The sequence below is a fragment of the Pseudomonas sp. NPDC089406 genome, from assembly GCF_044900265.1.
Lineage (GTDB): Bacteria > Pseudomonadota > Gammaproteobacteria > Pseudomonadales > Pseudomonadaceae > Aquipseudomonas > Aquipseudomonas fakonensis.
Map to the genome: position 1 here is coordinate 1 of NZ_JBJDNC010000027.1, position 57,671 is coordinate 57,671.

Consider the following 57,671-nt stretch of genomic DNA (forward strand, 5'->3'; position numbering starts at 1 on the left):
CAGGAGGCCGAGCGTAGGGATTGCGTAGGAGGGCGACCGGCATGGATGCCGGTCGAGCGCCGATCGGGCCAGGGACGGCCCGTCGGCGCGTACCTGCGGAGCAAGCCCGGAGCGAGGGAACCCCCGAAGCGCAGCGTAGGGGGCCGGATGATGGGAGCAGGCGGTTTTTGGTTACTTTTTTCCAAGAAAAAAAGTAACCCGCCGTAAGGGCGGAAAGGTGACTAAAAGCCGCCATCGTCAACGAATACGCATACATCTACCAAGGCAATCACCCTAAGCCCTAAGCCCTAAGCCCTGAAAACCCCAATCACTCCGCAATCTGCAACCGCCGCGCCTGCGTATACACATACCTGACCTTCTCATACTCAAACGGCGAATTGGTCTGCCCATACCGGAAGTTGGTGGTATAGCGCTTGTCCACCGCCCGCAGCAAGGTGATCTCCGGGTGATCACTGGCCGTATCCGGCACATCCAGGTAATTCACCGCCTGCTCACCCGCGTAATCCACCACCAGCCCGGTAGTGTCCCGCAGGTTCGAAGGCCCGAAGATCGGCAGCATGATGTACGGCCCCTCCGGCACCCCGTAGAACCCCAAGGTCTGGCCAAAGTCCTCGCTCTGGCGTGGCAGCCCCATCTTGGTCGCCGGGTCCCACAACCCGCCCACGCCGATGATGGTGTTGAACATCAGGCGCGCGGTGATCTCGGCCGAGCGCTTGGCCTTGAGCTGCAACACGCTGTTGAACAGGTTCGGCACATCGCCCAGGTTGTTGAAGAAGTTGCTCACCCCGGTACGCACGAAGCCCGGCGTGATGTAGCGGTAGCCATCGACCACCGGCAGGAACACCCACTGGTCGAAGCGGTAGTTGAAGTGGTACACGCGCCGGTTCATCGACTCCAGCGGGTCGTAGATGTTCAGCGCGCCGAGGGTTGAGCGCTCGAACTCGCGCTGGTCCAGACCCGGGTTGAATTTCAGCTCGCGCAGCGGGTCGAGAAAACCGTCTTGTTCGGCGGACAGCGTGCCGATGTTGTCGGCCTCGACCACGCTGGTGCGCGGCGCGACCTCTTCGGCCAGGGCGTGGCCGCTGGCGAGCAGGGCAGTGATGAGCAGCAGGCGGTTAACCACGGAAGAACTCCAGCATGGCGTCGCTGTTGACGCGGTAGTTGAGGTTGCCGCAGTGGCCACCATGGGGGTACAGGGTCAGGCGCTCGCCGAACACCCGGCGCAGGAAACCGATGTCGCCAGGGCCGAGGATCACGTCATCGGCGTTGTGCATCACGGCGATCTTCGGGCTGTTGTGCAGGTAGTCTTCCAACGCATACAGGCTCACCTGGTCGACCAGCTGCAACAGGCTGTTGCCGTCGGTGCGGGCGCGCCACATCGGGATCACCTGCTCGGTCAGGTAACAGTCGAAATCGCATTGCAGGGCTCGCTTGAAGAACGGCGTGAGGCTGCTGCCCTCGGTGATCGGGTACTTCGGTGGGATGATCAGGCCGCGGCGGTTGATCAGGTCGGAGGTAAAGGCGATATCGGCCGCCGAGAAGCGGAACGAGGTGCCGATCAGCATGGCCATCTGTTCGTTGGACAGGTGCTGGCGGGACTTCTGGAAGTCATACAGCAGCGCCTCGTTGAGGTCGATGTAGCCCTTGTCCTGGAAGTAACGGGTGAGTTTTTCCAGCATCAGCTCATAGAAAGTGGTGCTCTTGTCGATACCTTTCACCCGGGTTTGCACCAGCTTGTCCAGGTTGCTGATGGAGGTGTACAGGTTGACCGGCGGGTTGAGCAGCAGCACGCGCTTGAAGTTGAAGCTGCGCCGGGTTTCGTCCAGGTGGCTGACGAAGGCCGCGTCCAGCGCACCCAGGCTGTAGCCGCTCAGGTAGAACTCGCTGATCGGCAGGCGCGGGTGCTGGGCACGCACCGCCTGCATGACCCGGTACAGGTCTTCGGCGTCCTCGCGGGACACGCCCGGGGTGGCGAAGCGCGAGGCGGCGCTCATGAAGTCGTAGCTGGTGGGGGAAGACAGCTGCACCACGTGGTAGCCAGCCTGGTAGAACAGTTTTTTCAGGTACTCGTTGATCGAACTGGAGTAGGGCGCGCCGGTGCCGGCGATCAGGAAGATCAGCGGCGCCTCGTGGTCCTGCTTGGCCAGGCGGTAGCGCAGCTTCTTAACAGCCCAGAAGTTGTCCGGCAGGGTGAACTCGCGCTCCGGGCGCAGGTTGAGACTGTAGTCGGCCTGGTCGATCTCGTCGTCGCTGGGCAGCGTCGGGCGCTGCTCCGGCGGGGTGGTGGCGATGGTCGCCTCAAACGGGTTGGTCAACGGGTAGCCGTAGCTGGCGGCGTCGATATCCCGCGCCGAAGCGGTTGCCGCCATGAGCAGGCCACCCAGCAGGGCGACGAGGCGCAAAGGTCGAAACATTGTATTCCCCCAGGAATAGGTGATGCAGTACGCAGGCTAGGACCACGGGGCGCTTGGCAAAGTTGCCGGGTGCGCTGTTGTTTATGGCGCCAGAGGTTGCCGTGCTGGCAAGGTTGTTTTCAGCAACATAGCTGGATGGCCATGATTTTGCCTTAAGTCATGCCCTAAGCGATCATGCAGCGTTTCGATGACTGCTATTGGAGAACCGGATGTCTCGTTCGCTGCAGGCTGCGGCCTTGCTGTTGTTTCTGGCCGGATGGCTGGCTGCCAGCTATGGCGTGCGCTACGGGCTGATGGAAGATGCCCGCTGGGTCGGGCTGTGCACGGTGCCGGGTGAATACTGGCAGTGCCAGGTGCGTTCGCTACTGGGGTTGGGTATTCATTTTCAGGTGATCGCCTGGGGCGCGTTGGGGCTGGCGTTGCTTGCGCAGTTGGTGGCGAAACGGCCCGGCTGGTGGCTGGCGTTGCTGGCGCTGGTGTTCGGGCTACCGGCGCTGGTGCTGTATACCGCCAGCATTGGCGTGTTTGCGGTGGTGCTGGCGGGGTTGCGCTTGGTGCGCAAGGTTTAGGCCCTAACGCCTGCAAGCCGGCTCCTACAGGGGATTGCGCACCCCTGTAGGAGCCGGCTTGCCGGCGATCGAGGACGAAGTCCTCGCCTGCGGCCTCAAGCCTGGCGCAGCCGCAAACTACGCCAAAGGGCCGCCACCATCAGCACACTGACCAGCGCCCAGCCCCAGGCCTGCTGGTTCGCCAGCCCCTCGCGCCACAACTGCGGCGCCACCCCGGCGCCCACGATCAGCGCCAGCAATGCCACCTCGGCCCGCCGCGCCGGCACCGGCCGCAGCAGGTACAGCACCGCCGGCAGCAGCAATGCTGCGCTTGGGAAGCTCCGATAACGCGGGTCGAACACCATCGCCAGCATGCTCACCGCCGCGGCGAAGCCGGCCGCCAACAGCCATTTGCCGCCATGCCCTTCAAGCCAGGCGAACAGCCGCTGGCGCCAGCCCTCGCGGCGGGCCAGGGCCAGCGCACCATGCGCCAGCACCAGCAGGTTGAGCCCGGCCAGCACCACCGCCCACAGCCATTCCCCGGCAAACCGTGCATTGGTGCGCATCAGCTCGCCCCACAGGCCAAGGCTGGCGGCACCCAGTGCGGCCAGCAGCGGCAGCAGCAGGGCGGCGCGGTGGTTGGCCGGGCGCCCGGCCAGCACCAGCGTGGCCAGCCACAGCAGCAGCGAAGCCAGCAACCATTGCGGCCACAGCGAAAGGTTGCTCACCGGCCCTTCGAGCACGCCCTTGTCCTGGCGGTCGGCATCGTACAGCCCCCAGTAACCCCCCACGGCGCCTTCGCTGGCGCGCTTCCACGGCTGGTCGAAGGCTTCGATCAGGTTGTAGTGCCAGCCGTTGGCTTCGGCCAGGGTGACGAACCCGCGAATGAACAGCGCCTCGTTGACCCGGCTGGGCACCGCGGTCTCGCGTTGGCGGCCCTCGCTGGGCCAGCCGGTTTCGCCGATGAAGATGTCCTTGGGCGCAAAACGCTTGCCGAACACCTGGCGCACGTCGGCCACATGGGCCAGCGCCGCCTCGATGCCGCGCGGGTCGTCCTCCCAGTAGGGCAGCAGGTGGATGGTGAGAAAATCCACCGCCGGTGCGATCTCTGGGTGCTGCAGCCAGAACTCCCACACATCGGCGTAGGTCACCGGCACCTTCACCTGGCTTTTGACCCGCTGGATGAGCCCGGCCAGGCGTTCGCCGGTCACCTCCTTGCGCAGCAGCGTCTCGTTGCCGACGATCACCGCGCTGACCACGTCCGGGTTGGCGTTGGCGGCGGCGATCAGCAGCTCAACTTCCTGTTCGGTATTGGCCGGGTCGGCATTCACCCAGGCGCCGAGCATCACCTTCAGCCCGTGCTTGCGGGCCAGCGCAGGGATCGCCTCCAGGCCGGTCTGCGAGTAAGTGCGGATGCACTGGAAGCGCTCGGCCAAGAGCGCCAGGTCGGCGTCCATGCGTGCCGGGCGCAGGCGAAACGGCTGGTCGAACGGCGACTGGTCCTTGTCGAACGGGGTGTACGAGGCGCATTGCAGCTTGTGCGTGGGGCTGGCGGCGTCGGGCAGGTGCACCGGCCGGCCCAGGCCGTACCACAGGGTGGTAAGGCCGCTGAGGGCGAGCAGGCAGGCAAGCAGGTAGCTAAGGCGGGGCATCGGGCGGTCCGTCGTCTGATTCGATTACGGGGCGGCTTGTACCGGCCCTATCGCCGGCAAGCCGGCTCCTACATAGACCACCTGTAGGAGCCGGCTTGCCGGCGATAGGGCCGGTACTGGCCACCCAAAGCCAGTGATAGTAGCCCGGCGCCAAGTGTTTGGCATGCAAGGATCGCGCAGGCCGCCCCGAGGTGATGGCGCTAATGGCACAGTGCTGTCGCTGATCGTTCGGTAAGTGTCGCTGACAGATCAGGCCCCACGGTGGGGCAGGTCGATGATGCAATCTCCAAGACCTGACGAGGGAATGCTTTGATGGCTACTTTTACAAGAATGCGCCGTTTCCTGGGTGTGGGCACTGCCGTGGTGCTGGCCATGGGCGCTGCCCAGGCCATGGCCAAGGAAGTGAGCATCGGTTACGTGGATGGCTGGTCCGACAGTGTGGCGACCACCAACGTGGCCGCCGAAGTGATCAGGCAGAAACTCGGCTACGACGTGAAACTGCAGGCTGTGGCCACCGGCATCATGTGGCAGGGCGTGGCCACCGGCAAACTCGACGCCATGCTCTCGGCCTGGCTGCCAGTCACCCACGGTGAGTACTGGACCAAGAACAAGGATAACGTGGTCGACTACGGCCCCAACTTCAAGGATGCCAAGATCGGCCTGATCGTCCCTGAATACGTCAAGGCCAACAGCATCGAAGACCTCAAGACCGACACCAGCTTCAAGCAGAAGATCGTCGGCATCGACGCAGGCTCCGGCGTGATGCTCAAGACCGAGCAGGCCATCAAGGATTACGACCTCACCGGCTACAAGCTCACCGCAAGCTCCGGCGCTGCGATGACTGCCGAGCTTGGCCGCTCCTACGCCAAGCAGCAGTCCATCGCGGTGACCGGCTGGGTGCCGCACTGGATGTTCGCCAAGTGGAAGCTGAAGTTCCTCGAAGACCCGAAAGGCGTGTACGGCGCGGCTGAAACCGTCAACAGCATCGGCAGCAAGGAGTTGGCCACCAAGGCCCCGGAAGTGGCCGAGTTCCTCAAGAAGTTCAGCTGGCAGTCCAAGGACGAGATCGGCGAGGTGATGCTGGCCATCCAGGAGGGCGCCAAGCCTGAAGCGGCGGCCAAGGACTGGGTGGCCAAGCACCCGGAGCGGGTCAAGGAGTGGACGGGCAAGTAAGTTGCAACGCAGACCATTGTAGGAGCCGGCTTGCCGGCGATAGCGCCAGAGCAGGCGCCATCGTAGCCTGATCGGACGCCATCGCCGGCAAGCCGGCTCCTACAGGGGCCGTGCTGGCTTTCATATCTGCAACAAGCCAGTCTCAAGACAGCCCTGCCCATGTGTGCAGGGCTGTTTTGTTACAAAATCTGCAAAACACCGTTGCATCTAAGACTAAGGTCGTCTGGTTGGCGTCCAACGGCAGCATAAAGTGGAGTCGGGTTCTCCCTACATCTGTGCTGCTAGGACAAAAACAATGAACGACAGCATTTACCTCTCGATACAGAACAGTCCGCGCTTCAAGGAACTGGTCACCAAGCGCGAACGCTTCGCCTGGATTCTCTCGGCGATCATGCTTGGCCTCTACAGTGGTTTCATCCTCCTCATCGCCTATGGCCCGCACCTGCTCGGCGCCAAGCTCAGCCCCGGTTCATCGGTCACCTGGGGTATCCCCCTGGGCGTTGGCCTGATCATTTCGGCGTTTGTGCTCACCGCTATCTACGTGCGTCGCGCCAACGGCGAGTTCGACGAGCTGAACAAGGCCATTCTTGAGGAGGCCAAGCAATGATCCGTCACGCCAAAACCCTGGCAGTACTGGCCTGCGGCGCGTTCGCACCCGCCGTGTGGGCCGCTGATGCGCTCACCGGCGAGGTGCACAAGCAGCCGCTCAACGTCGCCGCCATCGCCATGTTCGTGGCCTTCGTCGCCTTCACCTTGGGGATTACCTACTGGGCTTCGAAACGCAACAAGTCGGCCTCCGACTACTACGCCGCCGGTGGCCGTATCACCGGTTTCCAGAACGGCCTGGCGATTGCCGGCGACTACATGTCGGCGGCCTCGTTCCTGGGTATTTCCGCGCTGGTGTTCACCTCGGGCTACGACGGCCTGATCTACTCCATCGGCTTTTTGGTCGGCTGGCCGATCATTTTGTTCCTGATCGCCGAACGCCTGCGCAACCTCGGCAAGTACACCTTCGCCGACGTTGCCTCGTACCGCCTGGGGCAAAAGGAAATCCGCACCCTGTCGGCCTCGGGCTCGCTGGTGGTGGTGGCCTTCTACCTGATTGCGCAGATGGTCGGCGCCGGTAAGCTGATCCAGCTGCTGTTCGGCCTGGACTACCACGTCGCGGTGATCCTGGTCGGTATCCTGATGTGCCTGTACGTGCTGTTCGGCGGCATGTTGGCCACCACCTGGGTGCAGATCATCAAGGCGGTGCTGCTGCTGTCCGGTGCCAGCTTCATGGCACTGATGGTGATGAAGCATGTCGGCTTTGACTTCAACACCCTGTTCTCCGAGGCGATCAAGGTGCACGCCAAGGGCGAGGCGATCATGAGCCCGGGCGGCCTGGTCAAGGACCCGATCTCGGCCTTCTCGCTGGGCCTGGCGCTGATGTTCGGTACCGCCGGCCTGCCGCACATCCTGATGCGCTTCTTCACCGTCAGTGACGCCAAGGAAGCCCGCAAGAGCGTGCTCTACGCCACCGGCTTCATCGGCTACTTCTACATCCTCACCTTCATCATCGGCTTTGGCGCGATCCTGCTGGTCAGCACCAACCCGGACTTCAAGGACGCCGCTGGCGCCCTGCTGGGCGGCAACAACATGGCGGCGGTGCACCTGGCCGATGCCGTGGGTGGCAGCATCTTCCTCGGCTTCATCTCGGCAGTGGCCTTCGCCACCATCCTGGCGGTGGTTGCCGGCCTGACCCTGGCCGGTGCCTCGGCGGTGTCCCACGACCTGTACGCCAGCGTGTGGCGCAAGGGCAAGGCCAACGACAAGGACGAGATCCGCGTGTCGAAGATCACCACCATCGCCCTCGGCGTGCTGGCGATCGGCCTGGGTATCCTGTTCGAGAACCAGAACATCGCCTTCATGGTCGGCCTGGCCTTCTCCATCGCCGCCAGTTGCAACTTCCCGGTACTGCTGCTTTCGATGTACTGGAAGAAACTGACCACCCGCGGCGCCATGATCGGCGGCTGGATGGGACTGGTCAGTGCGGTGGGCCTGATGGTCCTCGGCCCGACCATCTGGGTGCAGATCCTCGGCCACGAGAAAGCCATCTACCCGTACGAGTACCCGGCGCTGTTCTCGATGATCATCGCCTTCGCCGGTATCTGGTTCTTCTCGGTCACCGACAAGTCCAAGGCTGCCGAAGACGAGCGCGCGCTGTTCTTCCCGCAGTTCGTCCGTTCGCAAACCGGCCTGGGCGCCAGTGGTGCGGTTTCCCACTGACCCTTGCCTGAAATAACGACAACGCCCCGCCTGCCGGGGCGTTGTCGTTTCTGCGTTTGGGAAATTTCCCGGCGCCGCTCGGAGCGCTCCTCACGACCCTGGCCGTATTTACGCGAATAATCCCTCGCTCCAGCCTGCGGGTGTTGCGCCTGTCTTTAGGAAATTTCTCTTTTGAATTGGGAAGCGTCCTGCATTCAGCCGCCAAGCACCCGTGGAAAATGCTGGTTGATATCGTTTGGCCATGACTGCCCTCGACGCAGGCCTGGCCAGGCGAGCACCGGCAACCCATTTTCAAGGGCTGGGCCCTTGGCACCGTGAGGGACAACGACATGCACAAGGCACTGGTGGTCGACGACCATCCCTTCATCCGCTCCAGCGTCTGCCTGCAACTGCGCAACGACCGCCTGAAAGTGGTCGGCCAGGCCGACAATGGCGTCGACGCCGTACGCCTGGCCCGCGAGCAGAAGCCCGACCTGGTAATCCTCGACATCACCATCCCTGGCCTTGACGGCCTGCAGGTGCTGTCACGGCTGCGGGCCATGGAACAGCCCCCCAAGGTGCTGATACTCACCTCGCAACTGGCCGATTTTTTCTCCCTGCGCTGCATGAAGGCCGGGGCTGCGGGCTTCGTGTCCAAGAGCGACGACCTGCGCGAGTTGAGCAAGGCGGTGCTGGCCCTGCGTTCGGGTTACACCTACTTCCCCGACGTGGCGCTGAGCTCGGTATGCCGCCAGGACATGACCACCAGCGAGGGCGAACGCCTGGCACGGCTCAGCGACCGCGAAATGATCATCCTCCAGCACCTGGCCCGCGGCCTGAGCAACAAGGCCATCGCCGAACGCATGCTGCTGAGCAACAAGACCATCAGCACCTACAAGGCGCGCCTGCTGGACAAGCTGCGGGTCGGTTCGGTGGTCGAGCTGGCCGACCTGGCCCGGCGCAACCTGCTGGTATAGGTGCGCGGTGCGACTTGCATGGTTGGTAGTGCTTGGCCAGTTGCTGTGCTACCCGGCTGTACTGGCCGCCATGCCACAGCCGCAGCTGTATGGGCGCGCCGTGCTTGAGGGGCGTCGACTGGATCCGAGCGAAGCGCAACTGCGCTGGTTATGGCAGCGCCGCGAGCTGAAGCTTGCGGTACTTCGCGCCGATAACCCGCCACTGGACATCCTTGGCCTGGGCCGTGAGTACGAGGGCATCAGTGCCGATTACGCCGGGCTGATCGCAGAGCACCTGCAACTCAATGTCGAAGTCGTGCCGTATGCCTCGCTGGATGAAGCAATGGCCGCCGTGCGCACGGGCAACGCCGACCTGCTGGCCAGCGTTACCGCGCAGCAGGCTGCGGACGCGGGCCTGCTGCTGTCGACCGGCTACGCCGACGATCGCCCGATGCGCGTGGCCCGTGAGGATGACGAACATGGCTGCGCGTCCAGCGCACCCCTGCGCCTGGCCATGCGTGAAGGCTATCGCAGCCTGGGCAGCATCCTTGCGGTGTACCCGCAGGCCCAGGTGCAGGTGTACCCCTCGGTACGCGCGGCCATGGGCGCCTTGACCTTCGGCCAGGCCGACCTGTACCTGGGCGGTGCGCTGGAGAGCCAGTACCAGCTGGGCAAGGGCCTGTTGCGCAAGATCGAGGCAATCGACTGCCCGGCCTTGCCCAGCCAACCGCTGGGCTTTGCCTCGGCACCTTTCAACGAGCCGCTGCATGCTTTGGTCGATGCGGTGTTGGCGAGTATCCCGGCCACTCAGCACCAGCGCATCCTGCAACGCTGGGCCGGGCAGGGGGTGGTGGAGCGCACGCCCTTGCAACTGAGCGAAACCGAGCGGCGCTGGCTGCAGCGCCATCCGAAGGTACGGGTGCTGCTCAACGAACACTACCCGCCGATCAGCTACCGGGATGGCGAGGGCAACCTGCGCGGCCTGGCGGTGGATGTGCTGCAGCGCATCGCCCGGCGCACCGGCCTGCAGCTTGAACTTAATGGCGGCGGCACCCTGGAGCGCATGATAGAGGACTTGCGCCAGGGCAAGGTCGACCTGCTCGCCGGCATTACGCCCAGTGAGCAGCGCGCCGACCACCTGGCGTTCAGCCGTGCATTCATCAGCTCGCCGCGCGTGCTGGTGACCCTCGACCGGCCGGGTGCACCGAGCAGTTTCGAGGAGTTGCAGGGCCTGCGTCTGGCCATGTCCCGCAGCGGTTTCCCCCACGAGTTCCTGCACCAGCATCACCAGGGCGTGCACCGGGTAGATGCCGACGGCCCTGTGGATGCGGTGTGGCGGGTTGCCAGCGGCCGGGCCGATGCTGCCCTGGTGCCGCTGATCGGCGCCCAGGCGCTGAGCGAGCGCATGTACCCCACGCGCCTGAAGGTCAGCGCCAGCTTGCCGCTGGAGCCGGCCTATTTCACCTTCGCCAGCCAGCGCGGGGCGCTGGAGCTGCAGTCGATTCTGAACAAGGCCCTGCTGAGCCTCTCGCCCCAGGAACTGGACACCCTCGGCCGACGCTGGCGCAACGAGGTGATCGTCGCCGACAGCTTCTGGCAGCGTTACCGGGTGCAGGTATTGCAGGGCTTCGCAGCCGTAGCCCTGGCGCTGCTGCTGGCGCTGGCCTGGGTGCGCTACCTGCGCCGGCTGGTGCGGGTGCGTGAGCGCGCCGAGCAGGCCTTGGCCCATCAGTTGGCGTTCATGGGAGTGATGATCGACGGCACCCCGCACCCCATTTATGTGTGCGATCGCCGCGGGCGGTTGCAGACCTGCAACAGCAGCTACCTGCAGGCGCTGGGCAAGGCCCGTGACGAGGTGCTCGGGCAGCCGATCGGCCTTGATGAGGCCTGCGCCTGGCAGCGCGGCTGGAAGCAGGTGCTGGCCGACGGCCAGGCGCGGGTCGAGGATTGCCAGGTGGTGCTGGCCGAGGGCCGCGAGCTGACGCTGTATCACTGGATGCTGCCCTACGGCTGCAACGAAGAGGGCGGCGTCATCGCCGGTTGGGTCGACGTGACCGAACGCCAGTGCCTGCAGGCCGAACTGCTGGCCGCCAAGGTTGAAGCCGACGATGCCAACCAGGCCAAGACGCGCTTTCTGGCGACCATGAGCCACGAGATCCGTACCCCCATGAATGCCGTGCTGGGCATGCTCGAACTGGCCCTGCGCAAGGCCGAGCAAGGGGTGCTGGACCGTTTGTCGATCGAGGTGGCCTCGGATGCCGCACGCAGCCTGCTGGAGCTGATCGGCGACATCCTTGACGTGACCCGTATCGAGTCTGGCCACCTGGCACTCAACCCGCAGCCGCTGGCGCTGCGCGAGCATGTGACCGGCGTGGTCCAGCTGTTCGAGCAACAGGCCCGGGCCAAGGGCCTGCAGCTTTCGCTGGAGCTGGAGGGGCCGGTGGACCTCGAGGTGCTGCTCGACCCGCTGCGTTTCAAGCAGGTGCTGGCCAACCTGATCAGCAATGCCATCAAGTTCACCCACAAAGGCGGCGTGCGGGTGGCGTTGCACGCCACCTTGCAGGCCCGCCAGCTGGCGCTGCAGTTAACCATCGAGGACAGCGGCATCGGTATCCCCGAAGCGGATCTCGCACAGCTTGGCGGGCTGTTCTGGCAGGCCAGCAACAACCAGCAGTCGGGGCGGCGCGGCGCAGGCCTGGGGCTGTCCATCAGCCGTACGCTGTGCGAGCTGATGGGCGGGCACATGCACCTGCGCAGCACCCAGGGGGTGGGCACACGCATCGATATCAGCCTGGCGCTCGAGCGCGTGCTGGCCGGCGGGGCGCCGCCGGAGCCTGTGCAGGAGCCCTGCGAGCCTGACGCTACAGTGAGCCTGCGGGTACTGGTGGTGGACGACTACCCGGCCAACCGCCTGCTGCTGGCCAACCAGCTGGGCTACCTCGGCCACCGCGCCTGCGTCGCCGAACATGGCGCACAGGCCCTGCGTCTGTGGCTCGAGCAGCCGTTCGATGTGGTCATCAGCGACTGCAACATGCCGGTGCTGGACGGCTATGGCCTGGCCCGGGCCATCCGCCTGCACGAGCGTCGGGGTGTACGTGCGCGCTGCCGGATACTGGGGTTGACCGCCAATGCCCTGCCCGAAGAGCACCAGCGCTGCCGCGCCAGCGGCATGGATGACTGCCTGTTCAAGCCGGTCGGGCTCAAACGGCTTACCCAGGCGCTGGCACAGGGGCAGGGCGATGGCGTGCGTTGCCTTGACCACTCACCGCTCAAGCCCGGGCAAGCACTTGACCTGAGCAGCCTGGAGCGCCTGACGGCGGGTGATGCAGAGGCGTTGGCCGCGTTGCTGGCCGACCTGCGCCAGAGTAACCAGGAGGACCTGCAGGCGTTCAACCTGCATGCCGAGCGGGGGGATGTGAGCGGGTTGGCGCTGCTGGCCCATCGAGTCAAGGGCGGCGCACGGATGGTCAGGGCGCTGGGCTTGATCGAGGCCTGCGAGCAAGTCGAACGAAGCTGCGCCCTTGGTGTGGTGCCCGTGGCGCATCTGGACGCCGTGCGCCTGGCCATGGGGGCGCTGGAAACGCTGTTGGCACGCTACAGCGCGGGCCAGGCTGTGGACGCTACTGGCCTGTGAGCCCGCGTGAGGAGATAGGGATGGAGTCGTTCGGGTTGCGGGTGCTGGTGATCGAGGGGCACGCTTTTCATCGCGCCATCGCGGTGAAAACCTTTGGTTTTCTGGGGTGCCGGGAAGTGTTTCAGGCGCTGGATGTCGGCGAGGGGCTGGCGCGTTTGCAGCTCAGCGGCCGGGTCGATCTGGTCGTCTGCCCGCTGCTGGGGGATACCGGCGATGGCATGGATGCCCTGGAGTTCCTCCACCAGGTGGGCAAGGCGCGGCTGGCTGCGGCGGTGCTGTTGACCCGCAGCCTCGGGCCGAGCCTGCGCCGTGGCGTGCAGCAACTGGTCGAGCGCCTTGGCATGCGCTACATGGGTGATCTCGAGCACCCGCTGCCGGTGGAAACGCTACGCCAGTGGCTCAGCCATCCTGTGCCCGAATACCCAGCGACGCGGCGCCCGAGCCAGGTGTGGTCAGGCGAAGAGCAAGTGCGTGGCGGCATGCGCGACGGCCAGTTCACGGCCTTTTACCTGCCGACCATCGACCTGCGCGATGGCCGCATCACCGGTGTGGACCTGGTGCCGCACTGGCAGCACCCGCTGATGGGCGTGCTGGCCCCGGAAATATTCCTGGCTGCGGTGGAGCGTTGCGGCGCGCTGGATGAACTGGCCCTGCACATGCTCGAACAGGGGCTGGCGCTGTACCGTGAACTGCTGGCCGAAGGGCGCCGGCTGCCGATCACCTTGCGTTTGCACGGCCCGCAATTGCTCGACCGCTCGCTGGTGCTGCGCATTCGCGCCCTGCTGCGTCGCCAGTGCTTCGACCAGCGTCAGCTGTGCTTTGAACTGACCGGGCGCAGCCTGTACCACATCACCGTCCTTGAGCTGGAAAACCTGTTGCGCCTGCGTGCCCTGGGCTGCGAGTTGAGCCTGGCCGAGTTCGGCAGCGACCAGGCCGGTAGCCAGTTGCTGTGTCAACTGCCGTTCACCCGCATCAAGCTCGCCGAACGCTTTATCGACGGATTGCCCGGCGAGGCCCGTTGCCGCGCCGTAGTGCAAAACTGCCTGGGCCTGGCCACGGCCCTGGAGCAACGCCTGACAGTAGTTGGCGTGCGCAATGCCGAGCAGCACCTGGCCTTGCTCGGCATGGGCTGCCAGGGCGCCCAGGGCGACTACCTGGCGCTGCCACTGGACCGCGACGAGCTGCTGCGCCGGGTGCGTTGCGACCAGCGCATCGGCCTGCCGCGGCCCTGAGCCTCAGGTCATATGTGCCCCAGCAACACCAGCACCAGCAGGATCACCAGCACCACGCCGACGATACCCGACGGGCCGTAGCCCCAGGCGCGGGAGTGGGGGAAGACCGGCAAGCCACCGATCAGCAGCAGGATCAGGATGATGATGAGGATCGTGGTCATGGTGGAATCCTTGTGTGGTTATGGGGCAAGGGCCTGGTCGAAGCTGGCCGCTTACAGTTCCGACTGGTGCGGGCGAGCAAAGATTCCGTTTGATGTGCGGCCGATGGCCTTGCTTGCAACGCGGGCACCCGCTGCGCAGGTGCTCCCCTGTAGGAGCCGGCTTGCCGGCGATGAGGCCGGTGCAGGTGTACACGGCACCTGCTGCGCAGGTGATCGCCGGCAAGCCGGCTCCTACAGTGGATCACCGGCGATATCTCGTTATTCAGCTACCTGATGCCACCCCTTTGCACCTGCGCTTCTGGCTAGACTCCAGCCCACTTCCACTGACCTGGGCTTCACACCATGCATAACCGAATGATGATCACCGGCGCCGGTTCCGGCCTTGGCCGCGAGATTGCCCTGCGCTGGGCCCGCGATGGCTGGCGCCTGGCCCTGGCCGATGTCAACGAGGCGGGCCTGCGGGAAACCCTGGCGCTGGTGCGTGCGGCCGGCGGCGATGGTTTCACCCAGCGCTGCGATGTGCGCGACTACAGCCAGCTGACCGCCCTGGCCCAGGCCTGTGAAGAGAAGTTCGGCGGCTGCGATGTGATCGTCAACAACGCCGGGGTGGCCTCGGGCGGGTTCTTCGCCGAGCTGTCGCTGGAGGACTGGGACTGGCAGATCGCGGTCAACCTGATGGGCGTGGTCAAGGGCTGCAAGGCCTTTTTGCCGCAGCTTGAGCGCAGCCGCGGGCGGATCATCAACATCGCCTCGATGGCCGCGCTGATGCAGGGGCCTGGCATGAGCAACTACAACGTGGCCAAGGCCGGGGTGCTGGCGCTGTCGGAAAGCCTGCTGGTGGAGCTGCGCCAGGTGGAAGTGGCGGTGCATGTGGTGTGCCCTTCGTTCTTCCAGACCAACCTGCTCGACTCGTTCCGCGGCCCCAACCCGGCGATGAAGGCGCAGGTGGGCAAGCTGCTGGAGGGCTCGCCGATCAGCGCCGCCGATATTGCCGAGCATATCCACGCCCAGGTGGCGGCCGGCGAGTTTCTCATTCTGCCCCACGAGGCCGGGCGCCAGGCCTGGCAGCTCAAGTGTCAGTCGCCCGAGCGGCTGTATGACGAGATGGCCGACATGGCGGTGAAGATGCGCGCCAAGGCACGCAAGACGGCGGACTGATCCAGTTTTGTAGGAATAGTTACCTACAGGTGTAGGTTGCTTCTATTTTCCGGGTGAAGCATTGAGTGGAGGAAGGGGCAGGGCGCAGGCTCCGGTTTTCCCGGTTAATGGAGGATCGGAACATGCTGGTGGTCGGACGCGAAGTAGGCGAGGTGATCGTCATCGACGATGACATCCGGGTTCAGGTGGTGGCGGTGGAGAACGGCCAGGTGCGCTTGGGGATCGACGCCCCGCGGCATGTGCCGGTGCACCGGGTCGAGGTGTACAAGCGGATTCGCGAACAGGAGCGCATGAAGGTTCAGGTTTGAACTTGCTTGGCAGGGCCTCATCGCGGGGCAAGCCCGCTCCCACGCGCGGTCAAAGGCGCTGCAACGTTACTCCAGCAACTCGCGCGGTACATCGTGCCGCGCCAGCAACTGGCATTGCTGGCTTTCCAGGTCGAACAGAATGAAGGCCTGCCCCCTGGCCAGCGCCTGGCGCACCCGTAGCACACGGGTTTCCAGGGGGGTGTCGTCGCCGTTGTCGGTGCCGTCGCGGGTGACGGAGTCCTCGATCAGGCGGGTGAGGGTTTCGGCTTCGAGTTGGTCGTGGGGGATCAGCATGGTCATGGGCCTTGGTGTCAGACGGGCATGCTACGTGGCGGGCCCGATGCGGGCAAGAGACCAACCCAAGGTGCCGCTAACCCTGTGTAGGAGCGGCCTTGTGTCGCGATGGGGCGCGTAGCGGCCCCAGGATTTTGGCATCATGCAAAATCGCCGGGGCTGCTTTGCAGCCCTTTCGCGACACAAGGCCGCTCCTACACGGGCCGTACCCGGCCCCAAAAATACAAAAAACCGGCCATCAGCCTTTGTTGCCCACCAGGCTGTCCACCGCCGGCACCCGGGTATCGCTTTCCATTTGTGCATCATGCTCCAACTGGTGGCTGAAGCGCTCCAGCGAGGCGTTGGCCGGGTGCGAGTCGCTGGCAAATACCGGTGGGCTCAGCAGGTAGGCACTGAGCAGGCGGCTCAGAGCCGCCAGGCTGTCGATATGGGTGCGCTCGTAGCCATGGGTGGCATCGCAGCCGAAGGCTACCAATGCGGTGCGGATATCGTGCCCGGCGGTCACCGCCGAATGGGCGTCGCTGAAGTAGTAGCGGAACAGGTCGCGGCGCACCGGCAGGTCCTGGTCGCCGGCCAGCTTCAGCAGGTGGCGTGACAGGTGGTAGTCGTAGGGGCCGGACGAGTCCTGCATGGCCACGCTCACCGCATGCTCGCTGGAGGCCTGGCCTGGGGCCACCGGGGCGATGTCGATGCCGACGAACTCGCTGACATCCCAGGGCAGGGCGGCGGCGGCGCCAGAGCCGGTCTCTTCGGTGATGGTGAACAGCGGGTGGCAGTCGATCAAAGGTTGCCGGCCGCTTTCCACTACCGCTTTCAATGCTGCCAGCAGGGCGGCGACGCCGGCCTTGTCGTCCAGGTGGCGGGCGCTGATATGGCCGCTTTCGGTGAACTCCGGCAGCGGGTCGAAGGCGACGAAGTCACCGATGGCAATACCCAGCGCCTCGCAGTCGGCGCGGGTGGTGCAGTAGGCGTCCAGGCGCACCTCGACGTGTTCCCAGCTGACCGGCATCTGGTCGATGGCGGTGTTGAAGGCGTGCCCGCTGGCCATCAGCGGCAGCACGCTGCCGCGGTACACGCCGGTGTCGGTGAATACGCTGACCCGGCTGCCTTCGGCGAAGCGGCTCGACCAGCAGCCCACCGCAGCCAGGGCCAGGCGGCCGTTGTCCTGCAACTGGCGCACGCTGGCGCCGATGGTGTCGAGGTGGGCGGACACGGCGCGGTCGGGCGAGCTCTGGCGGCCTTTGAGGGTGGCGCGGATGGTGCCGCGGCGGGTCAGCTCGAAGGGGATGCCGATCTCGTCCAGGCGCTCGGCGACGTAGCGCACGATGGTGTCTGTGAAACCGGTGGGGCTGGGGATGGCGAGCATTTCCAGCAGCACGCGTTTGAGGTAGTCGAGGTCGGGTTCGGGGAGTCGTTCAGACATGGAGGTTCCTCGTTTTCTGTGCTGGCCTCTTCGCGGGTAAACCCGCTCCCACAGGTGATGTGCTGCCCTCAGGCCCGTGCAGTTCCCTGTGGGAGCGGGTTTACCCGCGAAGAGGCCGTCAGTTATGACGCCAATGCCCGGCTATGGGGAAACAGCAGATCGACAAAGCGCTCTGCGGTCGGCTGCGGCTCATGGTTGGCCAGCCCCGCGCGTTCGTTGGCCTCGATGATCACGTAGTCCGGGTGCTCGGCATCGCGGACCATGAAGTCCAGCCCCACCACCGGGATTTCCAGCGCCCGCGCAGCGCGCACGGCGGCGTCGGCCAGCACCGGGTGCAGGCGCTCGGTGACGTCTTCCAGGGTGCCGCCGGTATGCAGGTTGGCGGTACGCCGCACGGCCAGGCGCTGGCCGGCGGGCAGCACATCGTCATAGCCCAGGCCCACGCCCTTGAGCGTGCGTTCGGTCTCCTCATCCAGCGGAATGCGGCTTTCGCCGCCAGTGGCGGCCATGCGCCGGCGGCTCTGCGCCTCGATCAAGGCACGGATGCTGTGCTTGCCATCGCCCAGTACCTGGGCCGGGTGGCGGATGGCTGCAGCCACTACCTCGTAGCCGATCACCACCACGCGCAGGTCGAAGCCTGCGTGGAAGCTTTCCAGCAGCACCCGGCTGTCGAAGCGCCGGGCCTGCTCCACGGCGTGGCCGACATCGTCGATGTCGGTGAGGTTTACCGCCACGCCCTGGCCCTGCTCGCCATCCACCGGCTTGACCACCACCGCGCGGTGCTCGTCGAGAAACGCCAGGTTGTCGTCGGCGTTGCCCGCCAACTGCTGCGCCGGCACCTGCAGCCCGGCCTGGTGCAGCACCTTGCGGGTCAGGCGTTTGTCCTGGCACAGGGTCATGGTCACCGCGCTGGTCAGGTCACTGAGTGATTCGCGGCAACGGATGCGCCGCCCGCCCAGGCTCAGGGTGAACAGGCCGGCGCCGGCATCGTCCACCTGCACGTCGATACCGCGGCGCAGGGCCTCGTCGACAATGATGCGTGCATAGGGGTTGAGCCCGGCTTCCGGCCCCGGCCCGAGGAACAGCGGCTGGTTGATGCCGTTCTTGCGCTTGACCGCGAAGGTGGGCAGGTTGCGAAACCCGAGCTTCTTGTACAAACGCTTGGCCTGGCGGTTGTCGTGCAGCACCGACAGGTCGAGGCAGGCCAGTTCGCGGCTCATGAAGTGCTCGATCAGGTGGCGCACCAGCACCTCGCCAACGCCTGGGCGGGTGCAATGCGGGTCGACCGCCAGGCACCACAGGCTGCAGCCGTGCTCGGGGTCGTCGAAGGCCTTGCTGTGGTTCAGGCCCATGACGCTGCCGATCACCGCGTTGCTGTCTTCGTCCTCGGCCAGCCAGTACACCGGGCCACCGAGATGGCGCGGGGTCAGCAGCTCGGGGTCGAGCGGCAGCATGCCGCGGGCCTGGTACAGGGTGTTGACCGCCTGCCAGTCGGCCGGGGTTTGTGCCCGGCGAATGCGAAAACCGCGGAACACCCGCTGCGCCGGGCGGTAGTCGGTGAACCACAGGCGCAGGGTGTCGGAGGGGTCGAGAAACAGCTGCTGCGGCGCCTGGGCCAGCACCTGCTGCGGCGCGGCCACGTACAGGGCGATGTCACGTTCGCCGGCGCGCTCCTCCAGCAGCGCTTCGGCCAGGCTCACCGGGTCCGGGTAGGTGTGCCCGATCAGCAGCCGGCCCCAGCCACAGTGCACCGCGCGCGGTTGGTCGTGGGGCTCGCTGCCGTCACCGGCCAGGCGCGCCTGCAGGCGCTCGTAGGACGGCGCCTGGCCGCGCAACAGGCGCTGGCCGTAGGCGATTTCGTGGGCTTTCATCGATCAGATTCCTTGTTCGCTGAGCCACAGGTTCAGGGCCGCCAGCTGCCACAGCTTGGAGCCGCGCAGCGGGGTGAGCTGGCCGTGGGGGGTGCTCAGCAGGCGGTCGAGCATCGCCGGGTTGAACAGGCCGCGGTCCTGGCTAGGGTCGGTCAGCAGGTCGCGCACCCAGCCCAGCGTGGCACCTTCCAGGTGCTTGAGCCCGGGCACCGGGAAGTAGCCCTTCTTGCGGTCGATCACCTCGTGGGGGATGACCCGGCGCGCGGCCTGCTTGAGCACCTGCTTGCCGCCGTCGGGCAGCTTGAAGCGCGCCGGAATACGCGCCGACAGCTCCACCAGGCGGTAGTCGAGGAACGGCGTGCGTGCCTCCAGGCCCCAGGCCATGGTCATGTTGTCGACCCGCTTGACCGGGTCGTCCACCAGCATCACCGTGCTGTCCAGGCGCAGGGCCTTGTCTACCGCATCCGGCGCGCCGGGGCGGGCGAAGTGCTCGCGAACGAAGTCGCCGGCGGCGTCGGTCTCCAGCAGCCATGGCGCCTGCACGGTGTCGCGGTACTCGGCGTGGCTGCGGTCGAAGAAGGCGTCACGGTAGGCGCCAAAGGCATCCTCGGCACCGTCCACCTTCGGGTACCAGTGGTAACCGGCAAACAGCTCGTCGGCGCCCTGGCCGCTCTGCACGCCCTTGCAGTGCTTGGCCACCTCACGTGACAGCAGGTAGAAGGCGATGCAGTCGTGGCTGACCATCGGCTCGCTCATGGCGCGGAACGCGGCCGGCAACTGCTCGATGATTTCGTGTTCGGCGATGCGCAACTGGTGGTGGCGGGTGCCGTAGTGCTTGGCGATCAGGTCGGAGTACTGGAACTCGTCGCCGCGCTCGCCGCCGGCATCTTCGAAGCCGATGGAGAAGGTCGACAGCTCGTCCACACCCACTTCGCGCAGCAGGCCCACCAGCAGGCTGGAGTCGACGCCGCCGGACAGCAGCACGCCGACATCCACCGCCGCGCGCTGGCGGATCGCCACGGCGTCGCGGGTGGCGTCGAGCACGCGCGAGGTCCAGCCTTCGAGGTCCAGCTCGTGCTCGTCGGCGTGGGGGCCGTAGTGCAGCTGCCACCAGGTCTGGCGTTCGACTTCACCGTGGCGGTCGACGCGCATCCAGGTGCCGGGTTCGAGCTTTTGCACGTTGGCCAGCAAGGTGCGCGGGGCGGGTACCACAGCGTGGAAGTTGAGGTAGTGGTTGAGCGCCACCGGGTCGATCATTGGGTCGATGTCGCCGCCCTTGAGCAGCGCCGGCAATGTTGAGGCAAAGCGCAGGCGCTCGCCGTTGCGCGACAGGTACAAAGGCTTGACGCCCAGGCGGTCGCGGGCCAGGAACAGGCGCTGGTTGTCGCGCTCCCAGATGGCCAGGGCGAACATGCCGTTGAGCTTGGGCAGCAGCGCTGCGCCCCAGGCGTGGTAGCCCTTGAGCAGCACCTCGGTGTCGCCATCGGACCAGAAGCTGTAGCCCATGGCTTGCAGCTCTTCGCGCAACTCCGGGAAATTGTAGATGGCGCCGTTGAAGGCCAGCGACAGGCCCAGGTTGTTGTCGACCATGGGCTGCGCCGAGCCGTCGGACAGGTCCATGATCTTCAGGCGACGGTGGCCGAGGGCAATCGGGCCCTGACTATGGAAGCCCCAGGCATCCGGGCCGCGAGGCGCCAGATGGTGGGTGATGCGCTCCACCGCGGCGAGGTCCGCCGGGCGAGGGGCTTGGTCGATGGGGGTGAAACGTAACTCTCCTGCTAATCCGCACATAGGTCCTTACCGGTTTTGCCGTTGGGGAGGGTGCCCGCAAACGTGGGCACTTAGGAAAGGACCGGTGTGGGTTATGAGAGTTTTAGATCATTCTGTTATATAGGGCGGGCGGTAGCCGTGTAGGAGCCGGCTTGCCCAATTTTTGAAAGTTGGCGCGATTCCTGTGGGAGCGGGCTTGCCAGAGTGCCGGACCACTGCGAACACCGGCAGAGCCGGTGCCATCCATCGTGTCGTCTGCTTCGCGGGTAAACCCGCTCCTACAGGTACGGCGTAGACGCTGGGTTTTGCACAGTCCTGTGGGAGCGGCTTTAGCCGCGAAGCAAGCGACGCGGTAATGGCTATTTACCGCGGATCAAGCGGCGCAGGGCAAAGCGGTTGGGGTGGCAGGCCTCGGCGACGGCGCGGGGCACTGGCAGCGGCTCGCCGCTGACCCAGGCCGCAATCAGCTCGCCGCACAACGGCGCGGTGATCAGCCCGCGCGAGCCATGCCCGCTGTTCACATACAACCCTTCCAGCCACGGGCACTCCACCTGCGGCACCTGTCGCGCATCCTTGCCCAGTACTGCATAGGCCTCGGCGAACCCTTGCGCATCCGCCAGCGGCCCGACGATGGGCAGGTAATCCGGGCTGGTGCAGCGGAACGCCGCGCGGCCTTCGAGCTGTGCCGGGTCGAGGTCGGCGGCGCCCAGGCGCGTGGCGAGGTCTGGGGAGATCTCCTCCAGCAGCGCCAGGTTGCCCTGGTGCTCGGCAGCGGTGGGGGTGGTGCTCTGGCTGTGGAAGTCGAAGCTGGCGCCCAGGGTGTGCTCGTCACCCCGGGGCGGCGCCACGTAGCCTTCGGCGCACACCACGGTGCGCAGCGCGCGGCTGGCTTCGGTGGCCGGCAGGCGGGTGATCTGCCCGCGGATGCGCTTGAGCGGCAGCCCGGCGCAGGCGGCGAAGCTGCGCACCTCGGCGGCGCCGGCCAGCACCACCAGCGGCGCGCTGGCCAGCAGCCGTTCGCCGTCCCAGGCCTGCCACAGGCCGTCGGCCTTGCGCAGCTCCAGCACGTTGGCGTGGCTCAGCAAGGTGATGCGTGGGTGGTTCAGTTGCGCCTGGCACAGCGCCGGTGGGTGCACCCAGCCGCCTTCGGGGTAGAACAGGCCGCCAGCGGGCAACGCCACGCCGGCGGCGGCCTCGGCCTGCTCACGCGCCAGTACGTGCAACAGGCTGCTGTCAAACGCCTCGGCCAGCTTGCCCTGGCGCGCGGCCTCCTTGTCGTCGAAGGCCAGTTGCAATACGCCGCAGCCGTCCCAGTCGTGCCCGCGTTGCAGGCGCTCGAGCCAGCGGCGGGTATAGCCGAAGCCGGCCAGAATCATCTGCGAAAGTGCAGTGCCGTGGGCCGAGAGCTTGAGGTACAGCACGCCCTGGGGGTTGCCCGAGGCTTCCTGAGCCGGGCCGTCATGGCGCTCCAGCACGTTGACCTGCCAGCCGCGTGTGGCAAGGCTGGCCGCCGTGGCGCTGCCGGCCAGGCCTGCGCCGATCACCAGCGCCTGGCGCGGGCCGGGCAGGGCAGGCGGGCGGGCGTACCAGGGGGCGGGCAGGGCGGCTGGGCTGCCGGTGAACAGGCCGTGCATCACCTCCCACTTTTTACCCAGGCCCGGCACCTTCTTCATGGTGAAGCCGGCGTCGATCAGCGAGCGGCGCACCCAGCCTGTGGTGGTGAAGGTGCCCAAGGTGGTGCCGGGGTGCGACAGGCGTGCCAGCTGGGTGAACAGCTCGGGTGTCCACATGTCGGGGTTCTTGGCCGGGGCGAAACCGTCGAGAAACCAGGCGTCGATGCGGGCGTCGAGCTGCGGCAATTGCTCGAGAGCGTCGCCGATCATCAGCGTCAGGGTGACCCGTCCGCCGTCCAGGCTGAACTGCTGGAAGCCTGGGTGGACGGCCACGTACTGCGCCAGCAGCGGCTGGGTATAGGCGGCCAGGTGCGGCCACAACTGCATGGCGCGGGCGAGGTCGTCGCGGGTCAGCGGGTATTTTTCGACGCTGACGAAGTGCAGCCGCGCCTCGGGGTTGGCCAGTTCGGCGAACAGCTGCCAGGCGCAGAAGAAGTTCATGCCGGTGCCAAAGCCGGTTTCGCCGATCACCAGGCAGTCGTGCGCGGCCAGGGCGCTGAAGCGCTGGCGCAGCTGGTTCTGCTCGATGAACACATACAGGGTTTCGTCCAGGCCCTCTTCCTTGGCGAAGTAGACGTCGTCGTATTGGCGCGAGTGGGGGCGGCCCTGGTCGTCCCAGTCGATCTGGGCGTGTTCGTGGTGGCGGGACATGGTTGGCTCGGTTGCGGCGGATGGCGAATTTTACGGCATATGGCCCTATCGCCGGCAAGCCGGCTCTCATAGAACAAACTACAACTCATTGATTTAGCAGGGGCCTGTGGGAGCGGGCTTGCCCGCGAACACCGGCGAAGCCGGTGCCAGACACCGCGTCGCCTGCTTCGCGGTGGTCCGGCACTCCGGCAAGCCCGCTCCCACAGGTACCGCGGCGGGCTCGTGCCCAGTTCTCTGCGCGACAGCGCAGCCCGAAGGGCTGGGTGATCTCCTACAGGAACAGGGCCGGTACACACAACGCACAACCCTGTAGGAGCCGGCTTGCCGGCGATGGGGCCGGTACAGGCCACGCACAATCCGCTAGTCTTGCTTATCCATTGAAGGAGCCAGGCATGTTCGAATCCGCAGAAATCGGTCACAGCATCGACAAGGAAACCTACGACGCCGAGGTGCCGGCCTTGCGCGAGGCGCTGCTCGAAGCGCAATACGAGCTCAAGCAGCAGGCGCGTTTCCCGGTGATCGTGCTGATCAACGGCATCGAAGGCGCCGGCAAGGGCGAGACGGTCAAGCTGCTCAACGAATGGATGGACCCGCGCCTGATCGAGGTGCGCACCTTCGACCAGCAGACCGACGAAGAACTCGCCCGCCCGCCGGCCTGGCGCTACTGGCGCGCACTGCCGCCGAAGGGGCGCATGGGCGTGTTCTTCGGCAACTGGTACAGCCAGATGCTCGAAGGCCGGGTGCACGGCGAGTTCAAGGACGCGGTGCTGGACCAGGCCATCGTCGGCGCCGAGCGCCTGGAGCAGATGCTGTGCGATGAAGGCGCGCTGATCATCAAGTTCTGGTTCCACCTTTCGAAAAAGCAGATGAAGGCGCGGCTCAAGGCGCTCAAGCACGACCCGCTGCACAACTGGCGCATCAGCCCGCTGGACTGGCAGCAGTCGGAAACCTACGACCGCTTCGTGCGCTTTGGCGAACGGGTGCTGCGCCGCACCAGCCGCGACTACGCGCCATGGCATGTGGTCGAGGGGGTCGACCCGCACTACCGCAGCCTGGCGGTGGGGCGCATCCTGCTTGAGAGCCTGCAGGCGGCGCTGGGCAACAAGCCGCGCAAGCACGAGGGCAACGTGGCACCGCTGGGCCGTAGCATCGATGACAAGAGCCTGCTCGGCGCCCTGGACATGACCCTGCGCCTGGACAAGCACGATTACGAAGAGCAACTGGTGACCGAGCAGGCGCGCCTGGCCGGGCTGCTGCGCAACAAGCACATGGCCCGGCACGCGCTGGTGGCGGTGTTCGAGGGCAATGACGCAGCCGGCAAGGGCGGGGCGATCCGCCGCGTGGCGGCGGCGCTGGACCCGCGCCAGTACCGCATCGTGCCGATTGCCGCACCCACCGAAGAAGAGCGTGCACAACCCTACCTGTGGCGGTTCTGGCGGCACATCCCGGCGCGTGGCAAGTTCACCATCTTCGACCGTTCCTGGTATGGCCGGGTGCTGGTGGAGCGGGTCGAGGGCTTTTGCAGCCCGGCCGACTGGATGCGTGCCTATGGCGAGATCAACGACTTCGAGGAACAGCTGCGCAACGCCGGCGTGGTGGTGGTGAAGTTCTGGCTGGCGATCGACCAGCAGACCCAGCTGGAGCGCTTCGAGGAGCGTGAGCAGATCCCGTTCAAGCGCTACAAGATCACCGAAGAAGACTGGCGCAACCGCGACAAGTGGGATGTGTACAGCGAGGCGGTGGGTGACATGGTCGACCGTACCAGCACCGAGATCGCGCCGTGGACGCTGGTGGAGGCCAACGACAAGCGCTGGGCGCGGGTGAAGGTGCTGCGCACCATCAACCAGGCGCTGGAGGCGGCGTTTGCCAAACACAAGAAGTAGCCGTATCGCCCTGTAGGAGCGGCCTTGTGTCGCGATGGGCTGCGCAGCAGCCCCAATATCTTCGATTCATACAATATTGCCGGGGCTGCTGCGCAGCCCATCGCGACACAAGGCCGCTCCTACAGGGTACGCGTCGCGCTTGCGGGATCGCAGCCATAAGGCGTGCCATGCCCTGCCGGAATGACCCGATGAATTCTTTTCCCGCAACCAATCCCCGCCACACCGCTGCAACCCCTTAGAATTCAGCCACCCCCACCCCGGGCCTGTATCGAGGACACCATGCACATCACTTCCGGCCGTTGGCTGTTCGGCCTGCTGCTCGCCCTGTTGACCGCTCTGCTGTGGGGCATCCTGCCGATCAAGCTGAAACAGGTGCTGCAGGTGATGGACCCGGTGACCGTCACCTGGTACCGCCTGAGCGTCTCCGGCAGCCTGCTGTTCGTGTGGCTGGCGGCCAACCGCCGCTTGCCGTCACCCGCGCGCCTGAGCCGCAAGGGCAAGGGCCTGGTGGCAGTGGCCATCCTCGGGCTTTTGGGCAACTACGTGCTGTACCTGGTCGGCCTCAAGCTGCTCAGCCCGGGTACTGCGCAACTGGTGGTGCAACTGGGGCCGGTACTGCTGCTGGTGGCCAGCGTGTTCGTGTTCAAGGAGCGTTTCAGCCTGGGCCAGGGTGTCGGCCTGCTGGTGTTGCTGGCGGGCTTCGGGTTGTTCTTCAATCAGCGCCTGGAAGAGCTGCTGACCTCGATGGGGGTGTACACCACCGGGGTGCTGACCATCGTGCTGGCCACCAGCATCTGGGTGTTCTATGCGCTGAGCCAGAAGCAGCTGCTGACGGTGTGGAATTCGCAGCAGGTGATGATGGTGATCTACCTGGGCTGCGCCTTGCTGCTGACACCCTGGGTGCACCCGCTTGAGGCCTTGCAGTTGAGCCCGTTGCAGGGCTGGCTGCTGCTGGCCTGCTGTTTGAACACCCTGGTGGCCTATGGCGCCTTTGCCGAGGCGCTGGCGCACTGGGAGGCGTCGCGGGTCAGTGCCACCCTGGCGCTGACGCCGTTGGTGACCTTTGTTGCGGTGGCGGTTGCGGCCTGGGTGTGGCCGGACTATGTACAGGCTGAACAAATCAATGCGCTGGGTTACGTGGGGGCGGTGACCGTGGTGCTGGGCTCGACGCTGGTGGCGTTGGGGCCTTCGCTGGTGGCGGGGTGGCGGGCGAGGCACATGCAGCAAAGCCGAACCCTGTAGGAGCCGGCTTGCCGGCGATCACCGGCGGTGCCGGTGCCAGGCGTTGCGATGAGGTTGCCTGGTTGGGCCTCATCGCAGGCAAGCCTGCTCCTACAGGGGATGCGTAGCGTTTTTGAGGTTAGCCTTTGCCCCCTGGTGCCAGCATGTTCTCGGGCCTTACCCACTGGTCGAACTGCTCGTTGGTCAAATACTTGAGCTCCAGCGCCGCCTCGCGCAGGGTCTTGCCTTCGCTGTAGGCCTTCTTGGCGATTTCTGCGGCCTTGTCGTAACCGATGTGCGGGTTGAGCGCGGTCACCAGCATCAGCCCGCGCTCCAGGTGCGCGGCCATCTGTTCGGCGTCGGGCTCGATGCCGGCCACGCAGTGCTGCTGGAAGTTGCTGCAGCCGTCAGCCAGCAGCTCGATCGACTGCAGCAGGTTGTGGATGATCACCGGCTTGAACACGTTCAGTTGCAGGTGGCCCTGGCTGGCTGCAAAGCCGATCGCTGCGTCGTTGCCCAGCACCTGGCAAGCCAGCATCGACAAAGCCTCGCACTGGGTGGGGTTGACCTTGCCGGGCATGATCGAGCTGCCCGGCTCGTTGGCCGGCAGGCGCACCTCGGCGATCCCCGCGCGCGGGCCGGAGCCGAGCAGGCGCAGGTCGTTGGCGATTTTCATCAGGGCCACGGCCAGGGTCTTCAGCGCGCCGGCCAGGCTGGTCAGCGGCTCGTGGCCGGCAAGCGCCGCAAACTTGTTCGGGGCGGTAATGAAGGGCAGGCCGGACAGCGCTGCCAACTCAGCGGCAATCGCCTCGGCGAAGCCGTGCGGGGCGTTGAGCCCGGTGCCTACCGCGGTGCCGCCCTGGGCCAGCTCGCACACCGCCGGCAGGCTGGCGCGGATGGCGCGCTGGGCGTAGTCCAGCTGGGCGACGAAGGCCGAGACCTCCTGGCCGAAGGTGATCGGGGTGGCGTCCATCATGTGGGTGCGGCCGGTCTTGACCAGGTGCTGGTGACGCGCCGACAGCTCGGCCAGCCCGGACGACAGTTCGGCGATGGCCGGCAGCAGCTTGCCGTGCACCGCCTGGGCGGCGGCGATGTGCATGGCGGTGGGGAAGCAGTCGTTGGAACTCTGCGAGCGGTTGACGTGGTCGTTGGGGTGCACCGGCACCTTGCCGCCGCGGCCTTTGCCGGCCAGCTCGTTGGCGCGCCCGGCGATCACCTCGTTGACGTTCATGTTGCTTTGGGTGCCGCTGCCGGTCTGCCAAACCACCAGTGGGAATTGCTGGTCATGCTGGCCATCGAGCACTTCGTCGGCGGCCTGCTCGATCAGCCGGGCGATATCGGCCGGCAAATCGCCGTTGCGGTCATTCACCCGCGCTGCGGCTTTCTTGATCAGTGCCAGGGCATGCAGCACCGCCAGCGGCATGCGTTCCTTGCCAATGGCGAAGTTGATCAGCGAGCGCTGGGTCTGCGCCCCCCAGTAGGCGTGCTCTGGAACTTCGACCGGGCCCAGGCTGTCTGTCTCGATACGGCTCATGCTGCGCTTTCTCCTTTTAGCAGTGCGAATTCGCAGTTTAGGCCGTGATTCGACCGAGCAGTTGCATCGCTCGTCGTGCCACTTGAGCACATCGCCACCACGGCGCAGAATGCTCTACTCTGAGGTACCCGCCTCCCTTTCACGAAGGAAATGCAATGACCCGTCTCCGTGCCCTCTGTGCCGCCGTTGCCCTGGTTTGCGCCAGCGGCCAGGTACTCGCTGCCACCCCCAGCCACAACGCTGCTGCCGAGAAATTCCTGACCCTGGCCAATGCCGACAAGCTGGGCACCCCGGTGTACATGCAGGTCCAGCAGATGTTCGCCCAGCGTTTCGAGCAAACCAAGGCACCGGCTTCGAAGAAGAACGTGCTCGACAGCTACCAGGCCAAGGCCAATGCTGCCCTGGACAACGCCATCGGCTGGAAGAAACTCAAGCCGCAGATGGTCAACCTGTACACCGCCACCTTTACCGAGGCCGAGCTGAACGACCTGGTGAAGTTCTACGAGTCGCCGCTGGGCAAGAAAGTCTTGCGTGAAATGCCCAAGGTCACCCAGCAGTCGGCCCAGCTCACTCAACAGAGCCTCGAGCCTGCGGTACCTGTGGTCAACAAGCTGCTCGACGACATGACCAAGGAACTCGACCCGAACGCCGGCAAGGCCGCGGCCCCTGCGAAGAAGTGAGCCGAGCGCGATGAACATGCAGCAACGCATCGAGCAGCAACTGGCGCCGCTGGGCACCGAGCACCTTGAAGTGCACAACGAAAGCCACATGCACAGCCGTGGCCAGGAGACGCACTACAAGGCGGTGCTGGTCAGCGAGCAGTTCGCCGGGCTGAACAGCGTCAAGCGCCACCAGAAGGTCTACGCCACCATGGGTGAGCTGATGGGCGAGATTCACGCCCTGGCCATCCACACCTACACCCCCGAGGAGTGGGCGCAGGTGGGCGTGGCGCCGGCTTCGCCGGTGTGCGCCGGCGGCGGGCACTGAATCCTTTAAGGGATTCTGCTAGACTTCGCCATCCTTCGGGGCCGCTGCGCGGCCCATCGCGGCACAAGGCCGCTCCTACAGCGACAACACTGTCCCCCTGTAGGAGCGGCCTTGTGCCGCGAAAGGGGTGCAAAGCACCCCCAACCTGCCCATGTAAAAGCCCGGTTCGCCCCTTACGAGGGCAGCCACCTGGAGATTCAACGCAATGACCCAACCGATCGTCGTGGCGGCGCTGTACAAGTTCGTCACCCTCGAAGACTACGTCGAGCTGCGCGAGCCACTGCTCAAGGTGATGCTCGACAACGGCGTCAAAGGCACTTTGCTGCTGGCCAACGAAGGCATCAACGGCACCGTCTCGGCCACCCGCGAAGGCATCGACGGCCTGCTCGCCTGGCTGCGCAGCGACGCGCGCCTGGTGGATGTCGACCACAAAGAGTCGTACTGCGACGAGCAGCCGTTCTACCGCACCAAGGTCAAGCTCAAGAAAGAAATCGTCACCCTGGGCGTGCCGGGCGTCGACCCGAACAAGGCGGTTGGCACCTATGTCGAGCCCAAGGACTGGAACGCGCTGATCAGCGACCCCGAGGTGCTGCTGATCGACACCCGCAACGACTACGAAGTGGCCATCGGCACCTTCAAGGGCGCCCTCGACCCGAAGACCGAGACCTTCCGCGAGTTCCCCGAGTACATCAAAGCCAACTTCGACCCGAGCAAGCACAAGAAGGTGGCGATGTTCTGCACCGGTGGCATCCGCTGCGAAAAAGCCTCCAGCTACATGCTCGGTGAAGGCTTCGAAGAGGTCTATCATCTCAAGGGCGGCGTGCTGAAATACTTCGAGGAAGTGGCCCAGGACGAAAGCCTGTGGGACGGCGACTGCTTCGTCTTCGACAACCGGGTCACCGTGCGCCACGACCTGAGCGAGGGCGAGTACGACCAGTGCCATGCCTGCCGCCACCCGATCGATGCGGCGGACCGCGAGTCCGAGCACTACTCGCCCGGTGTGAGCTGCCCGCATTGCTGGGACTCGCTGAGCGAAAAGACCCGGCGCAGCGCCATCGACCGGCAGAAGCAGATCGAGCTGGCCAAGGCGCGCAACCTGCCACACCCGATCGGTTTCAACTACAAAGCCGAGGCCTGATCCATGACTGCCCGCCTGATCTACGTGATGGACCCGATGTGCTCCTGGTGCTGGGGTTTCGCGCCGGTGGCCGAGGCCCTGATCGCCCAGGCCGCGGACGCGGGTGTCAGCACCCGCCTGGTGCCCGGCGGCCTGCGCAGTGGCGGCAGTGCGCTGGACGCCTCGACCCGCAAGTACATCCTCGAGCATTGGCAGGCGGTGCATGACGCCACCGGCCAACCGTTTCGTTTCGACGGCGCCATGCCTGACGGTTTCGTCTACGACACCGAGCCTGCCTGCCGCGCCCTGGTGACGGCACGTGAGCTGGACGAGGCGCGCATGTGGGGCCTGCTCAAGCTGATCCAGGCGTCGTTCTACCAGCAAGGCGTGGACGTTACCCGCGCCCCGCAGCTGGTGGAGCTGGCCGAACAGGCCGGCTTCGACCGTGAGACGTTCGCCCAGCGCTTTGCCGGGCATGACGCCCGCGCCGCCACCAGCGCCGATTTTGCCTGGGTGCAGGACCTGGGTATTGCCGGCTTCCCCACGCTGCTGGCCGAGCGCAACGGCCAGTTGGCCTTGCTGACCAACGGCTACCAGCCGCTGGACAGCCTGCAACCCTTGCTCGGCCGCTGGCTGCAGCAGGCCGCCTGTGCTTGATGTGCCCGGGTCGCCCGACCCGGTACCCGGGAAGCCCTCCGTTGTGCCTGATCGCCTGAGCTGGGCGGAAATCCGCCGCCTGGCCCTGCACCACAAGAAAGCCCTGTGGACTGCCAACCTGGTGGCGGTGCTCGCGGCCCTGTGCAGCGTGCCCATTCCGTTGCTGCTGCCGCTGCTGGTGGATGAGGTGTTGCTGGGCCGCGGCGATGCGGCGCTGAAGTGGATGAACCAGTTCTTGCCCGCCGGCTGGCAGGTGGCGGCAGGTTATATCGGCTTGATGCTTGCCTTCACCCTGAGCCTGCGCCTGGCGGCGCTGGCCTTCAACGTGGTGCAGGCCAAGCTGTTTGCCGGGTTGGCCAAGGATATCGTCTACCGCCTGCGCATCCGCCTGATCGAGCGGCTCAAGCGCATTTCACTCAAAGAATACGAAAGCCTGGGCAGCGGCACGGTGACCACGCACCTGGTCACCGACCTGGACACCCTCGACAAGTTCGTCGGCGAAACCCTCAGCCGCTTTTTGGTGGCGGTGCTGACGCTTACCGGCACTGCCGCCATATTGATGTGGATGCACTGGCAGCTGGCGTTGTTGATCCTGCTGTTCAACCCGCTGGTGATCTACTTCACCGTGCAGTTGGGCAAGCGCGTCAAGCACCTGAAAAAGCTCGAGAACGACAGCACCGCGCGCTTCACCCAGGCGCTGAGCGAGACCCTCGACGCCATCCAGGAGATCCGTGCCGGCAACCGCCAGGGCTACTTCCTCGGCCGCCTGGGCCTGCGCGCCCGCGAAGTGCGCGACTACGCCGTGGCCTCGCAGTGGAAGAGCGACGCCAGCGGGCGTGCCAGCGGGCTGTTGTTCCAGTTCGGCATCGATATCTTCCGCGCCGCGGCCATGCTCACCGTGCTGTTCTCCGACCTGTCCATCGGCCAGATGCTGGCGGTGTTCAGCTACCTGTGGTTCATGATCGGCCCGGTGGAGCAACTGCTCAACCTGCAGTACGCCTACTACGCCGCCGGCGGCGCCCTGAGCCGGCTCAACGAGCTGCTGGCGCGGGCCGACGAGCCGCAGTACCCGGCGGCCAGCGACCCCTTTGCAGGGCGCCAGACGGTGGGTATCGAGGTGCGCGACCTGCGCTTCGCCTACGCCGACGAGCCGGTGCTGGACCAGCTGAACCTGGCCATTGCCCCGGGCGAGAAGGTGGCCATCGTCGGTGCCAGCGGTGGCGGCAAGAGCACCCTGGTGCAACTGTTGCTGGGGCTGTACAGCGCCCAGGCCGGGACCATCCGCTTTGGGGGCGCGAGCCTGCAGGAAATCGGCCTTGAGACCCTGCGCGAAAACGTGGCGGTGGTGCTGCAGCACCCGTCGCTGTTCAACGACAGCGTGCGCGCCAACCTGACCATGGGCCGCGACTGCACCGACGAAGCCTGCTGGCAGGCGCTGCGCATCGCCCAGCTGGATGCCACCATCGCTGCGCTGCCCCAGGGGTTGGACAGTGTGGTCGGGCGTTCCGGCGTGCGTCTGTCGGGCGGGCAGCGCCAGCGCCTGGCCATAGCCCGCATGGTATTGGCCGAGCCCAAGGTGGTGATTCTGGATGAGGCCACTTCGGCGCTGGATGCTGCCACCGAGTACAACCTGCACCAGGCGTTGGCGCGTTTTCTGGTCGGGCGTACCACGCTGATCATCGCCCACCGGCTGTCGGCGGTTAAACAGGCCGACCGGGTGCTGGTGTTCGATGGCGGGCATGTGGCCGAGGATGGCGACCACCAGCAGCTGATTGCCGAGGGTGGGTTGTATGCCAAGTTGTACGGGCACTTGCAGCAAACCTGAGCCTGGCCCTTGTAGGAGCGGCCTTGTGTCGCGAAAGGGCTGCGCAGCAGCCCCGGCGATTTCACATGATGCCAAGATCCCGGGACCGCTGCGCGGTCCATCGCGACACAAGGCCGCTCCTACAGGGGGCGTGCGCGATTTCCCCGCCCGCAAAATCCCCGTCACACGCATGGCAAATGGCCTACGCTGAGCGTTGTCTAGGTCGATTCGTGCCTTATCTGCCGCAGTGACAGGGATTACATGACGGGAAATCGGACTCTCGAGGCGCCAAGGCTGCTGGGCATCATCTGGCCGTTCGTCGCTGTTGTGGTGTTCCAGGTGCTGCTGGGCAGCGCCAGCCTTTATGCCTTGTCGGCAGTGCGCGCCTACGTGGCGGGCGAGAGCCTGTGGTCCAAGGCGCAGAAGGACGCCATCTACTACCTGAGCCTGTACGCCGACGACCGCCACCCGCTGACCTACCAGCGCTACCGCCAGGCCATTCTGGTGCCCCAGGGCGACCACGACCTGCGCGTGGCCCTGGACCTGCCCCAGCCCGATCTGGACGCCGCGCGCAAGGGCATTTTGCAGGGCGGCAACCACCCCGACGACGTCGCCCGGATCATCTGGTTCTACCGCAACTTTCGCCAGGTCAGCTATTTACAGACCGCCATCGACTACTGGGATGTCGGCGACGACTACCTGCGCCAGCTCGATGTGCTGGCCGGGCAGATGCGCGATGGCTTTGCCAGCGGCGAGGCCGATGCCCGCCAGGTGGCCGAATGGAAGGCGCGCATCGTTGCCATCAACGACGGCGTGACCCCGGCCGCCAAGGCCTTCAGTGACGCGCTGGGCGAAGGCTCACGCATGCTGCTGCGGGTGCTGATGATCACCAACCTGGTCACAGCGCTGTTTTTGATCGCCATGGCTTGGCGCCGCTCAGGCAAGCTGCTGGCCCAGCGCCAGGCCTTCGCCACCGCATTGCAGGAAGAAAAGGAGCGGGCGCAGGTTACCCTGGAGTCGATCGGCGATGCGGTGATTACCACCGATGTCGATGGCTGCATCGCCTACATGAACCCCGCGGCCGAGCAACTGACCCACTGGCAGGCGGCCCAGGCTGAAGGGTTGCCGCTGGCGGCGCTGTTCAGCCTGCTCGACGAAAATGCCGAGAAAGACAGCCGTACCCTGGTCGAGCAGGTGCTCAGCGGCAGCCTCAAGGGCGGCGCCGAGCACGCCCGGCTGATCCAGCGCCTGGATGGCAGTACGGTGTCGGTCAACCTGGTCGGCTCGCCGATTCTTACCGACGGCCAGGTCAGCGGCATTGTCGTCGTGCTGCATGACATGACCCAGGAGCGCCAGTACATCGCCAACCTGTCGTGGCAGGCCACCCACGACGCCCTGACCGGGCTGGCCAACCGCCGCGAGTTCGAGTACCGCCTGGAGCAGGCGCTGAACAGCCTGTCGCGCCAGGCCGGCCGGCATTCGCTGATGTTCCTCGACCTCGACCAGTTCAAGCTGGTCAACGACACCTGCGGCCACGCCGCCGGCGACGAGCTGCTGCGGCACATTTGCGCCGTGCTGCAATCGGGCCTGCGCGAGGGGGATACGTTGGCGCGCCTTGGCGGCGACGAGTTTGGCGTGCTGCTGGAAAACTGCCCGTCGGAGCAGGCCGAACGCATCGCCGAACAGCTGCGCCAAGCCGTGCAGAGCCTGCATTTTGTGTGGAAGGGCAGGCCGTTCGTCACCACCGTGAGCATTGGCCTGGTGCATATCGCCCAGGCGCCCAGCACGCTGGAGGCTTCGCTGCGCGCCGCCGACATGGCCTGCTACATGGCCAAGGAGAAGGGCCGCAACCGGGTGCAGGTGTACCACGCCGATGACAGCGAGCTATCCATGCGCTTTGGCGAGATGGCCTGGATCCAGCGCCTGCACGTGGCCCTTGAAGAGAACCGCTTCTGCCTGTACGCCCAGGAAATCGCCCCGCTGAAGGCCATGGAGGGCGCCGGCCATATCGAGATTCTGCTGCGCCTGCACGATGAAAGCGGCCGCACCATCCTGCCCGACAGTTTCATCCCCGCCGCCGAGCGTTACGGGCTGATGACCGCGCTGGACCGCTGGGTGGTGCGCAGCGTGTTCCAGGTGATTCGCCAGTGCCTGGACGAAGGCCGCGAGGGGCCGCTGGCCATGTGTGCGATCAACCTGTCGGGCACCAGCATCGGCGATGACAAGTTCCTCGAGTACCTGCAGCGGCTGTTTGGCGAGTTCGATATACCGCCGCGCTTAATCTGTTTTGAAATAACCGAGACCAGCGCTATCGCGAATTTGGGAAGCGCTATTCGCTTCATCAATGAATTGAAGGGCCTGGGTTGCAAGTTCTCGCTGGACGATTTCTGCGCCGGAATGTCGTCATTCGCGTATTTGAAACATTTGCCAGTAGACTTCCTGAAGATCGACGGAAGTTTCGTCAAAGACATGCTCGACGACCCGATCAACCGGGCGATGGTCGAAGTGATCAACCACATCGGCCACGTCATGGGCAAGCGGACCATTGCCGAGTTCGTCGAGACGCCGCTGATCGAGCAGGCCTTGCAGGAAATCGGCGTCGATTACGCCCAGGGCTACCTGATCGAACGCCCGCAGGTGTTCACCTGCGACAGCCTGCAGCGCCAACGGATTGCAGCGAGGCCCCTGTTGCACAGGGCGCCAGGGACCTTTCGCTGAGCAATGACGGTAAATCACAGGGAATCAAGGAGCTGACAGTGATTGACGCGTTCGTACGGATCGGGCCCTTGATGGACCCGGCCAGTTATCCGGATTGGGCCCAGCAACTGATCGAAGATTGCCGCGAGAGCAAGCGCCGGGTGGTGGAGCATGCGTTCTACCAGCGTTTGCGCGACGGCCAACTGCGCCCGGCGACCATCCGCCAGTACCTGATCGGTGGCTGGCCGGTGGTGGAGCAGTTCTCGCTGTACATGGCTCACAACCTGCAAAAGACCCGCTACGGCCGCCATGCCGGTGAGGACATGGCGCGGCGCTGGCTGATGCGCAACATCCGCGTCGAGCTCAACCACGCCGACTACTGGGTGCACTGGTGCCAGGCCCATGGCATCCACCTGCGCGACCTGCAGGCCCAGGAGGTGCCGCCGGAGCTCAACGGCCTCAACGACTGGTGCTGGCGGGTGTGCGCCACCGAGTCGCTGGCGATTGCGATGGCGGCCACCAATTACGCCATCGAGGGCGCCACGGGTGAGTGGGCGGCGGTGGTGTGTGCAGGTGACACCTACGCACAGGGTTTTGCCGACGAAGACCGCAAGCGGGCGATGAAGTGGCTGAAGATGCATGCCCAGTATGACGATGCGCACCCCTGGGAGGCGCTGGAAATCATCTGCACCCTGGCCGGCGAAAACCCCACGCTGGGGTTGCGCACCGAACTGCGCCGGGCGATCTGCAAGAGCTACGACTGCATGTTCCTGTTCCTGGAACGCTGCATGCAACTGGAGGGGCGCCAGCAGGGGCACCTGCGCCCGGCACTGGCGGCGGGCTGAAAAAGCATCGCGGGGCAAGCCCGCTCCCACGATATCCCGTGGGAGCGGGCTTGCCCCGCGATAGCGATTACTGCGCGTTCAGCGCCTGCCCGTTCACATCCTTGCTGTCCGGCCCCATCAGGTACAGGTACACCGGCATGATCTCTTCAGGCAGCGGGTTGTTCTGCGGGTTCTCGCTGGGGTAGGCCTGGGCGCGCATCGCCGTGCGGGTGGCGCCGGGGTTGATGCTGTTGGAGCGCACCGGGGCCACGCCTTCGAGCTCGTCGGCCAGCGTCTGCATCAGGCCTTCGGTGGCGAACTTCGACACGCCATAAGCACCCCAGTAGGCCCGGCCCTTGCGCCCGACGCTGCTCGAGGTGAACACCACCGAGGCGTCCTCCGACAGCTTGAGCAGCGGCAGCAGGGTGCTGGTGAGCATGAAGGTGGCGTTGACGTTGATGTGCATCACGCGCATGAAGTTGTCGCCCGACAGCTGCTCGGTGGGCGTGCGCGGGCCGATGATCGAAGCGTTGTTGAGCAGCCCGTCAAGGCGGCCGAACTGGTCTTCGATCATCACCGCCAGCTCGTCGTACTGGTGGGGCAGGGCGGTTTCCAGGTTGAACGGGATCACCACCGGTTGCGGGTGGCCGGCGGCTTCGATCTGGTCGTAGACCTCGTTCAGGTTGGCCTCGGTCTTGCCCAGCAGCAGCACGGTGGCGCCCAGGGCGGCATAGGCCTTGGCGGCGGCGGCGCCGATGCCGCGGCCGGCGCCGGTAACCAGGATGATACGGCCCTTGAGCAGGTCGGGGCGGGCGGTGTAGTCGAACATGTGATGTGTCCTTGAAATCTGTGGACGACGCATTCCCTGTAGGAGCGGGCTTGCCCGCGATGGGGCCCGGTCAGGCAAAACGCTTGCCTGATCGATTGCAATCGCAGGCAAGCCCGCTCCTGCAGAGAATGGCGTCAGGCCTGGGAAGTCAGCAGCCGCACAGCGCGCTGTCGATCACCTTGCGCAGTTCCAGCGGGTGGTCCACCACCACGTCGGCGCCCCAGTTGTTGGGGTTGTCCTCGGGGTGAATATAGCCATAGCGCACGGCGGCGGTGCGGGTGCCGGCATCGCGGCCGGACTCGATGTCACGCAGGTCGTCACCGACGAACAAGACGCTGGCCGGGTCCAGGTTCAGGGTCTTGCAGGCCAGGATCAGCGGCTCGGGGTCGGGCTTGCTGTTTTTCACGTGGTCGGGGCAGATCAGCAGCGCCGAACGCTCGGCCAGGCCCAGCTGCTGCATGATCGGCTCGGCGAAGCGCACCGGCTTGTTGGTGACCACGCCCCACAGCAGGTTGCCGCGCTCGATGTCGGCCAACAGCTCCGGCATGCCGTCGAACAGCTTGCTGTGCACCGCGCAGTCGCGCTGGTAGCGCTCGAGAAACTCCAGGCGCAGGGCCTCGAAGCCCTCGCTGTCGGGCTCGATGGCAAAGGTGGCGGCCACCATGGCGCGGGCGCCACCGGAGATCACCTCGCGAATGCGCGTGTCGTCAACCGCCGGCAGGCCGCGCTCGGCGAGCATCGCCTGGCAGATGGCGATGAAGTCCGGCGCGGTGTCCAGCAGGGTGCCGTCCATGTCGAAGAGTACAGCTTGCAGGCGCATGCTCATTCCTCGCGCAGGGTCTGGATCATGTAGTTGACGTCGACGTCGGTGCTCAGCTTGTAGTGCTTGGTCAGCGGGTTGTAGGTCAGCCCGACGATATCCTTCACTTCAAGACCGGCAACGCGGCTCCAGGCGCCAAGCTCCGAGGGGCGGATGAACTTCTTGAAGTCGTGGGTGCCGCGCGGCAGCATCTTGAGGATGTACTCGGCGCCGATTATCGCCAGCAGGTAGGCCTTGGGGTTGCGGTTGATGGTGGAGAAGAACACCTGCCCGCCGGGCTTGACCATGCGGTAGCAGGCGCGGATCACCGACGAGGGGTCGGGCACGTGCTCGAGCATCTCAAGGCAGGTGACCACGTCGAATTGCTCGGGCATTTCTTCGGCCAGGGCTTCGGCGGTGATCTGCCGGTACTCCACCTGCACGCCAGACTCCAGCTGGTGCAACTGGGCCACCGCCAGCGGCGCCTCGCCCATGTCGATACCGGTGACGGTGGCGCCGCGCTGGGCCATGGCTTCGCTGAGGATGCCGCCGCCGCAACCGACGTCCAGCACTTTTTTGCCGGCGAGGCTGACGCGCTCGTCGATCCAGTTGACCCGCAGCGGGTTGATGTCGTGCAGTGGCTTGAACTCGCTCTCGCGGTCCCACCAGCGGTGGGCCAGGGCTTCGAACTTGGCGATTTCGGCGTGGTCGACGTTGCTCATCTGAACAGTCCTCTGAAACTCATGTAAATAGTGCACTGGGCGCCAGCCTGGGCTGGCGGCCGGTCATTCCTGGCGCCCGTTGATGCGGGCGCCCCAGGCGCGGGCGGTATTGGCCAGCGCGGTTTCATCCATTTGCGTCAGGTGCCGGTCCAGCAGCAGTGGCTGGCCGGCGACCCAGACGTCTTTGACGCAGTCACGGCCGGTGGCGTAGATCAGTTGCGACACCGGGCAGTGCACCGGCTGCTGCAGCAAGCCGTTGAGGTCGAAGGCGACCACATCGGCGGCCTTGCCCACTTGCAGCGAACCGGTAACGGCCTCAAGGCCCAGCGCCCGGGCGCCATTGAGGGTGGCCATACGCAGCGCGCGGTGGGCGTCCAGCGCGGTGGCGCTGCCGGCCACGGCCTTGGCCAGCAGGGCCGCGGTGCGGGTTTCGCCGAGCAGGTCGAGGTCGTTGTTGCTGGCTGCGCCATCGGTGCCCACGGCCACGTTGACCCCGGCTTGCCACAGGCGTTCGACCGGGCAGAAGCCGCTGGCCAGCTTGAGGTTGCTTTCCGGGCAGTGAACCACGCTGGTGTTGCTTTCTACCAGCAGGGCCAGATCGTCGTCGCTGACCTGGGTCATGTGCACCGCCTGCAGGTTGGGCCCCAGCAGGCCCAGGCGGGCGAGGCGCGCCAATGGGCGTTCGCCGCTGTCGGCGACGGCCTGCTCGACTTCGCCGGCGGTTTCGTGGATGTGCATGTGCACCGGGGCATCCAGCTGGTCGGCGACCACGCGGATTTTTTCCAGGCTGGCGTCGCTCAGGGTGTAGGGCGCGTGGGGGCCGAGGGCGACGCTGATACGCGGGTGGTGGCGCAGGTCGCCGAACAGTTCGATGGCCTGGTGCAGGCCTTCTTCCGGGGTGCGCGCGCCGGGGATCGGGAAGTCCAGCAGCGGTGCGGCGATTTGCGCGCGGATACCGCTGCGGTGTACCCGGTCACAGGCTTCACGGGGGAAGAAGTACATGTCGGCAAAGCAGGTGATGCCGCCCTTGAGCTGCTCGGCGATGGCAAGGTCGGTGCCGTCGCGCACGAAGGCTTCGTCGACCCAGCGCCCTTCGGCCGGCCAGATGTGCTCCTTGAGCCAGGTCATCAGCGGCAGGTCGTCGGCCAGGCCGCGGAACAGGGTCATGGCGGCGTGGCCGTGGGCGTTGATCAGCCCTGGAGTGAGCAGGCAACCCGGCAGTTCGCGCACTTGCAGCGCTTGCGGGGCGCGTTCGCGCGGCCCGAGCCAGGCGATCAGGCCGTCGCGGATGCCCAGCGCATGGCCTTCGAACACCACGCCGGCCGGCTCCACGGGCACCAGCCAGGCAGGTACCAGCAGCAGGTCGAGAGGGGGAGTGGGGCTGGGCATGCGGGGCATCTACCTGGGCGCTGTCGGTTAAACGCGCAGTATACCCGAGCACCCGTTGCCGAGGGTCGCTATAATCGCCGGCTTTTCATGGCCGGGTAACGGGAAATGGCGATGCGCGAGCAACTCTTGGCAGCAGAGACGGTGACAGGCATCGCGTGGCGCGACGGCGTGCTGCACCTGCTTGACCAGCGCCTGCTGCCGCTCGAGCAGGATTGGCTGGCGTGCAGCGACGTGGCGCAGGTGGCCGAGGCGATCGGCGACATGGTCGTGCGCGGCGCCTCGGCCATCGGCATTTGCGCCGCCTATGGGCTGGTGTTGGCGCTGCGCCAGCGCCTGGCCGAGGGCGAGGGCTGGGAAGAGGCGCTGGAAGAAGACTTTTTGCTGCTGGGCGAGGCCCGCCCGACGCCGGCCAACCTGTTCTGGGCGCTCAACCGCATGCGTGAGCGCCTGCAGCGGGTGCGCCCTGATGAAGACCTGCTGGCGGTGATGGAGGCCGAGGCAGTGGCCATCCATGACAGCGACCGCGAGGCCAACCTGACCATGGCCCAGTTTGGCCTGGAGCAGATGCGCAAGCACCAGGGCAGCGAGCAGGCCCTGCTCACTCACGGCAATGCCGGGGCGCTGGGCAGTGGCGGCTTTGGCACTGCGCTGGCGGTGATCCGTGCTGCGGCAATGGAGGGCATGGTCGAGCAGGTGTATGTGTGCGAAACCCGCCCCTGGCTGCAGGGCTCGCGCCTGACGGCCTGGGAGTTGGCGGTGGACGGCGTGCCGGTGGCGGTGGTCGCCGATGCTGCGGCCGGGCACCTGATGAAGACCAAGGGCGTCACCTGGGTGGTGGTCGGTGCCGACTGCATCGCCGCCAATGGCGACGTGGCGGCGAAGATCGGCACTTATCAGCTGGCGGTGATCGCCATGCACCATGGCCTGCGCTTCATGGTGGTGGCGCCGAGCAGCAGCATCGACCTGAACCTGCCCACCGGTGAGGACATCACCCTGGAAGTGCGCGGCGAGGAAGAGTTGCTGGAGGTGGAAGGTATGCAGGTGACGGCGGACATCGAGGCGTACAACCCGGTGGTGGATGTGACACCGGCCGACCTGATCGATGTGATCGTCACCGAGAAGGGCGTGGTCGAGCGGCCGGATGTGCTCAAAATCGCCCAGTTGATGTGCCGCAAGCGCCTGCATTGAAGGCATGCGATACCTGTTGCGGTGAAGCGGGGCTGCTGCGCAGCCCATCGCGGGCAAGCCCGCTCCTGCAGGTGCAGTGCATGGCTTGCGAGGGGGTGGCTGGGCATCCATTCGGATGGGCTTTTGATCAGCGCTGCGGCCCCTTGCCATATCTCCCATGCGCCAAGGCTTTGTGGTAACATCCGGCAGTTTCCAAGGCCGCCCATGTGTGCGGCCTTCATTGCGCAGATCCATGGCACAACTCATTGATTTGTCGTATGTCGTCGCACCTACCTAACGCTGCGGCGGCGAGCTTCGTTCGTCCTTCGAGGGATCAGGCGAAGTTTCACCAGAAAAAGGAATCAGGCTTCTCATGGGCGAACTGGCCAAAGAAATCCTCCCGGTCAATATCGAAGACGAACTGAGACAGTCTTACCTCGACTACGCGATGAGCGTGATTGTCGGGCGAGCGCTGCCCGATGCACGTGACGGCTTGAAGCCCGTGCATCGCCGCGTGCTGTACGCGATGAGCGAACTGGGCAACGACTGGAACAAGCCGTACAAGAAATCCGCCCGTGTGGTCGGTGACGTGATCGGTAAGTACCACCCGCACGGCGACACCGCCGTGTACGACACCATCGTGCGGATGGCGCAGCCGTTCTCGCTGCGCTACCTGCTGGTCGATGGCCAGGGCAACTTCGGTTCGGTGGACGGCGACAACGCCGCGGCCATGCGATACACCGAAGTACGCATGACCAAGCTGGCCCACGAGCTGCTGGCCGACCTGCATAAAGAGACCGTCGACTGGGTGCCAAACTACGACGGCACCGAGCAGATCCCGGCGGTCATGCCGACCAAGATCCCCAACCTGCTGGTCAACGGCTCCAGCGGTATCGCCGTGGGCATGGCCACCAACATTCCGCCGCACAACCTGGGCGAAGTGATCGACGGCTGCCTGGCGCTGATCGACAATTCGGACATCACGGTCGATGAGCTGATGCAGTTCATCCCGGGGCCGGACTTCCCGACCGCCGGCCAGATCAACGGCCGTCAGGGCATCATCGATGCCTACCGCACCGGCCGTGGCCGCATCTACATGCGTGCGCGCTCGATCATCGAGGACATCGACAAGGTCGGTGGTCGCCAGCAGATCGTCGTCACCGAGCTGCCGTACCAGCTGAACAAGGCGCGGCTGATCGAGAAAATCGCCGAGCTGGTCAAAGAGAAGAAGATCGAAGGCATCACCGAGCTGCGCGACGAGTCCGACAAGGACGGCATGCGCATCGTCATCGAGCTGCGTCGCGGCGAGGTGCCGGAGGTGGTGCTGAACAACCTCTACCAGCAAACCCAGCTGCAGAGCGTGTTCGGTATCAACATCGTTGCCCTGATCGACGGTCGCCCGCGCCTGCTCAACCTCAAGGACCTGCTTGAAGCGTTCGTCCGTCACCGCCGCGAAGTGGTGACCCGGCGTACCGTGTTCGAGCTGCGCAAGGCCCGCGAGCGTGGCCACATTCTTGAAGGCCAGGCGGTTGCGCTGTCGAACATCGACCCGGTCATCGCCATGATCAAGGCTTCGCCGACGCCGTCCGAGGCTAAAGAAGCGCTGGTCAGCACTGCCTGGGAATCCAGCGCCGTGCAGGTGATGGTCGAGCGCGCCGGTGCCGAGTCGTGCCGCCCGGAAGACCTGCCCGAGCAATACGGCCTGCGTGATGGCAAGTATTACCTGTCGCCGGAACAGGCCCAGGCGATTCTTGACCTGCGCCTGCACCGCCTGACGGGCCTTGAGCACGAGAAGCTGCTGGCCGAGTACCAGGAAATCCTCGAGCAGATCGGCGAGCTGATCCGCATTCTCAGCAGCGCCACGCGCCTGATGGAAGTGATCCGCGAAGAACTCGAAGCGATCCGTGCCGAGTACGGCGATGCGCGTCGCACCGAAATTCTCAATGCCAGCCACGACCTCAACTACGGCGATATGATCCCCGAAGAAGAGCGTGTGGTGACCATCTCCCACGGTGGCTATGCCAAGACCCAGCCGCTGTCTGCCTACCAGGCCCAGCGCCGCGGCGGCAAGGGCAAGTCGGCCACCGGCGTCAAGGACGAGGACTACATCGAGCACCTGCTGGTCGCCAACAGCCACGCCACCCTGTTGCTGTTCTCCAGCAAGGGCAAGGTGTACTGGAAGAAGACCTACGAAATCCCTGAAGCGTCCCGCGCTGCCCGTGGCCGCCCGCTGGTGAACCTGCTGCCGCTTGAAGAGGGCGAGCGCATCACCGCGATGCTGCAGATCGACCTTGAAGCGCTGCAGCAGCACGCCGACCCTGAGGAAGAGCTGGAAGACAGCGACGACAGCGTGCTCGAGGGCGAGCTGGTCGAAGTCGAGGAAATCGACGAAGAAGACGGCGACACCCTTGAGTGGGCCGCCGACCCGACTGGCGCCTACATCTTCATGGCCACCGCCTCCGGTACCGTCAAGAAGACCCCGCTGGTGCAGTTCGCCCGTCCGCGCTCCAACGGTTTGATCGCGCTCAAGCTCAAGGAAGGTGACACCCTGATCGCCGCCGCCATTACTGACGGCGCCAAGGAAGTCATGATGTTCTCCGACGCGGGCAAGGTGATCCGCTTCGCCGAGAGCGTGGTGCGTGAAATGGGCCGTACCGCCCGTGGTGTGCGCGGCATGAAGCTGGGCAAGGGCCAGCAGATCATTTCGATGCTGATCCCAGAGTCCGGCGCGCAGATCCTCACCGCCTCCGAGCGAGGCTTCGGCAAGCGTACCCCGCTGTCCAAGTTCCCGCGGCGCGGCCGTGGTGGCCAGGGCGTGATCGCCATGGGCACCAAGGGGCGCAACGGCTTGTTGATCGGCGCCATCCAGGTGCAGGAAGGCGAGGAGATCATGCTGATTTCCGACCAGGGCACCTTGGTGCGCACGCGGGTCGGTGAGGTGTCCAGTCTGGGTCGTAACACCCAGGGTGTGACGCTGATCAAGCTGGCCAGCGACGAGACGCTGGTGGGCCTGGAGCGAATCCAGGAGCCTTCCGAGGATGAGCTCGACGATATCGTCGAGGGCGAGGAGGCCGACACCGACGCGCTGGATGCGGCAGGTGAGGATGGCGCCGGCGCCGAAGAGGCACCGCAGGAATAAGCAAGTGCACTACCCGAACGGGGCGACCAAGGTCGCCCCGTTTGACTGATTACGGCAGGCAACGCTGAACGCTTGTAGGAGCGGCCTTGTGTCGCGAAAGGGCTGCGAAGCGGCCCCAGGTTTCGGCGTTACTGCAAAGAGCTGGGGCTGCTGCGCAGCCCTTCGCGACACAAGGCCGCTCCTACAGGGTGGGTGGGGCCTGCAAGAAACGATTTGTTCTATTTGGCAGAGCGAGAGTGGATGTGAGCAAACGAGCCTTTAACTTCTGCGCAGGCCCTGCCGCGCTTCCAGACGCTGTGCTGCAGCGTGCCCAGGCCGAAATGCTGGACTGGCGTGGCAAGGGCTTGTCGGTGATGGAGATGAGCCATCGCAGCGACGACTACGTGGCCATCGCCGAAAAGGCCGAGCAGGACCTGCGTGACCTGCTGTCCGTCCCCTCCAACTACAAGGTGCTGTTCCTGCAGGGGGGCGCCAGCCAGCAGTTCGCCGAGATCCCGCTGAACCTGCTGCCGGAAAACGGCACCGCCGACTATGTCGAAACCGGCATCTGGTCGAAAAAGGCCATCGAAGAGGCTCGCCGTTTCGGTAGCGTTAACGTGGCGGCCAGCGCCAAGCCCTACGACTACCTGGCCATCCCCGGCCAGAACGAGTGGAAGCTGACCAAGAACGCTGCCTACGTTCACTATGCGTCCAACGAAACCATCGGTGGCCTGCAGTTCGACTGGGTGCCGGAAACCGCTGACGTGCCGCTGGTGGTAGACATGTCCTCGGACATTCTCTCGCGCCCGATCGATGTGTCGCAGTACGGCCTGATCTACGCCGGTGCGCAAAAGAACATCGGCCCGAGCGGCCTGGTGGTGGTGATCGTGCGTGAAGACCTGCTGGGTCACGCCCGCAGCAGCTGCCCGACCATGCTCGACTACAAGGTCTCGGCCGACAACGGCTCGATGTACAACACCCCGGCCACTTACTCCTGGTACCTCTCGGGCCTGGTGTTCGAGTGGCTCAAGGAGCAGGGTGGCGTCGAGGCCATGGAGCAGCGCAACCGCGCCAAGAAAGACCGCCTGTACGGCTTCATCGACAGCAGCGACTTTTACAGCAACCCGATCAGCCACAACGCCCGTTCGTGGATGAACGTGCCGTTCCGCCTGGCAGATGAGCGCCTGGACAAGTCCTTCCTGGCCGGTGCCGATGCTCGCGGCCTGCTCAACCTCAAGGGCCACCGTTCGGTCGGTGGCATGCGCGCCTCGATCTACAACGCCCTGGGCCAGGAGTCCGTCGAGGCTCTGGTGGCCTACATGGCCGAATTCGAGAAGGAGCACGGCTGATGTCCGAACAGGAACTCAAGGCACTGCGCGTTCGCATCGACAGCCTCGACGAGAAAATCCTCGAGCTGATCAGCGACCGTGCCCGTTGCGCCGAAGAAGTGGCGCGGGTCAAGACCGCCTCGCTGGCCGAGGGCGAAAAGCCGGTGTTCTATCGCCCCGAGCGTGAAGCAGCCGTGCTCAAGCGCGTGATGGAGCGCAACAAGGGCCCGCTGGGCAACGAAGAAATGGCGCGGTTGTTCCGCGAGATCATGTCCTCGTGCCTGGCCCTGGAAGAGCCGCTGAAAGTGGCCTATCTGGGCCCTGAGGGCACCTTCACCCAGGCTGCGGCCATGAAGCACTTCGGCCATGCCGTGGTCAGCCTTCCTATGGCGGCCATCGACGAGGTGTTCCGCGAAGTGGCGGCCGGCGCCGTCAACTTCGGCGTGGTGCCGGTGGAGAACTCCACCGAGGGTGCGGTCAGCCACACCCTGGACAGCTTCCTCGAGCACGACATGGTGATCTGTGGCGAAGTCGAGCTGCGTATCCACCACCACCTGCTGGTGGGCGAGAACACCAAGACCAACAGCATCACCCGCATCTATTCGCACGCCCAGTCGCTGGCCCAGTGCCGCAAGTGGCTGGACGCGCACTACCCGAACGTCGAGCGTATTGCCGTTTCGAGCAATGCCGAGGCGGCCAAGCGGGTTAAAGGCGAGTGGAACTCTGCGGCGATCGCCGGCGACATGGCAGCCAACCTGTACGGTTTGACCCGCCTGGCCGAGAAGATCGAAGACCGCCCGGACAACTCCACGCGCTTCTTGATGATCGGTCAGCAGGAAGTGCCGCCGACCGGCGACGACAAGACCTCGATCATCGTCTCCATGAGCAACAAGCCAGGTGCTTTGCACGAGCTGCTGGTGCCGTTCCACGAGAACGGTATCGACCTGACCCGCATCGAGACCCGCCCGTCGCGCAGCGGCAAGTGGACCTACGTGTTCTTCATCGACTTCGTCGGCCACCACCGCGATCCGTTGATCAAGGCGGTGCTGGAGCAGATCAGCCAGGAGGCTGTGGCGCTGAAGGTGCTGGGGTCGTATCCGAAAGCGGTGCTCTGAGCTGGACTGCAATCGCCGGCAAGCCGGCTCCTGCAGGATTGTGTAGGAGCCGGCTTGCCGGCGATGGGCCTTACCAAGATTTCTGAACAGGGTTCGCACTCGTGGTCAATGCTGTAACAAACAACTCTGCGCCAATCATCAACCGCCTGGTCGTGGTTGGCCTGGGCTTGATCGGTGGCTCCTTCGCCAAGGGCCTGCGTGAAAGCGGGCTGTGCCGCGAAGTGGTCGGCGTCGACCTGGACGCCGAGTCACGCAGGCAGGCCGTGGTGCTGGGCGTGGTCGACCGTTGCGAGGCCGAACTCGCAGCGGCCTGCGTCGGTGCCGATGTGATCCAGCTGGCGGTGCCGATTCTGGCCATGGAAAAGCTGCTGGCGCGCTTGGCGCAGCTGGACCTGGGTCGGGCGGTCATCACCGATGTCGGCAGCGCCAAGGGCAATGTCGTGCGCGCCGCCCGCGAGGCCTTCGCCTCGGGGCTGTCGCGCTTCGTCCCGGGCCACCCCATCGCCGGCTCCGAGCAAAGCGGGGTGGAGGCCTCCAATGCCGCGCTGTTCCGCCGCCACAAGGTCATCCTCACGCCGCTGGCAGAAACCGACCCGGCCGCCCTGGCCTTGGTCGACCGCCTGTGGCGCGCGCTGGATGCCGACGTCGAGCACATGCCGGTGGAGCGCCATGACGAAGTCCTGGCTGCCACCAGTCACCTGCCGCACCTGCTGGCGTTCGGCCTGGTCGATTCGCTGGCCAAGCGCAATGAAAACCTGGACATCTTCCGGTACGCTGCGGGGGGCTTTCGCGATTTCACGAGAATCGCCGGCAGCGACCCGATCATGTGGCACGACATCTTCCTCGCCAACCGGGAAGCGGTCCTGCGCACCCTCGATACATTTCGCAGCGACCTCGACGCCTTGCGCGACGCGGTCGATGCTGGGGACGGGCACCAACTGCTGGGTGTTTTCACCCGCGCCCGGGTTGCCCGCGAGCATTTCAGTAAAATCCTGGCCCGCCGGGCCTATGTGGACGCTATGAACGCCAACGACCTGATTTTCCTGGCCCAACCTGGTGGCCGCGTGTCCGGACGGATTCGCGTACCAGGCGACAAATCGATCTCCCATCGCTCGATCATGCTCGGCTCGCTGGCCGAAGGCACCACTGAAGTGGAAGGCTTCCTCGAAGGCGAGGACGCGCTCGCCACGCTGCAGGCCTTCCGCGACATGGGTGTGGTCATCGAAGGCCCGCACCACGGCCGCGTGACCATTCACGGTGTCGGCCTGCACGGCCTCAAGCCGCCGCCTGGCCCGCTGTATGTCGGCAACTCCGGCACTTCGATGCGCCTGCTGTCCGGCCTGCTGGCTGGCCAGTCGTTCGATGTGACCATGACCGGCGATGCCTCGCTGTCCAAGCGCCCGATGAACCGCGTGGCCAACCCGCTGCGGGAAATGGGCGCGGTGGTCGAGACCGGCCCTGATGGCCGCCCGCCACTGACCATTCGTGGTGGCAGCAAGCTCAAGGCCCTGACCTACACGCTGCCGATGGCCAGTGCCCAGGTCAAATCCTGCCTGCTGCTGGCTGGCCTGTACGCTGAGGGCAAGACCACCGTCACCGAGCCTGCGCCGACCCGCGACCATACCGAGCGCATGCTGCGCGGCTTCGGTTACTCGGTCGACAGCAACGGCCCGGTTGCCTCGCTGCAGTCCGGCGGCAAGCTGACCGCGACCCGCATCGAAGTGCCGGCGGATATCTCCTCCGCGGCGTTCTTCCTGGTGGCTGCGTCCATCGCCGAAGGTTCCGAGCTGGTGCTCGAGCACGTTGGCATCAACCCGACCCGTACCGGTGTCATCGACATCCTGCGCCTGATGGGCGGCGACATCACCCTGGAAAACCAGCGTGAAGTCGGCGGCGAGCCGGTGGCTGACCTGCGTGTGCGCGGGGCCAAGCTCAAGGGTATCGACATCCCCGAACAGCTGGTGCCGCTGGCTATCGATGAGTTCCCGGTGCTGTTCGTCGCAGCGGCCTGCGCCGAAGGGCGTACCGTATTGCGTGGCGCCGAAGAGCTGCGGGTGAAGGAATCCGACCGCATCCAGGTAATGGCCGACGGCCTGATCACCCTGGGTGTGAAGTGCGAGCCGACTCCGGACGGCATCATCATCGACGGCGGCCAGATCGGCGGCGGTGAAGTGCACGGCCACGGCGACCACCGTATCGCCATGGCCTTCAGTGTTGCGTCGCTGCGCGCCAGTGCGCCGGTGCGCATCCATGACTGCGCCAACGTCGCCACCTCGTTCCCCAACTTCCTGGCGCTGTGCAAGGAAGTCGGCATTCGCGTCGCCGAAGAGGTCAAGCCGTGAATTCGCAAGCACCGGTCATCACCATCGACGGGCCGAGCGGCTCGGGCAAGGGCACCGTTGCCGGCCTGTTGGCCCGTGAGTTGGGCTGGCACCTGCTGGATTCCGGCGCGCTCTACCGGTTGCTGGCTTTCAATGCCAGCAACCACGGCGTCGACCTGACCAACGAAGAGCTGCTCACCAAGCTTGCCGCCCATCTGGATGTGCAGTTCATCGCCGCCCAGCCCGGCAAGCTTCAGCAGACCATCCTCGAGGGTGAGGATGTCAGCCAGGTGATCCGCACTGAAACCGTGGGCGCCGGTGCGTCCATGGTTGCTTCGCTGCCGGCGGTGCGTGATGCGCTGCTGGGGCGCCAGCGGGCGTTTCGCGAAATGCCAGGGCTGATCGCCGACGGCCGCGACATGGGCACCGTGGTGTTCCCCGACGCGCCGCTGAAGATCTTCCTCACCGCCAGTGCTGAGGAGCGTGCTCGTCGCCGTTACCTGCAGTTGAAGGGCAAGGGTGAAGATGTTAGTCTGTCGAGTCTGCTAGATGAGATCCGTGCACGCGATGAGCGTGACACCCAGCGCGCAGTGGCCCCGCTCAAGCCGGCGGCCGATGCCATTCAGCTGGATTCCACGGAGTTGTCCATCGAGCAGGTGCTGCAACGCATCAGAAGTGAGCTCGCCCTGCGCGATCTGGTCTGATGGAGAGGAGAGCAGGCAGGGGCACCAGTCAACGTCCTGTCAGCGCTTCTTAACTTAACGAAACCCACATTGTCTGGAATGTGGCTATGGGCGTTTGTTTCGCCCGAATCTACAGGAATTAAAATGAGCGAAAGCTTTGCAGAACTCTTTGAAGAAAGCCTGAAAACCCTCAATCTTCAGCCGGGTGCCATCATCACCGGTATCGTTGTCGACATCGACGGCGACTGGGTTACCGTACACGCTGGCCTGAAGTCCGAGGGCGTCATCCCGCTCGAGCAATTCATCAACGAAGCTGGCGAACTGTCCATCAAGGTCGGTGACGAAGTTCACGTTGCGCTGGACGCGGTCGAAGACGGCTTTGGCGAAACCAAGCTGTCCCGTGAAAAAGCCAAGCGCGCCGAGTGCTGGATTGTTCTGGAAGCTGCTTTCGCTGCCGAAGAAGTGGTCAAGGGCGTTATCAACGGTAAGGTTAAAGGCGGCTTCACTGTCGACGTTAACGGCATCCGTGCGTTCCTGCCGGGCTCCCTGGTTGATGTCCGCCCAGTGCGCGACACCACCCACCTCGAAGGCAAAGAGCTGGAATTCAAGGTCATCAAGCTGGACCAGAAGCGCAACAACGTTGTCGTTTCCCGTCGCAGCGTCCTGGAAGCCGAAAACAGCGCCGAGCGCGAAGCTCTGCTGGAAACCCTGCAGGAAGGCCTGCACATCAAGGGTATCGTCAAGAACCTCACCGATTACGGCGCATTCGTCGATCTGGGTGGCGTCGATGGCCTGCTGCACATCACCGACATGGCCTGGAAACGCATCAAGCATCCGTCGGAAATCGTCAACGTTGGCGATGAGATCGATGTCAAGGTCCTGAAATACGATCGCGAGAAAAACCGCGTATCGCTGGGTCTGAAGCAGCTGGGCGAAGACCCATGGGTTGCTATCAAGGCTCGCTACCCGGAAAACACCCGCGTCACCGCTCGTGTTACCAACCTGACCGACTACGGCTGCTTCGCTGAGCTGGAAGAAGGCGTTGAAGGCCTGGTGCACGTTTCGGAAATGGACTGGACCAACAAGAACATCCACCCGTCGAAAGTCGTTCAGGTTGGCGACGAAGTGGAAGTCATGGTTCTGGACATCGACGAAGAGCGTCGTCGTATCTCCCTGGGTATCAAGCAGTGCAAATCGAACCCATGGGAAGATTTCTCCGGCCAGTTCAACAAGGGTGACAAGATCACCGGTACCATCAAGTCGATCACCGACTTCGGTATCTTCATCGGCCTGGACGGCGGCATCGACGGTCTGGTTCACCTGTCCGACATCTCCTGGAACGAAGCTGGCGAAGAAGCCGTGCGTCGCTTCAAGAAGGGCGACGAGCTGGAAACCGTCATCCTGTCGGTTGACCCAGAGCGCGAGCGCATCTCCCTGGGCATCAAGCAGCTGGACTCCGATCCGTTCACTGACTACGTCGCGCAGAACGACAAGGGCGCTATCGTCAAAGGTATCGTCAAGGAAGTCGACGCCAAGGGTGCAATCGTCACTCTGGCCGATGACATCGAAGCTTCCCTGAAGGCTTCCGAAATCAGCCGTGACCGCGTTGAAGACGCCCGTAACGTGCTGAAGGAAGGCGAAGAGATCGAAGCCAAGATCATCAGCGTTGACCGCAAGTCCCGCGTTATCAGCCTGTCCATCAAGTCGAAGGACGATGCTGAAGAGCGCGAAGCCATCCAGAGCCTGAAAAACGCTCCGGAAGCGGCTGCCGATACCACCATGGCTGCGCTGCTGCGCGAAGCAATGGCCAAGCAGAACTGAGTTCTGTTTGATCGGTAAAAAAGGGTGGCCTTCGGGCCACCCTTTTTTTTGCCTGCATTTTCAGTCCAAACGCCATCACCCTGTAGGAGTCGGCTTGCCGGCGATAAGGCCGGGCCTGCGCCCTGCAAATGCCTCGGCACCACTCATTTTTAATCTGCCCATTCTTGAATTTTTTTGTTTAGTCAAGAACCACCCTGTTCAAATCCGCCGGAGCGTGCTACAAACTGGTTAAGCAATGATCTAGCTGCTTGATAACGAAGGGAAAAATATGACGAAGTCGGAGCTGATCGAACGTATTGTCACCCATCAGGGGCTGCTCTCGTCCAAGGACGTCGAGCTGGCCATCAAGACCATGCTTGAACAGATGTCGCAGTGCCTGGCCACGGGTGATCGCATCGAGATTCGTGGTTTTGGCAGCTTTTCTTTGCACTACCGCGCGCCGCGTGTAGGGCGTAACCCCAAGACCGGTCAGTCGGTCAGCCTCGAAGGCAAGTACGTGCCTCACTTCAAGCCCGGCAAGGAGTTGCGTGATCGGGTCAATGAAGAAGAAGAGCATGAGCTCACCTGAACATTTGAAGGAACAGACTGATGCGTAACCTCAAGCGCGCCTTGCTGGCGCTGTTCGTGCTGCTGTTGGCAGCCGTGGTGTTGTTTTTCGTGCTGGAGAACCAGCAGACCGTCTCCCTCGTGCTGTTCGGTTGGGCGGCGCCAGCGGTACCGGTGGCGGTGCTGGTGATCGCGGCCCTGGTGCTGGGCCTGGCAGTCGGCCCGTTGCTCGGGGCCTATGGGTTGATGCGCGGCAAGCGCAAGATCCGCGCTAGCGCACGGCAAGAAGCACTGGCTGGCAGCTGAAGCGACCTTTCCTACGAAAAGCGGCGGACTCGCGGCCTTTGTCGAAGCCGCGCAGGGTGACTTAATGGGGCACTTTTTCCCATGGTCGCAAAGGACTCTGCGCAATGCTTTTTCCCTGCATTTCCCATCATGGTGGCACTCGTGGTGTCACCGGCTCCTGTCATCAACTGCATCTCGATAGCGACCACAGCCTGCTGATTGACTGCGGGCTGGAGCAGGGGGCAGATGCCCGTGGTGCGTCACCCGGCCAGCTTGGTTTCGATATTTCCGGTATCCAGGCGCTGATCATCACCCATGTCCATCTCGACCATGTCGGTCGCATCCCGGCGCTGTTCGCCGCAGGCTTTCGTGGGCCGATCTTCTGCAGCGAGCCCTCGGCCAGGCTGTTGCCGCTGGTGCTGGAAGATGCCTACAAACTCGAGATCAGCCGCGAGCCTGCGCAGGTTGCCAGGTATCTGGCGTTTCTGCAGGAGCGTATCGTGCCGCTGGCCTTCGAGCGATGGCATGAGCTTGTCGAGCGGCCCGGCATGCGCTGTGCGATACGCCTTCAACGCGCCGGGCATCTGCTTGGCTCGGCCTATGTCGAGTGCGAGGTCGCGCTGGGCGAAGTTGCTACCCGGGTAGTGTTCTCGGGTGACCTGGGGGCGCCGGACAATCCGCTTTTGCGCCCGCTGGTGCCGCCGGAGCGCGCCGACCTGCTGGTGCTCGAGAGCGCCTATGGCGACCGCCTGCACCCGGACCGCAGCGAGCGGCGCAAGCGCCTGGAGGCGGCCATCGACCGGGCGTTGGCCGATGATGGCACCATCCTCATTCCGGCGTTCAGCCTGGGGCGCACCCAGGAGCTGCTCTACGAGCTTGAGGATATCCTGCACCGCAAAGCCTTGTTGAACGAGCCTGGGGGGAGGGTGGGGGGTAACTTTCGCGATTGGTCGCGGCTACCGGTGATTCTCGACTCGCCCTTGGCGCGGCGAATTACCGGTGTTTATCGGGAGCTGCACCAGTTCTGGCGCGCCGAGGCCAGTGGCCGTGTACTGCAGGGGCGCGAGCCGCTGGGGTTTCGCCAACTGATCACCATCGACAGCCATGCTCAGCACCAGCAGGTGGTGAACCACCTCAAAAGCACCGGGCGCCCGGCCATCGTCATTGCCGGCAACGGCATGTGTTCGGGCGGGCGCATCGTCAATTACCTCAAGGCCATGCTCGGTGACTCGCGGCATGAGGTGCTGTTCGTCGGTTACCAGGCCAAGGGCACACCGGGGGCGGTGATCCAGGCCAGTGAAGGAGCCGAAGGTTTCGTGCAGATCGACCTGGATGGGCAGATGTACCAGATACAGGCCAAGGTCACGACCTTGGCTGGCTATTCGGCGCATGCCGATCAGGAGGGGTTGGTGCGTTTCGCCTTGGGGGCGGGCGAGTCGGCAAGGCGTATCGTGTTGGTGCACGGTGAAGTTGTTGCAAAGCGACAGTTGGCTCGGGCTTTGCGTTTGCGCTACGCCAATGATGGAAGCAGGGTCGACATCGAAATTCCTGCATGAAGCCGTTTCGATGATGTCATTTGGCCTCTATTTCTTGCGGTTAGGGATTCCCCCGACAGTTGACAGTGTTTTTTCGGAAGCCTTCTGCGTTCGAAACGGGCATAATGCGCCGTTTCCGTCTTGGGTTGCCGTAGCGGACCAGGCGTTGCGGCAGCGCTGTAAAGCTTATGTAACAGCTTGAAAAGTCTCGCATTCTGGCGCGAGGGCCAATGGTGTGACCGACCGCAGTGTGTAACCACTACGGTAGCGGGCGCACGCCCCGTTGCCGCAAATACCGTTTTTAGTTTTAGAGAAGGGGAGTTTCATCGATATGTCGGTTATCAAGCAGGAATGCATCGCCAGGTTCAAGGGCAAGGAGGCGTTGATCGGCATCGTCGGGCTGGGCTATGTCGGTCTGCCACTGATGCTGCGCTACAACGCCATTGGCTATCGTGTGCTGGGTATCGATATCGACGAAGGCAAGGTAACCAACCTGAATGCCGGCAAGAGCTACATCGAGCACATCCCGGCGCAGAGCATTGCTGCCGCTCGTGGCAACGGCTTCGAGGCGACCACCGACTTCAGCCGCGTGGCCGAGTGTGATGCGCTGATCCTGTGCGTGCCGACGCCGCTGAACAAGTACCGCGAACCGGACATGAGCTTCGTCATCAACACCACCGAAGCCATCAAACCGTACTTGCGTGCCGGCCAGGTAGTCTCCCTGGAAAGCACCACCTACCCGGGTACCACCGAGGAAGAGCTGCTGCCACGTGTACAGGAAGGCGGCCTGGTGGTGGGGGAGAGTATCTTCCTGGTCTATTCGCCAGAGCGTGAAGACCCGGGTAACCCCAACTTTGAAACCCGCACCATCCCCAAGGTGATCGGCGGCCATACTCCGGCCTGCCTCGAGGTTGGCGTCGCGCTGTACGAGCAGGCCATCGACCAGGTGGTGCCGGTAAGCTCGACCAAAGCCGCAGAAATGACCAAGCTGTTGGAAAATATCCACCGTGCGGTCAACATCGGCTTGGTCAATGAAATGAAAGTGGTCGCTGACCGTATGGGCATCGACATCTTCGAAGTGGTCGATGCGGCTGCCACCAAGCCGTTCGGGTTCACCGCCTACTACCCTGGCCCGGGCCTGGGCGGCCACTGCATCCCGATCGACCCCTTCTACCTGACCTGGAAGGCCCGCGAATACGGCCTGCATACCCGTTTCATCGAGCTGTCCGGTGAAGTCAACCAGGCCATGCCCGAGTATGTGGTCAACAAGCTGATGGACGGCCTGAACAACAAGGCCAAGGCGCTCAAGGGCAGCAAGGTGCTGGTGCTGGGCATCGCCTACAAGAAGAACGTCGACGACATGCGCGAGTCGCCATCGGTCGAGATCATGGAGCTACTGGAAGCCAAGGGCTGCCAGGTCGCTTACAGCGACCCGCATGTGCCGGTATTCCCGAAAATGCGCGAGCACCACTTCGACCTTTCAAGCGTCAGCCTGACTGCCGAAAGCCTGGCTGGGTTCGATGCCGTGGTACTGGCCACCGACCATGACAAGTTCGATTACGAGCTGATCAGCCAGCATGCCCAGCTGGTGGTCGACAGCCGCGGCAAGTATCGCGCCCCGCAAGCCCACATCATCAAAGCCTGATTGCAGGAGTGTTGCAGTGAAACGTTTTGCTCTGGTCGGCGCTGCCGGCTACATCGCGCCACGCCACATGCGTGCAATCAAGGATACAGGCAACGAACTGGTGTCGGCCTACGATATCAATGATTCGGTCGGTATCATCGACAGCCTTTCGCCGCAGAGTGAGTTCTTCACCGAGTTCGAGCGCTTCATCGAGCATGCCTGGCAGCTCAAGCGCGACAGCGCAACCGCGCTGGACTATGTTTCGGTGTGCTCGCCCAACTACCTGCACCATGCCCACATTGCCGCCGGCCTGCGCCTTGGTTGTGACGTGATCTGCGAAAAGCCGCTGGTGCCGACGCCGGAAATCCTCGACGAACTGGCCCAAGTAGAGCGCGAAACCGGCAAACGGGTTTACAACATCCTGCAGCTTCGCCACCACAAGGCCATTCTCGACCTGAAGGAAAAGGTCGCCGGTGAGCAGCGCGACGGCAAGTACGATGTCGAACTGACCTACATCACCTCCCGCGGCAAGTGGTACATGGAGAGCTGGAAGGGCGACCCGCGCAAGTCGTTCGGTGTGGCTACCAACATCGGTGTGCATTTCTACGACATGCTGCATTTCATCTTCGGCAAGTTGCAGCGCAACGTGGTCCACTTCGCCAACGAGTTCAAGGCTGCCGGCTACCTCGAGTACGAGAAGGCTCGCGTGCGCTGGTTCCTGTCGATCGACGCCAATGACCTGCCGGACTCGGTCAAGGGCAAGAAACCGACTTATCGCTCCATTACCGTGGACGGCGAAGAAATGGAGTTCTCCGAGGGGTTCACCGACCTGCACACCACCAGCTACCAGGAAATCCTGGCCGGCCGTGGTTATGGCATCGAGGATGCACGCCACTGCGTCGAGACCGTCAACACCATCCGTTCGGCGAAAATCGAAGCGCCGAAGGACCAGGAAGGTCATCCGTTCGTCCACGCGCTGCTGCGCTGAGCGGACCATGAACAGCGGGTGGCCGGCCTTTTGGCCACCCGGCTCCCGAGACGTTCGCTTACAGGGCCGTGAATCAACGTGTCAAACCCCTCTCCCACAATGTCGAGCCCCGCTACTCCTACGCATGCGCAACACAGCGTCAGGCTGGATATCCAGGGGTTGCGCGCGGTCGCTGTACTGGCAGTACTGCTCTATCACGCCAATGCAGCCTGGCTGAAGGCAGGCTTTGTCGGGGTAGATGTATTCTTCGTCATTTCCGGTTTCATTATCACGGCATTGCTCACCGAGCGCAGTGCCAAGGTCGAGCTCGGCGCGTTCTACGCCAGCCGCATCAAGCGCATCCTGCCCGCCTACCTGGTCATGCTGGCGGTGGTCTGCGTGGTCTCGGCAGTCTTGCTGCTGCCTGCCGACTTTGCCCTGTTCTTCAAGAGTCTGAAGTCATCGGCGCTGTTCACCAGCAATCGCTACTTCGCCCATTTCGGTAGCTACTTCGCCCCCCAGGCCGATGAGTTGCCCCTGCTGCATACCTGGTCGCTGGCGATCGAAATGCAGTTCTACCTGTTTTTCCCGCTACTGATCGTTTTCACGCCCGCGCGGCGCCGGTCGTTGGTGCTGGCCTTGCTGGCCATGGCACTGTTTGCCTGGAGCGGTTACCGCAGCTTGCATGGCGACGCTTCCGGGGCGCTCTATTTCTCCCTGCTGGCCCGTATTCCCGAGTTTTTGCTGGGGGCGCTGGTTGCCGTGGCCCTGCGCCAGCGTGAGTTGCCAGGGTCGCTGGCGAACCTGGCCGGGCTGCTTGGGGTCGTGCTGCTGGCTTGTAGTTTCTGGCTGGTCGAAAAGGCCCGCTTCCCCGGTTTCTGGTCGCTGCTGCCATGCCTGGGGGCTGCGTTGCTGATCGCCGCCCGGCGCGGTGTCGCCAGCAGCCTGCTGGCTTGCGGGCCAATGGTCTGGCTCGGCGGCATCTCCTACTCGTTGTACCTGTGGCACTGGCCGGTGCTGGCATTCATCCGTTATTACACCGGGCAGTATGCGTTGTCGGCTCCGTGGTTAGTGGCATTCGTGCTGGTTTCCTTGCTGTTGGCATGGCTGTCGTATCGCTTTGTCGAGCAGCCTGTTCGTGGTTCCGGGCGCATCACCCGGCAGTGGCCCAAGTGGGGCGTCGCGTTAGCGGCCGTGGTGCTGCTGGCCTTGGGTGGCCGCTTTGTCAATCAGCGCCTGGTCGACCCGCTGCCTGCAGAGATGACCACCTATGCGCCGGATGAGCAGATCTGCCACGGCACGCTGGTCGGGGAGTGCAAGCGCGGGGTCGCGAGCGCACCAGTCTCGGCGCTGGTGATCGGCGACAGCCACGCCGCCCAGTTGAATTTCTTTTTCGACGAGGTGGGCAACGAGCTGGGCACAGCGTACCGAGTGATCAGTGCAAGCAACTGCGTGCCGATTCCTGGTTTCGACGTGGAGCGCCTGGCTGATTGGGCCAGGCCTGGCTGCGAGGCGCAGATGCGGGTGGTTGCT

Annotated in this window: 45 protein-coding genes (1 of these 45 running past the window's edge); 31 read left to right on the top strand and 14 right to left on the bottom strand. The window is 64.7% G+C overall.

Translation table 11 applies throughout. The annotated features are described in order from the left end of the window. Positions 1-307: 307 nt before the first annotated feature. Positions 308-1,042 (bottom strand): VacJ family lipoprotein, encoded by a 735-nt coding sequence (locus ACI2KK_RS18815; RefSeq protein WP_225917363.1) that lies wholly within the window; start codon positions 1,040-1,042, stop codon positions 308-310. A 73-nt stretch (positions 1,043-1,115) separates the two neighbouring features. Continuing rightward, the gene (locus ACI2KK_RS18820) at positions 1,116-2,414 is read right to left on the bottom strand and encodes a serine/threonine protein kinase (protein ID WP_217888165.1); all 1,299 of its coding nucleotides are present in this window, start codon (positions 2,412-2,414) and stop codon (positions 1,116-1,118) included. Positions 2,415-2,623: 209 nt separating this feature from the next. Here ACI2KK_RS18820 and ACI2KK_RS18825 point away from each other — a divergent pair, with 209 nt between their 5' ends. Further along, positions 2,624-2,983, top strand: a complete 360-nt coding sequence (locus ACI2KK_RS18825) for a hypothetical protein (RefSeq protein ID WP_404670073.1) — start codon at positions 2,624-2,626, stop codon at positions 2,981-2,983. Positions 2,984-3,078: 95 nt separating this feature from the next. Here ACI2KK_RS18825 and ACI2KK_RS18830 read toward each other — a convergent pair whose 3' ends face one another. Continuing rightward, positions 3,079-4,614 carry a beta (1-6) glucans synthase gene (locus ACI2KK_RS18830; RefSeq protein ID WP_404670074.1) on the bottom strand — a complete coding sequence of 512 codons (1,536 nt, stop codon included), beginning with the start codon at positions 4,612-4,614 and terminating at the stop codon, positions 3,079-3,081. 312 nt (positions 4,615-4,926) lie between these two features. Between ACI2KK_RS18830 and ACI2KK_RS18835 the strand changes: the two genes are divergently transcribed. The 6 genes from ACI2KK_RS18835 (at position 4,927) to ACI2KK_RS18860 (ending at position 13,856) form a co-directional block, all read left to right on the top strand. After that, on the top strand, positions 4,927-5,787 hold the full coding sequence (locus tag ACI2KK_RS18835; RefSeq protein WP_404670075.1) for a glycine betaine ABC transporter substrate-binding protein: 861 nt from the start codon (positions 4,927-4,929) through the stop codon (positions 5,785-5,787). Between the two features lie 295 nt (positions 5,788-6,082). Beyond that, the gene (locus ACI2KK_RS18840) at positions 6,083-6,394 is read left to right on the top strand and encodes a DUF485 domain-containing protein (RefSeq protein ID WP_404670076.1); all 312 of its coding nucleotides are present in this window, start codon (positions 6,083-6,085) and stop codon (positions 6,392-6,394) included. Continuing rightward, complete coding sequence (locus tag ACI2KK_RS18845) at positions 6,391-8,055, top strand: cation acetate symporter (RefSeq protein WP_404670077.1); 1,665 nt, start codon at positions 6,391-6,393, stop codon at positions 8,053-8,055. Before ACI2KK_RS18840 ends, ACI2KK_RS18845 begins: the two co-directional genes overlap by 4 nt. 329 nt (positions 8,056-8,384) lie before the next feature. Further along, on the top strand, positions 8,385-9,011 hold the full coding sequence (locus ACI2KK_RS18850) for a response regulator (RefSeq protein WP_404670078.1): 627 nt from the start codon (positions 8,385-8,387) through the stop codon (positions 9,009-9,011). Between the two features lie 7 nt (positions 9,012-9,018). Then, positions 9,019-12,624 (top strand): transporter substrate-binding domain-containing protein, encoded by a 3,606-nt coding sequence (locus tag ACI2KK_RS18855; protein WP_404670079.1) that lies wholly within the window; start codon positions 9,019-9,021, stop codon positions 12,622-12,624. Between the two features lie 20 nt (positions 12,625-12,644). Beyond that, positions 12,645-13,856, top strand: a complete 1,212-nt coding sequence (locus tag ACI2KK_RS18860) for an EAL domain-containing protein (RefSeq protein WP_404670080.1) — start codon at positions 12,645-12,647, stop codon at positions 13,854-13,856. An 8-nt stretch (positions 13,857-13,864) separates the two neighbouring features. On the opposite strand, the gene ACI2KK_RS18865 is transcribed toward ACI2KK_RS18860, so the two are convergent. Next, on the bottom strand, positions 13,865-14,017 hold the full coding sequence (locus ACI2KK_RS18865; protein WP_186655795.1) for a DUF3309 family protein: 153 nt from the start codon (positions 14,015-14,017) through the stop codon (positions 13,865-13,867). Positions 14,018-14,359: 342 nt separating this feature from the next. Between ACI2KK_RS18865 and ACI2KK_RS18870 the strand changes: the two genes are divergently transcribed. Both ACI2KK_RS18870 and csrA read left to right on the top strand, forming a co-directional pair. Further along, a complete protein-coding gene (locus ACI2KK_RS18870) occupies positions 14,360-15,175 on the top strand; it encodes an SDR family oxidoreductase (protein WP_404670081.1) in 816 nt (271 codons plus the stop codon). Between the two features lie 122 nt (positions 15,176-15,297). Then, positions 15,298-15,483 (top strand): carbon storage regulator CsrA, encoded by a 186-nt coding sequence (gene csrA / locus ACI2KK_RS18875; RefSeq protein ID WP_404670082.1) that lies wholly within the window; start codon positions 15,298-15,300, stop codon positions 15,481-15,483. A gap of 66 nt (positions 15,484-15,549) precedes the next feature. On the opposite strand, the gene ACI2KK_RS18880 is transcribed toward csrA, so the two are convergent. From ACI2KK_RS18880 to mnmC, 5 genes are all read right to left on the bottom strand, one after another. Continuing rightward, positions 15,550-15,777 (bottom strand): YheU family protein, encoded by a 228-nt coding sequence (locus ACI2KK_RS18880; RefSeq protein ID WP_404670139.1) that lies wholly within the window; start codon positions 15,775-15,777, stop codon positions 15,550-15,552. 238 nt (positions 15,778-16,015) lie between these two features. After that, positions 16,016-17,200, bottom strand: coding sequence for an osmoprotectant NAGGN system M42 family peptidase (locus ACI2KK_RS18885; RefSeq protein WP_404670083.1), 1,185 nt, complete (start codon positions 17,198-17,200; stop codon positions 16,016-16,018). 122 nt (positions 17,201-17,322) lie between these two features. Next, positions 17,323-19,071, bottom strand: a complete 1,749-nt coding sequence (gene ngg / locus ACI2KK_RS18890) for an N-acetylglutaminylglutamine synthetase (RefSeq protein ID WP_404670084.1) — start codon at positions 19,069-19,071, stop codon at positions 17,323-17,325. Positions 19,072-19,074: 3 nt separating this feature from the next. Beyond that, the gene (locus ACI2KK_RS18895; RefSeq protein WP_404670085.1) at positions 19,075-20,862 is read right to left on the bottom strand and encodes an N-acetylglutaminylglutamine amidotransferase; all 1,788 of its coding nucleotides are present in this window, start codon (positions 20,860-20,862) and stop codon (positions 19,075-19,077) included. Positions 20,863-21,200: 338 nt separating this feature from the next. Next, the gene (gene mnmC / locus ACI2KK_RS18900; RefSeq protein ID WP_404670086.1) at positions 21,201-23,165 is read right to left on the bottom strand and encodes a bifunctional tRNA (5-methylaminomethyl-2-thiouridine)(34)-methyltransferase MnmD/FAD-dependent 5-carboxymethylaminomethyl-2-thiouridine(34) oxidoreductase MnmC; all 1,965 of its coding nucleotides are present in this window, start codon (positions 23,163-23,165) and stop codon (positions 21,201-21,203) included. 392 nt (positions 23,166-23,557) lie between these two features. Between mnmC and pap the strand changes: the two genes are divergently transcribed. Continuing rightward, positions 23,558-25,048 (top strand): polyphosphate:AMP phosphotransferase, encoded by a 1,491-nt coding sequence (gene pap, locus ACI2KK_RS18905; protein WP_404670087.1) that lies wholly within the window; start codon positions 23,558-23,560, stop codon positions 25,046-25,048. Between the two features lie 279 nt (positions 25,049-25,327). Then, entirely contained in the window at positions 25,328-26,290 is a 963-nt protein-coding gene (locus ACI2KK_RS18910; RefSeq protein ID WP_404670088.1) for a DMT family transporter, read from the top strand. A 118-nt stretch (positions 26,291-26,408) separates the two neighbouring features. Here ACI2KK_RS18910 and ACI2KK_RS18915 read toward each other — a convergent pair whose 3' ends face one another. Further along, positions 26,409-27,803: a class II fumarate hydratase gene (locus ACI2KK_RS18915; protein WP_404670089.1), complete on the bottom strand. Its 1,395-nt coding sequence runs from the start codon at positions 27,801-27,803 to the stop codon at positions 26,409-26,411. Between the two features lie 155 nt (positions 27,804-27,958). Here ACI2KK_RS18915 and ACI2KK_RS18920 point away from each other — a divergent pair, with 155 nt between their 5' ends. The 7 genes from ACI2KK_RS18920 to ACI2KK_RS18950 all read left to right on the top strand — a co-directional run bounded on the left by ACI2KK_RS18920 (position 27,959) and on the right by ACI2KK_RS18950 (position 35,910). Continuing rightward, positions 27,959-28,483 carry a DUF2059 domain-containing protein gene (locus ACI2KK_RS18920; protein ID WP_217888181.1) on the top strand — a complete coding sequence of 175 codons (525 nt, stop codon included), beginning with the start codon at positions 27,959-27,961 and terminating at the stop codon, positions 28,481-28,483. Positions 28,484-28,493: 10 nt separating this feature from the next. Continuing rightward, the gene (locus ACI2KK_RS18925) at positions 28,494-28,790 is read left to right on the top strand and encodes a BolA family protein (protein ID WP_404670090.1); all 297 of its coding nucleotides are present in this window, start codon (positions 28,494-28,496) and stop codon (positions 28,788-28,790) included. A 205-nt stretch (positions 28,791-28,995) separates the two neighbouring features. Beyond that, entirely contained in the window at positions 28,996-29,928 is a 933-nt protein-coding gene (locus tag ACI2KK_RS18930; RefSeq protein WP_404670091.1) for a rhodanese-related sulfurtransferase, read from the top strand. 3 nt (positions 29,929-29,931) lie between these two features. Further along, on the top strand, positions 29,932-30,564 hold the full coding sequence (locus ACI2KK_RS18935; protein WP_404670092.1) for a DsbA family protein: 633 nt from the start codon (positions 29,932-29,934) through the stop codon (positions 30,562-30,564). Continuing rightward, the gene (locus ACI2KK_RS18940) at positions 30,557-32,389 is read left to right on the top strand and encodes an ABC transporter ATP-binding protein (protein WP_404670093.1); all 1,833 of its coding nucleotides are present in this window, start codon (positions 30,557-30,559) and stop codon (positions 32,387-32,389) included. Before ACI2KK_RS18935 ends, ACI2KK_RS18940 begins: the two co-directional genes overlap by 8 nt. A 240-nt stretch (positions 32,390-32,629) precedes the next feature. Further along, positions 32,630-35,086: an EAL domain-containing protein gene (locus ACI2KK_RS18945; RefSeq protein ID WP_404670094.1), complete on the top strand. Its 2,457-nt coding sequence runs from the start codon at positions 32,630-32,632 to the stop codon at positions 35,084-35,086. A gap of 38 nt (positions 35,087-35,124) precedes the next feature. Next, on the top strand, positions 35,125-35,910 hold the full coding sequence (locus tag ACI2KK_RS18950) for a TenA family transcriptional regulator (protein WP_404670095.1): 786 nt from the start codon (positions 35,125-35,127) through the stop codon (positions 35,908-35,910). Between the two features lie 67 nt (positions 35,911-35,977). Here the strand turns inward: ACI2KK_RS18950 and ACI2KK_RS18955 are convergent, their stop codons facing one another. From ACI2KK_RS18955 to ACI2KK_RS18970, 4 genes are all read right to left on the bottom strand, one after another. Next, a complete protein-coding gene (locus tag ACI2KK_RS18955) occupies positions 35,978-36,718 on the bottom strand; it encodes a YciK family oxidoreductase (protein ID WP_217842304.1) in 741 nt (246 codons plus the stop codon). Between the two features lie 148 nt (positions 36,719-36,866). Next, positions 36,867-37,538: an N-acetylmuramic acid 6-phosphate phosphatase MupP gene (gene mupP / locus ACI2KK_RS18960; RefSeq protein ID WP_404670096.1), complete on the bottom strand. Its 672-nt coding sequence runs from the start codon at positions 37,536-37,538 to the stop codon at positions 36,867-36,869. 2 nt (positions 37,539-37,540) lie between these two features. Continuing rightward, positions 37,541-38,239 carry a bifunctional 2-polyprenyl-6-hydroxyphenol methylase/3-demethylubiquinol 3-O-methyltransferase UbiG gene (gene ubiG, locus ACI2KK_RS18965; RefSeq protein WP_217842306.1) on the bottom strand — a complete coding sequence of 233 codons (699 nt, stop codon included), beginning with the start codon at positions 38,237-38,239 and terminating at the stop codon, positions 37,541-37,543. A 63-nt stretch (positions 38,240-38,302) separates the two neighbouring features. Next, positions 38,303-39,628, bottom strand: coding sequence for a TRZ/ATZ family hydrolase (locus tag ACI2KK_RS18970; RefSeq protein ID WP_404670097.1), 1,326 nt, complete (start codon positions 39,626-39,628; stop codon positions 38,303-38,305). 111 nt (positions 39,629-39,739) lie between these two features. Between ACI2KK_RS18970 and mtnA the strand changes: the two genes are divergently transcribed. The 13 genes from mtnA to ACI2KK_RS19035 all read left to right on the top strand — a co-directional run. Next, positions 39,740-40,816, top strand: coding sequence for an S-methyl-5-thioribose-1-phosphate isomerase (gene mtnA / locus ACI2KK_RS18975; protein ID WP_404670098.1), 1,077 nt, complete (start codon positions 39,740-39,742; stop codon positions 40,814-40,816). Between the two features lie 352 nt (positions 40,817-41,168). Further along, positions 41,169-43,934, top strand: a complete 2,766-nt coding sequence (gyrA, locus tag ACI2KK_RS18980) for a DNA gyrase subunit A (protein WP_404670099.1) — start codon at positions 41,169-41,171, stop codon at positions 43,932-43,934. A 242-nt stretch (positions 43,935-44,176) separates the two neighbouring features. Then, on the top strand, positions 44,177-45,262 hold the full coding sequence (gene serC / locus ACI2KK_RS18985; protein ID WP_404670100.1) for a 3-phosphoserine/phosphohydroxythreonine transaminase: 1,086 nt from the start codon (positions 44,177-44,179) through the stop codon (positions 45,260-45,262). After that, entirely contained in the window at positions 45,262-46,356 is a 1,095-nt protein-coding gene (gene pheA / locus ACI2KK_RS18990) for a prephenate dehydratase (RefSeq protein WP_404670101.1), read from the top strand. Before serC ends, pheA begins: the two co-directional genes overlap by 1 nt. A gap of 101 nt (positions 46,357-46,457) precedes the next feature. Continuing rightward, on the top strand, positions 46,458-48,698 hold the full coding sequence (locus ACI2KK_RS18995) for a bifunctional prephenate dehydrogenase/3-phosphoshikimate 1-carboxyvinyltransferase (protein WP_404670102.1): 2,241 nt from the start codon (positions 46,458-46,460) through the stop codon (positions 48,696-48,698). Then, complete coding sequence (cmk, locus tag ACI2KK_RS19000) at positions 48,695-49,381, top strand: (d)CMP kinase (RefSeq protein ID WP_404670103.1); 687 nt, start codon at positions 48,695-48,697, stop codon at positions 49,379-49,381. The genes ACI2KK_RS18995 and cmk overlap by 4 nt, the downstream gene beginning before the upstream one ends. Positions 49,382-49,504: 123 nt before the next feature. Beyond that, entirely contained in the window at positions 49,505-51,181 is a 1,677-nt protein-coding gene (gene rpsA / locus ACI2KK_RS19005) for a 30S ribosomal protein S1 (protein ID WP_369990332.1), read from the top strand. Positions 51,182-51,449: 268 nt separating this feature from the next. Then, positions 51,450-51,749 carry an integration host factor subunit beta gene (gene ihfB / locus ACI2KK_RS19010; protein WP_217842315.1) on the top strand — a complete coding sequence of 100 codons (300 nt, stop codon included), beginning with the start codon at positions 51,450-51,452 and terminating at the stop codon, positions 51,747-51,749. A gap of 20 nt (positions 51,750-51,769) precedes the next feature. Further along, complete coding sequence (locus ACI2KK_RS19015; RefSeq protein WP_404670104.1) at positions 51,770-52,033, top strand: LapA family protein; 264 nt, start codon at positions 51,770-51,772, stop codon at positions 52,031-52,033. 104 nt (positions 52,034-52,137) lie between these two features. Further along, positions 52,138-53,568 carry an MBL fold metallo-hydrolase gene (locus ACI2KK_RS19020; protein ID WP_404670105.1) on the top strand — a complete coding sequence of 477 codons (1,431 nt, stop codon included), beginning with the start codon at positions 52,138-52,140 and terminating at the stop codon, positions 53,566-53,568. A gap of 310 nt (positions 53,569-53,878) precedes the next feature. After that, positions 53,879-55,192, top strand: coding sequence for a UDP-N-acetyl-D-glucosamine 6-dehydrogenase (gene wbpA / locus ACI2KK_RS19025; RefSeq protein WP_404670106.1), 1,314 nt, complete (start codon positions 53,879-53,881; stop codon positions 55,190-55,192). A 16-nt stretch (positions 55,193-55,208) separates the two neighbouring features. Continuing rightward, positions 55,209-56,159: a UDP-N-acetyl-2-amino-2-deoxy-D-glucuronate oxidase gene (gene wbpB, locus ACI2KK_RS19030; RefSeq protein ID WP_404670107.1), complete on the top strand. Its 951-nt coding sequence runs from the start codon at positions 55,209-55,211 to the stop codon at positions 56,157-56,159. Positions 56,160-56,318: 159 nt separating this feature from the next. Continuing rightward, positions 56,319-57,671, top strand: partial view of an acyltransferase family protein gene (locus ACI2KK_RS19035; protein WP_404670108.1) — the 5' portion only. The gene runs 462 nt beyond the window's last position; only the first 1,353 of its 1,815 coding nucleotides appear in the window; the start codon lies at positions 56,319-56,321; its stop codon lies beyond the right edge, outside the window.

Bases quoted from the DNA above. Each gene is read 5' to 3' on its own strand.
- ACI2KK_RS18820 (WP_217888165.1), bottom strand. From the start codon at position 2,414: ATGTTTCGACCTTTGCGCCTCGTCGCCCTGCTGGGTGGCCTGCTCATG.
- ACI2KK_RS18825 (WP_404670073.1), top strand. From the start codon at position 2,624: ATGTCTCGTTCGCTGCAGGCTGCGGCCTTGCTGTTGTTTCTGGCCGGA.
- ACI2KK_RS18830 (WP_404670074.1), bottom strand. From the start codon at position 4,614: ATGCCCCGCCTTAGCTACCTGCTTGCCTGCCTGCTCGCCCTCAGCGGC.
- ACI2KK_RS18835 (WP_404670075.1), top strand. From the start codon at position 4,927: ATGGCTACTTTTACAAGAATGCGCCGTTTCCTGGGTGTGGGCACTGCC.
- ACI2KK_RS18840 (WP_404670076.1), top strand. From the start codon at position 6,083: ATGAACGACAGCATTTACCTCTCGATACAGAACAGTCCGCGCTTCAAG.
- ACI2KK_RS18845 (WP_404670077.1), top strand. From the start codon at position 6,391: ATGATCCGTCACGCCAAAACCCTGGCAGTACTGGCCTGCGGCGCGTTC.
- ACI2KK_RS18850 (WP_404670078.1), top strand. From the start codon at position 8,385: ATGCACAAGGCACTGGTGGTCGACGACCATCCCTTCATCCGCTCCAGC.
- ACI2KK_RS18860 (WP_404670080.1), top strand. From the start codon at position 12,645: ATGGAGTCGTTCGGGTTGCGGGTGCTGGTGATCGAGGGGCACGCTTTT.
- ACI2KK_RS18865 (WP_186655795.1), bottom strand. From the start codon at position 14,017: ATGACCACGATCCTCATCATCATCCTGATCCTGCTGCTGATCGGTGGC.
- ACI2KK_RS18870 (WP_404670081.1), top strand. From the start codon at position 14,360: ATGCATAACCGAATGATGATCACCGGCGCCGGTTCCGGCCTTGGCCGC.
- csrA (WP_404670082.1), top strand. From the start codon at position 15,298: ATGCTGGTGGTCGGACGCGAAGTAGGCGAGGTGATCGTCATCGACGAT.
- ACI2KK_RS18880 (WP_404670139.1), bottom strand. From the start codon at position 15,777: ATGCTGATCCCCCACGACCAACTCGAAGCCGAAACCCTCACCCGCCTG.
- ACI2KK_RS18885 (WP_404670083.1), bottom strand. From the start codon at position 17,200: ATGTCTGAACGACTCCCCGAACCCGACCTCGACTACCTCAAACGCGTG.
- ngg (WP_404670084.1), bottom strand. From the start codon at position 19,071: ATGAAAGCCCACGAAATCGCCTACGGCCAGCGCCTGTTGCGCGGCCAG.
- ACI2KK_RS18895 (WP_404670085.1), bottom strand. From the start codon at position 20,862: ATGTGCGGATTAGCAGGAGAGTTACGTTTCACCCCCATCGACCAAGCC.
- mnmC (WP_404670086.1), bottom strand. From the start codon at position 23,165: ATGTCCCGCCACCACGAACACGCCCAGATCGACTGGGACGACCAGGGC.
- pap (WP_404670087.1), top strand. From the start codon at position 23,558: ATGTTCGAATCCGCAGAAATCGGTCACAGCATCGACAAGGAAACCTAC.
- ACI2KK_RS18910 (WP_404670088.1), top strand. From the start codon at position 25,328: ATGCACATCACTTCCGGCCGTTGGCTGTTCGGCCTGCTGCTCGCCCTG.
- ACI2KK_RS18915 (WP_404670089.1), bottom strand. From the start codon at position 27,803: ATGAGCCGTATCGAGACAGACAGCCTGGGCCCGGTCGAAGTTCCAGAG.
- ACI2KK_RS18920 (WP_217888181.1), top strand. From the start codon at position 27,959: ATGACCCGTCTCCGTGCCCTCTGTGCCGCCGTTGCCCTGGTTTGCGCC.
- ACI2KK_RS18925 (WP_404670090.1), top strand. From the start codon at position 28,494: ATGAACATGCAGCAACGCATCGAGCAGCAACTGGCGCCGCTGGGCACC.
- ACI2KK_RS18930 (WP_404670091.1), top strand. From the start codon at position 28,996: ATGACCCAACCGATCGTCGTGGCGGCGCTGTACAAGTTCGTCACCCTC.
- ACI2KK_RS18935 (WP_404670092.1), top strand. From the start codon at position 29,932: ATGACTGCCCGCCTGATCTACGTGATGGACCCGATGTGCTCCTGGTGC.
- ACI2KK_RS18945 (WP_404670094.1), top strand. From the start codon at position 32,630: ATGACGGGAAATCGGACTCTCGAGGCGCCAAGGCTGCTGGGCATCATC.
- ACI2KK_RS18955 (WP_217842304.1), bottom strand. From the start codon at position 36,718: ATGTTCGACTACACCGCCCGCCCCGACCTGCTCAAGGGCCGTATCATC.
- mupP (WP_404670096.1), bottom strand. From the start codon at position 37,538: ATGCGCCTGCAAGCTGTACTCTTCGACATGGACGGCACCCTGCTGGAC.
- ubiG (WP_217842306.1), bottom strand. From the start codon at position 38,239: ATGAGCAACGTCGACCACGCCGAAATCGCCAAGTTCGAAGCCCTGGCC.
- ACI2KK_RS18970 (WP_404670097.1), bottom strand. From the start codon at position 39,628: ATGCCCAGCCCCACTCCCCCTCTCGACCTGCTGCTGGTACCTGCCTGG.
- mtnA (WP_404670098.1), top strand. From the start codon at position 39,740: ATGCGCGAGCAACTCTTGGCAGCAGAGACGGTGACAGGCATCGCGTGG.
- gyrA (WP_404670099.1), top strand. From the start codon at position 41,169: ATGGGCGAACTGGCCAAAGAAATCCTCCCGGTCAATATCGAAGACGAA.
- pheA (WP_404670101.1), top strand. From the start codon at position 45,262: ATGTCCGAACAGGAACTCAAGGCACTGCGCGTTCGCATCGACAGCCTC.
- rpsA (WP_369990332.1), top strand. From the start codon at position 49,505: ATGAGCGAAAGCTTTGCAGAACTCTTTGAAGAAAGCCTGAAAACCCTC.
- ihfB (WP_217842315.1), top strand. From the start codon at position 51,450: ATGACGAAGTCGGAGCTGATCGAACGTATTGTCACCCATCAGGGGCTG.
- ACI2KK_RS19015 (WP_404670104.1), top strand. From the start codon at position 51,770: ATGCGTAACCTCAAGCGCGCCTTGCTGGCGCTGTTCGTGCTGCTGTTG.
- ACI2KK_RS19020 (WP_404670105.1), top strand. From the start codon at position 52,138: ATGCTTTTTCCCTGCATTTCCCATCATGGTGGCACTCGTGGTGTCACC.
- wbpA (WP_404670106.1), top strand. From the start codon at position 53,879: ATGTCGGTTATCAAGCAGGAATGCATCGCCAGGTTCAAGGGCAAGGAG.